The sequence below is a fragment of the Corynebacterium sp. HMSC05H05 genome, assembly GCF_001807265.1.
Lineage (GTDB): Bacteria > Actinomycetota > Actinomycetes > Mycobacteriales > Mycobacteriaceae > Corynebacterium.
Map to the genome: position 1 here is coordinate 165,794 of NZ_KV788371.1, position 53,646 is coordinate 219,439.

Genomic DNA, 53,646 nt, shown 5'->3' on the forward strand with positions numbered 1-53,646 from the left:
CGATGAGCAGCGGACTGCCCTCATGGATGACGGCGGCCTGCTGCTGCGGATTCAAACCCAGGGTCAGATCAGTCATGGCCGTAACTGTACTAACGCCTCCGACACGACCCGCGCGGGTGTTCGAACTGGCATAATGGTCAGCCATGAGCGAGCTTGAAATCCGCATGCCTTCCGGCACAGACGACCCACTCTCGGACGCGGAGATTCAGGCGTACCGCAAAGAGATCGACCGGCTCGACCGCGTGATCCTCGACGCGGTGAAACGCCGCAGCGAGATCTCCAGCGCCATCGGCAAAACCCGCATGGGCTCCGGCGGCACCCGCCTTGTTCATACGCGCGAGGTGGCCATTATCAACCAGTTCCGCGACGAGCTGGGCGAGGAAGGCCCCGGCCTGGCGCAGATCCTGCTGCGTCTCGGCCGCGGCAAGCTGGGTTAGTCCTGCTGCGCTAGTCCTGCTCGAGCGAGTCGAGCACGACCTCGAACTCCAGTAGGTCCGCGGACTGGGAGACCGGCTTGCGGGGCTTGTCCGCCTCGGTTCCCTCGCCGGAGCGGTCCGACTGCCCGTGCCCGGCGCGGCCCACGCCCTCCCACCAGGCCGTGTAGGACTCCTCGTCCGCCCAGCGGGTGACCACGAAGTAACGGTCCTCGCCCTTGACCGGGCGCAGCAGCTGGAAGCCCTCGAAGCCGGGGTGGCCGTCGATGGAGTGCTTGCGGGCGGCGAACCGGCGCTCCAGCTCCTCGCCGGCGCCTTCGGGGACAGTGATCGCGTTGATTTTCACAATTGCCATGGGCGCCCAGTGTACGTGACCTGGTCCGTAGGGTTGACCTGCATGTTCTTTTGTCCGGCGTGGACGGGTTGACCGGCTAAGCCGGCAAGGCCGGGGGTGGATGCGGAATTATCTGCGGGATCGCGGAGCCCACAAACACAAAAAGCCCCCAACACTGGCGCATAGCCAAGATGGGGTCAGTGCCCGACAGTGGGACGCTTCCATGAGGGGCGACTGCCAGGGTGCGCGTACGTTTACTCGAAACCGTTTCAAGTAAACATGTTTGCGCAGGCCACACTAGAAACCTGGCGTCTCTAGTAGCAGCTATGTCGGCGGGCTCCGTGCCCTCGGCGGGGACTCGATAAGCGACTGCCACGCCTCCCCGTTCGGGGCGAGTGGTGGGTCCGTCCGCTCGAGCGGGTGCGGAATCGGACACGCTCCGAGATCGCTTCTTCTCGCACGGATGCGAATACGTCATCGAAGGTGACAGGAAAAATTTTCAATACTGCGCCGATGTAGCGGCCTGTCGCCTCCTTGCCCGGTTCGATCCATCGGCTGGCTGTGGATGGTGTGACCCCAAGCTTTTCAGCTAGGCGGAGCACGGTCCCTAGCTCTCTGAGTTGCTGGTCTACCTATTCGTGGCGGACGCGGGTTCTGTGAATGGTGGCCATTTAACCTCCCCCATCTGCCGTAATTCCACTGCTGAAATCCAACTTTGCCGCGTCGCAACTCACAATGCGCATAATTTTCCTATCCGCAAGTTAGTTTTGTTTTGCTGCAATGCATTGCAGATTTGCAGGTATGCAACTAGGGTTATTGGCATGGAAGAAACAAACTGGTGGCAATACCTCAGCAAGCTGATGGGAAACGACACCCCAACCGTCGCCGCACGAAAAGCTGAAATCAGCGCGTCAAACTTCACACGGTGGAAGCGCGGCGCCCGCGCTGACCCGGATTCCGTAGTCAAGATCGCTCGCACCTACAACGGCTGCGTCCTAGAGGCACTCGTGGCCGCGGAATTCATCACCCCGGAAGAAGCCGGCAGAGGAAGGGGCACCGTCGATGCTGAGCTGCGACACGCGTTGAAGACTGTTCAGTTACACGGCGCCGAGATGGGCACAATCGCAAGCGAGATGCACCGCGAGCTCGAGCGAGTGAAGGGGCTCCCTGCGGAAAACGACGAGCTCGTCGCGAATCGTTCGGACAAGGGCGGTCGTGTCGACGCGGGTTCCTACGATGGCACAGTCAAAGATTTCGACTGGTCGCAGCCACACGCTGCCGACTCCTCCATCAACGAGCAAGAGGAGCGAGAGAAACGAGGTGAATACCCCATTGACTAAACGCATCTACCTCTACGCAGACGAAACTGGAAACCTCGACTACACAGGCTCTCCCAACCCCAACGGAGGCGGAGCCTCAACCTACTTCGGATTCGGCACAGCTACCTTCACAACAGAAAACCACGGCGAGGACCTCCTTGGAGGACTCCACCTAAGAGCACAACTCGCCCAGGAAGAAGTGAAGCTCACAAAAGGTTTTCACGCCTGCGACGACTCAAATAGAACTAGAAGCGACATGTTCGCCGAAATCAGGCGGCAACAGCCACGCTTCGACACAACATTCCTCTACAAAGCCAACGCGTACCCCAACGTTAAAAGCGCCGGCCCAATGCGCTTATACAAAATGGCCTGGTACCTACACCTGAAAGAAATAGCCCTGCGGGTCTCCGAACCTGATGATGAGCTGTTCGTAATCGTGGCAGAGTTCGGCACTAAAAGGGTTCGGAAAACTGCTTACGAAGCAGTACACGAGGTGTGCGAGCAAATAGACAGGAATATCACTCTCTGCGTTTGGACCGCGCCTTCATCTTGGGGCCTACAGGTCGCTGATTATGGTCTTTGGGCCGTGCAAAGACACTTAGAGGGGAAGAAATGTACTTGGTTCGACCCCTGCATAAAGCCTAACTTGGCCAGCCTATTCACCCCTTGGGGCCGACCGTAGACGCACTGAAACCGGCTATCTCACCTATCAGGGTGAGAAGTCCGCCCCCTGGGGGACTTATCGCCGGTTTCACGTTCAGCATATCCCGAGAGTTGACTTTTAACAACGTACGGACATTAATGATCGAAGCTCGATACAATCTGCTGAGGGCCGGGTCTACCAAATCCGGTGGCATCGTGGCGAGCCGGAAGTCTCGTGGATACCGGGGCAGAACGCAACCACTGTGCAGGTTAGCATGGATGCTGTCACTACACTGCGCGTGCTTGTACATGAGCTTGGGCACGCCGCGCACGGAGACCCCCGGCCACCAGCCGCGCTACGAAGCGCGTGCAGACCGCTTCACCGCTCGGGCACTTATCTCCCTGTCGAGTACACCCTGGCCGAGCGCACCTACGGCGCCCCCGCTCGCTTCACATCCGAGCTCTGCGTCACCGTCCACATGATCCGCACCTGGCGCGCCATGCATCAGACCAAAACTCCAGCGTAATCGCAGCACCATCTCAGTGTCCATGAGACAATAAACCCCCGCCAGCCCCACAGGCTGGCTGTCATTGTCCCCCGTCCACACCACCGTGGGCCTAATCCTAGGCATGAGAAACGCGTTCCCCGGTTCCGACAACCAGCAGCCCCAGAACCTCTACGCTGCACCTCAGCAGCGCGCGCAGCAGCCGGTCGCCCCGGCACAGACCGAATAGAAAAAGAAGGGTGGCTGCATGAGGTGGGGAGCAGCAGCACTCGGCCTCCTGATCATCATCGGCCTTGCCGGTTCCTGTGGCGGTGCAGGATGCGGCTGCGGTGCTGGGGCATTCGGTGCAGACGATGCTGGCCACCTACACGCATGTGATTGAGGGGGCTTTGGATCGTGTGCATGCTGGGATGCGGGATTATTGCGGGATCGCCGGTGTTGGAGGTTGTGCCTGATGTGGGGTGAGCTGCGTGTTTGCCCCGTTTTGGGGTAGGGCGTTGATTTTCACAATTGCCATGGGCGCCATTATCCACACTCCCCCGCTCCGCGGACGCACGCTGCGCGTTTTGGCTACCGTTGATCAAGGACAACCCAACCGCGAACTGGACTGCCACTTGGGAGGCTGACATGCACGACATCACGTCCACCGAAAGCTGGGGCAAGCTGGAGAAACTCCACGCGGAAAAGTCCCGCACCACCCTGCGGGATCTGTTCCGGGCGGATGCCGAGCGCGCGCAGCGCTACACGTTCGACGCGGCCGGGATTCGCGTGGATCTTTCCAAGAACTTGGTAGACGGAGACGTCGCAAAGCAATTGCTCACCTTGGCAGACGAGGCAGGCCTGAAGGACCGCATCGAAGCGATGTTCAGCGGCAAGCGCATCAACACCACCGAGGACCGCGCGGTGCTGCACACAGCGCTGCGTGCACCCGAGGACGCTGGGCTGGAGGTCGACGGCCAGAACGTCACCGCAGACGTGCACGCGGTGCTGAAGCAGATGCGCGAGTTCGCAACGAAACTGCGCAGCGGCGAGTGGGTGGGCCACACCGGTAAGACGATTTCCAAGGTGGTCAACATCGGCATCGGCGGCTCGGATCTGGGCCCCGCCATGGCCGCACAGGCGCTGCGCACCTACGCCACCGCTGGCATTACCGCCGAGTTCGTCTCCAACGTGGATCCGGCGGATATGACGCGCGTGCTGGGAGAGGTTAATGCCGAAGAAACGCTGTTTATCGTCGCGTCCAAGACGTTCACCACCCAGGAGACGCTGGCGAACGCGCACGCCGCGAAGCGCTGGCTGCTCGAGCAGTTCGACGGCGACGAGTCTGCGATTGCGAAGCACTTCGTGGCCGTGTCCACCAACGAGGAGAAGGTGTCCGAGTTCGGCATCGACACCGCGAACATGTTTCCGTTCTGGGACTGGGTAGGCGGGCGCTACTCCATGGATTCCGCGATCGGGCTCAGCCTCATGGCCGTGATCGGCCCGGAGGATTTCATGCGCATGCTCGACGGCTTCCACGCCATGGACCAGCACTTCCGTCTCACTCCGTTCGAGGAGAACGTGCCCGTGCTGATGGGGCTTTTGAACATTTGGTACCGCAACTTCCACAAGGCGCAAACACACGCGGTCCTGCCGTACTCGCAGGACCTCGCCCGCTTCCCCGCGTACCTGCAGCAGCTGACCATGGAGTCCAACGGCAAGCACACGCGTATCGACGGCGCAAGCGTTGACTACGACACCGGCGAGATCTACTTCGGTGAGCCGGGCACCAACGGCCAGCACGCATTTTTCCAGCTGATGCACCAGGGCACCACGCTCGTGCCGGCGGACTTCATCGGCTTTGCCAAGCCCCGGGCGGATCTGCCCACCGCCACCGGCGAGGGTTCCATGCACGACCTGCTCATGGGCAACTTCTTCGCGCAGACAAAGGTCATGGCATTCGGCAAAACCCAGCAAGAGATCGAGGCGGAGGGCGTGCCGCACTCGCTCGCCCCGCACAAGGTGATGCCGGGCAACCGCCCCACCACCACCATCTTGGCGGAGGAGCTCTCCCCGTTCAGCCTGGGCGCACTTATTGCGCTGTACGAGCACATCGTGTTCGTCGAAGCCGCGATCTGGGGCATCAACGCCTTCGACCAGTGGGGCGTGGAGCTGGGCAAGGCGCAGGCGAACGACCTCGCCGCCGCCGTCGCTGGTGAGGAGGCGCCGAACACCGGCGACTCTTCCACCGACAGCCTGATCACCTGGTACAGGGAGCACCGCTAATGGGCGACGCAGTTTCCTCGGAGACCTACACTCCGCGCCAGCGCACCACCTACCGGCGCCGGCTCGAAGACGAGCTGGAGCGCTTCGACCGCCACCTCCAGGGCGCGGATTTTGTGGACCACGGCACAATCGGCTTAGAGCTCGAGCTCAACCTGGTGGACAGCGATATGCAGCCGCATCCCAATAACCAGGCGGTGCTGGAGATACTTGGCGACGAGTACCAGTCCGAGATCGGCGCCTACAACGTGGAGATGAACCACCCGCCGCTGGGTATCGAAGGTGACGGGCTGGCGCGGTTGGCCGAGGGCGTGAAAGAGCGGCTTGCCACCGTACGCGACGCCGCAGAGAAGTCCGGCTCCCACCTAGCGATGATTGGCACCTTGCCGACGATGACCTCGCAGTTCCTGGACAGCGACGAATGGATGACCCAGGAAAACCGCTACGCCGGGCTGAACAACTCCATCCTCGAATCGCGCGGCGAGCTGGTGAAGATCGACCTGCGCCGCGACGAAAAGTACACCCACTACTTCGAAACCATCGCGCCTGAATCCACCTGCACCTCCATGCAGCTGCACCTGCAGGTGGCGCCGAACCGGTTCGCGGACGCGTGGAACGCCTCCCAGGCCATCGCGGGCGTGCAGGTGGCGCTGTCCGCCAACTCCCCACTGTTTATGGGGCACAAGGTGTGGCACGAGTCGCGCATCCCGGTGTTCAAGCAGGCCATCGACACCCGCACCAAGGAGCTGATCAACCAGGGCGTGCGCCCGCGCGTGTGGTTCGGCGAACGGTGGATCACCAGCGTGTTCGACCTGTTCGAGGAAAACGTGCGCTACTTCTCTCCCCTGCTGCCCGAAGGCCGCATGGCAGCCGGCGCGCCGTTCATGAACGGCGACAACCCCGGCCTGCACTACCTCAACCTGCACAACGGCACCATCTGGCGTTGGAACCGCGCCATCTACGACCCAGCCGGCGAGCTCAGCCACATCCGCGTGGAAAACCGCCTGCTGCCCGCAGGGCCCACCGTGAAGGACATCGTGGCGGACGCGGCCTTCTACTACGGGCTGGTCAAGGCGCTGGGCGACCAGACCCGGCCGGTGTGGTCGCGCCTGAGCTTCGAAGATGCCAACGACAACTTCCTGGCCGGAGCGAAAGACGGCATTCACGCTGAGCTCAAGTGGCCAACGCTGGGGACGGTGGCGGTGGCGGAGCTCGTCGAGAAGCATTTGCTCGAGCTCGCGCACGAGGGCCTGCGCACGCTGGATGTGGACGAGGCCTGCGCCGAAGAGTACCTCGGCGTGATCGAGGGGCGCGTGCGGGCGCGGCAAAACGGCGCGACGTGGCAGCTCGCCGCGCTCGAGCGCGTGGCCGGCGGGTCGAAGGCCCTGACCACGGAGCGTGCCGACGGACTCGCCCGAGTGTTACGCCAGTACATGAAAAATTCCCAGGCAGACGCGCCGGTGCATACTTGGACGCTCGAGGTTGAGTAGGGCAAGATAGGCCCAATGCAGAGCATCATCGACTGGATTGTGGGTCTCATGGAGACCCTCGGCGCACCCGGCGTCGGCATCGCGATCCTCTTGGAGAACCTCTTTCCGCCCATCCCGTCCGAGGTGGTGCTGCCGCTCGCCGGCTTCACCGTCGCGCAAGGGTCGCTGAACATGGTCAACGTGTTCATCTGGTCCGTGCTGGGCTCCGTCATCGGCGCATACGTGCTCTACGGCGTCGGCGTGTGGCTCGGCCTGGAGCGGCTGCGCAAGATCGCCGACTGGATGTGGCTCGTGCGCGCCTCCGATGTGGACGCCGCGATGAACTTCTTCACCAAGTACGGCAAGCCGAGCGTGTTCTTCGGCCGCCTCATCCCCGGCGTACGATCGTTGATCTCCATCCCCGCCGGCCTGGGCAAGATGAACCTGGTCACCTTCGGCCTGTGGACCACCCTCGGCTCCGGCATCTGGAACGCCATCCTGATCTACCTGGGCTTCGTCCTCGGCGACAACTGGGAGAAGGCCACCGAGTACGCCGACACCTACTCCAACGTGATCTACGTTGTGCTGCTGCTGATCATCCTGGGCTTTCTGGTGTTCTTTATCCGCCGTGCGGTGCGGGACAAAAACGCGGAGAAGTCAGCCTAAGAATTTTGCGGTTCAAAGCGGCCTGCCACAGATGTGGCGGCCGCTTTTTAGTTTTAGGAAACCCTCTCGCGTTTCGTCCAGTACTCAGCGAAGTCCGGGAGCTCCTCAGCCCGGAAATACCTGGAGTGCGTGACCTTCAAATCCTCAAGCGAAGGCGACCCGATCACCACAATCTCAACGTCAGGGTTGTCGTTGGATTGTTCTTCAGCGAGACGCTGCACAATCGCTTCACGAGAATCCTCGTATTCCGTGATGTCACGCTCGCCAGTTTTCCGGTTAAACACGATGAGGAAGTGCTTCATCTTCTTCACTCACTTTCAGTCTCAAAGCCCACAATTATTCCCCCTTGTCTCACCTCGGAATATATCAAGGCTCAGGCTGGCACTGCGGGCACCACCAAATAACCCGCTCCAGGTCGCCCTCTCCGCCGAGGAAGCCCTTGGTAATCAGCGTGCCGCACCGCCTGCACGGCTTGTTGTTGCGGCCGAACACGTAGCTCGTCTCCCCCGCCCGCTTGATCCCCGTGGTCACGCGGACGGGGGCGTCTTTATTCGCCCACATCAGTCTGCGCGCGAGGCGCACATGCTTCTCGACGTCCACGTCTCGCACCAATTCCGCTGGATGAGTACCAGCCAGGAAGTTGATTTCCGCGCGGTACTCGTTGCCGATGCCGGCGAGCTTGCGCTGGTCCAGCAGGGCGCGGCCGATCTCGCGGTCGGGCTCGGCTTCGATGCGTCTGACTGCCTCGTCGATGTCGAAGTCCGGGTCCAGCAGGTCCGGGCCGAGGTACCCCATCTCCTGGTGGTATTCCCTAGCTGGGAAGACGCGGACCAGCCCGAGCCAAAAACCGACGAGTTCGATGTCGGCCTTTGGTTCGTCGTGAAGCGAAAGCACCACGCGGGCGGCGTGAGCGGGCTTTTTCCACCTGGTGCCGGCGCGGTGCATGGCCCACGTGCCCTCCATTTTCAGGTGGGTGTGCAGGATTTGCGGCTGGTAGCCGTCTTTGGCGAACTGCATGAACAGGTGCTTGCCGTGCGGCCAGACGCGCTCGCAGGTCATGCCCGTGAAATCGACGGTGGCGTAGCGCGGGACGCGAATGCTGGTGGCTGTCACTTCGCGGTTTTGCATCCACTGCAGGCGCTTTGACAGCTGATAGACGGAATCACCTTCGGGCATAATGCCGTCTATGTTCCAATTTCTGCGCAAGATCTTCAACGCTGTCAACACTGGCCCGACGCCGGAAGAGTCGCTGGTGGGGTTCTTCCCTGACATGGACGCCGCAGTGGAGTGGGCGCGCGGGGTGCTCGCAGAGACCGGCACGGACCCCAAGGAGCAGTTTGTGCGCGCGGTGAAAGACGTGCGCGAGGCCAATCCTCGGCTTGGTCTTGCGGCGGCGAATCACCTGGTGAAGCAGATAGTTTAGAACTCGTGTTCTAATTTTAGATTGGCGTGTCGGAGGCGCTGTTACATTGACACCCAACACCCGCGAAATGTTGCGGAAAGGAGGGTGTCATGAACGGAATCGCCGAGCTCGTGGACCAGGTCGCCGACGGCCTGTCGCAGCTGCGCCAGCTTTTCGACGATCCTTCGGCCCTCCCCCTCGCCACCATCACCCGCGACATCGCGCGCCTCGAACGCGCGATGGACAAGAAGGCCTACGTGGACGCCGCCTTCGCGCAGGCGTGCGTGCTGGCGGACGCCGGAAAGCTGGTCGGCGCGAACCACCCGGACGCGTACCTGACCGAAAAGCTCGGCATCTCGCGCGGCGAGGCGTACAACCGCATCGCGCGGGCGAAGGCGCTTTTCGACGCTCCGCCCCCGCCGCCGGAGCCTGAAGACTTCTTCTTCGAAGAGGACGGAACTGAAGAGGACCGCTCGGCTGCCGAGGAGGCCGCGCGCAAGGCCGCCGAGGAGGAAGCGGAGCGCCGCCGCAAGGACCAGGAGGAGGCGCGCAAGCGTGCCGACGAGGTCCCGGCCGCCAAGCAGGACATCATCCGCCGCGAGCTGGACAAGCTACTCAAGGCGGCCGAGGGCGAGCGGATGCGCATCTACGCTCGCGCGATGGAGCAGGCCAAGTACCGCGACGAGAAGGACCTGCGGCTGTTTGTGAAGCGCCTGGTCGCCGAGGCGAACAAGCCCTTCGTGAAGGCAAACCCGAACGCGGGTTTTGAAAAGCGCGACGCCTCGCTGGGCAGGGAGAACACCGACGGCACCTTCGACGTGACGCTGTCGATGACCCGCGCAGATTACGCGCTCTACAAGGCACTCACCGACAAGGGGTTGTCGCCGAACTCCAACATCCCGGAGGAGCTCCAGGGCGACCGGGACCCGCGCACCAAGGGCCAGCGCCGCTACGACCAGTACATGTCCATCCTGCGCCAGTACGAGGAGGGCCAGCAGGCCGCGAACGGCGGCGCCGCGTCGGTGGTGGTGTCCATCACGCTCGACGACCTCGCCGAGGCCGACGCCAACACCTTGTTCCAAACCAACGTCGGTGTGGAGCTCGACGCCTTCGACCTGGTTCGGCTGGGCATGGACGGCACGAGTGATTTCCTGCTCACCGTCGACGGGCTTTCCGGGGTGCCGCTGCACCTGGGCCGGTCGCGGAGGCTTGCGTCGGTCGGCCAGCGCATCGCCATGTTCGCGGTGCAAGGGGTGTGCTCCTGGGCCGGCTGCACGACCTCCATGAGCGAGTGCGAGGCCCACCACATCATCTCCTGGCTGCGGTATGGCGCGACCGACATTGAGAACCTCACCGGCCTGTGCCCCACCCACCACAGATGCAACAACGACCACAGGGACGGCTCGTTCAACAAGGGCTACATGGACTACGACCCCGACACCGGCGGCGCCGTCCTAGTCAAAGCCGACGGCACCCGCCACACCAACACCACGGACCCCGCGATGCACTCGGCGGTGAACCGGATCAAGGCGAAACGGGCCTCAACGTCGGCGCCGCCACCTGCGGAAACGCACTGGCCCACCTCCCCACCGCCTCCGCCATCGGGGCGCGCGGGTCACGCCGCCAAGCCAAACCACCGGCCTAATAGACCTGGTCACCGCATGCCGATGCGGCCCTAAAAGGCATGCGCCGCACCGTGAATTAATCGCCGACTTAATCGTCGAAGGTGAGGCCTTCGGCGGGCCCTTCGCTGCCTTCGAGCTCCCCCAGCGCCTCCGCCACGCTGCGCCCGCGCCGCTTCGGGGGTGCCGAGGCACGCCCGCCGATCTTCGCGCCCTTGTGGGTCGCCGTCGCCCCGTATTCCTTCAGCGAATAGGCCGGCCCGCCGTTGAGCTTCTCCACGGCCAGCGGCTGCATCCGGCCGGCCCGCACCGCGGCGGTAAGGGCGCCGACAACCAGCGGCATCGGGTCGCCCACCCCATCAGGAAACGTATCGAAGAAGGTGGTCATGGTCTTGCCGCCGCGGGTGACGTGGGCGGCCAAGAGCCCGTCGACAAGCACCACCATCGCACCCGCCGAGCGGGTCGGGCCCTGCGCCGGCCACGGCAGCGCCGCCCCGTACGGGTTCGCCGGGTCGGTCGCGGCCAGCACGTGCACGTGCGGCTCCCGGGCACCGGAGGGCCAGCCGACCACGTCGTCGGAGTCCTGGTGGCCGCGCAGCCGGTCGATCGTCGCCGGGGTGGAAAACTGCGAGGCGCCAAGTCCCTCCACGAGGTAGCCGCGCATCGCCTTGCCGGACGCCTCGAACCCTGACAGCGTCTTGTAGGCGAGCGCGAACCCGCCGAGGATGTCCTCGGCGACCACGGAGCCGCGGGTGACCACCCCGTAGCGGTCTAAAAGCGACTCGCCCAAAGCCACCGACCGGCGGGTCGCGTCGTCGTCAGGCGTAGGCGTCAGCGACCACCGCCCCACCATGTCCGGCGGCACACTCGCCGCGAACGAGGTGCGCCCCGAGCGCACCCTGCTTCTCGACGGCCTCCGTCTCGCCCTGTGCGCCGCCTTGCCGCCGGCGAGCCGCGCCCGGATCGGCGCGAACGAGTCGGGGGCCAAAAACCCGGCCTCGACCAGGTCCCACATGGCCTCGCGCAGCTCCTCGGTGGTGGTGGTCGGCTCGAGCAGGTCGGTGAACAGGAACCCGCCGCCGCGGCGCACCTTCTCCATCACCTGGGACTGGGTGAGCGACAGCAGCGGCTCGTCCACCTGCGGGGCGAGCTGGGCGGCGTAGTCCGCGGGCAGCAGCATGATCCACGGGTCGCGGGCGCCCGCCTTGCCGGCGCCGACGATGGCGATCTCGCCGGAGGCGGTGAGCTCGTCGAGCATCACCGGCGAGTAGTCCCCCACCCGGGCCGGCAGGATGTGGGACTCCCACGCGCTGGCCGGCAGCCGCACCCCGGCGAGCTGCTCCAGCACCGAATACACACCGTCCGCCCCGCGCAGCGCCGGGGTCACCCCCACCGGGGCGACGTTCGACCACGCCGGCAAGAAACGTCCATAAGCCGACTGCGACACCGGCCGGGTCTGGGCCCGCGCCGCCGCCAGCGAGCGGGACCGGATGATGCGCAGCACCTCGGCCGCGACGTATTTCTCTTCCTCGACGCCCTGCCGGTAGCGGCCCGGGATGACCTTGTCCTTGTCCACCAGCGGCTGCAGCGCCGAATGCGCCGCGCCGACCGCCAGGCCGAAGGCGTCGGCCAAGTCGCGCAGCGTAAAGGGCCCTCGAGTGCGCACCCAGCGGCCCACCAGCTGCGCCAGCGCGTCGGGGATGGTTTGCACCTGGGCGGCGACGCCGGGCGGGACGGGCACGCCGAGGCCGTCGCGAAGCAGCGGGGCGTCGAGGACTTGGGCGACGTGCTCGCGGCCGCCGATGCGCACCCGCATCATCCGCGCCCCCAGGGCCTGCTCCAAGGACTCGAGGGGAACTTCGGTGTGGAGGCGGAGCTCGTCGATAGGCACGGGCCCCACGATGCGAAGGGTGTCGGCGAACTGCTCGCTCGTCGAAGCGCGCCCCAACCGGCGCAGCGAGGCGTCCACTTCCGCGATGATGTCGCCGTCCAACAGTTCCCGCAGCTCAACGGTGCCGAGCAGCTTGGCCAACAGCGACGGGTCCAGCGAGAGCGCCGCCGCGCGCTTCTCCGCCAGCGGGGTGTCGCCCTCGTACATGAACGCGCCGGTGTAGTTGAACAGCAGCGAGGACGCGAAGGGGCTGGGCTGGTCCGTGGTCACCTCGGCGATGCGCACCCGGCGCGTGTTCATATCCCGCATGACCTCCTGCAACGCCGGGAGATCATAGACGTCCTGGAGGCACTCGCGCACCGTCTCCAAGATGATGGGAAACGACGGATAGTTGCGGGCCACATCCAAGAGCTGCTCCGCCCTTTGGCGCTGCTGCCACAACGGCGCGCGCTTGCCGGGGTTGCGGCGCGGCAGCAGCAGGGCGCGGGCGGCACACTCGCGGAACCGGGAGGCGAACAGGGCGGAGTTTCCCACCTGTTCGGTGACGATGTCGGCGATCTCGTCGGCGTCGAATTGGAAGATCGCCCCGTCCGGCTCTTTTTCGCCTTGCGGCAGGCGAAGCACGATGCCGTCGTCGCCCGCGACCGCCTGGGCGTCCATGCCGGTCTCCTGCGCGACCCGCCACCCGGTCGCCAGCGCCCACGCCGCGTTGACGCCCTTGCCGAAGGGGGTGTGCAGCACCACGCGCCAGTCCCCCAGCTCGTCGGTGAAGCGCTCGAGCACCAGCGTTTTCTCGTCCGGCAGGATGCCGGTGGCCTCCTCCTGCTCGTTGAGGTATTGCAGCAGGTTGGCCCGCGCCCGCTCATCCAGGCTTTGATCCAAGGAGCTTTTTGCTTCTCGACGAAACGCGCCCAGCGCCTTGCCCAGCTCATAGGGTCGGCCCAGCCCGTCGCCGGTCCAGAACGGCAGGCGGCCGGTGTGGCCCGGCGCGGGGCTGACCTGGACCTGGTCGCGGGTGATGTTTTCGACGCGCCAGCTGGAGGCGCCGAGGGTGAACACGTCGCCGACGCGGGACTCGTAGACCATTTCTTCGTCCAACTCGCCGACGCGGCGGGGCGCCTTGTCATCCGCGCCAACCAAAAACACGCCGAACATCCCGCGGTCCGGGATGGTGCCGGCGTTGGCCACCGCGACCCGCTGGGCGCCGGGGCGGGCCTTGAGGGTGGTGCCCTCCAAAATTGCGCGAGGCCGCAACTCGGCGAAATCCGTGGACGGGTAGATGCCGATGACCAGGTCGATCACCGAGTCGAACACCTCGCGCGCCAGGTCCCTGTAGGGCCAGGCGCGGCGCACCGTGTCGTACCACTCGTCGACATCCAGGTCCTCCACCGCCACCGCCGCCACGGTCTGCTGCGCCAGTACGTCCAAGGGGCTGCGCGGGGTGTGCAGCTCCTCGATGAGCCCCTCGCGCATCCGCGGCACCGTCACCGCGGTTTGCACCAGGTCGGAGCGGTGCTTCGGGTAGAAGGTGCCCTCGGAGACCGCGCCGACGGTGTGCCCGGCGCGGCCCACGCGCTGCAGCCCGGAGGCGACCGAGGGTGGCGACTCCACCTGGATGACCAGGTCCACCGCGCCCATGTCGATGCCCAGCTCCAGCGAGGAGGTGGACACCACCGCGCGCAGGGTGCCCTCCTTGAGCATGGTTTCGGTCTGGGCGCGCTCGTCCTTGCTCACGCTGCCGTGGTGGGCGCGGGCGATCACGTTCGCGGCGTGGCCGGCGGTGTCCACCGACTTCATCAGCTGCGCCGGCGGGCGCCGCGTCAGCGCAGCGAGCGCCTCCGGGTCGTGCTCCTTGGCCCAGAGCTCGTTGAGCTGGCTGGTCAGCCGCTCGGCGGTGCGGCGCGAGTTCACGAACACGATGGTGGAGCGGTGCGCCATCACCTCGTCGTACACCGCACGCTCGATGTGGGGCCAGATGGAGTTCACGGCGCCCGGCGGCGCTGCAGGCTCAGCTTCGTCCAGCGCGTCGTCGAAGACCGCGTCCCCGATGGTGGAGGCGTCCTCGGGCACGGGCAGGTCGGACATGTCGTCCACTGGCACCCGCACGTCGAGATGCCAGCGCTTCTCCGCGGGCGGGTTGATGATGGTGGTCTTGGGCCCCAAAAAGTTGGCCACCGCCTCGATCGGGCGCACCGTGGCGGATAGGCCGATGCGCTGGAAGTCCCCCGCCAGCCGCCGCAGCCGCTCCAGTGAGAGCGCAAGGTGCACGCCGCGCTTCGTGCCGGCCAGGGCGTGGATCTCGTCCACAATGACCGTGTCCACCGTCTTCAAGATGCCCGCCGCCTTCGAGGTGAGCATGAGATACAGCGACTCCGGCGTGGTGATCAAAATGTCCGGGGGTTTTCGCACCTGCCGGTTGCGCTCGGACTGCGGGGTGTCGCCCGAGCGCACCCCGACCGAGATGTCGGGCATGTCGCGGCCCAGCTTCTGCGCCACCCGCGCGATGCCGGCCAGCGGCGCGCGCAGGTTGTTCTCCACGTCCACGCCCAGTGCTTTGAGGGGCGAGATGTAGAGGACTCGCACGCCGCCGTGGGTGGAGGCGGACGCGCCGTCGATAGGCAGGGCCTGCTGCCCGGCGCGCTCCACCAACGAGTTGAGCGACCACATAAACGCCGCCAGCGTCTTACCGGAGCCCGTGGGCGCGACCACCAGCGCGTTTTCGCCGTCGGAGATCGCACGCCACGCCTGCTCCTGCACCGCGGTCGGCGCAGCGAAGACGTCCCCGAACCACTGGGCCACCTGCGGGTGGAAGCGGCTGAGGATCGGCGCGTTCATCACGCCAACCTTAGCGGTAGAGTCGGGTGCATGACTGCTCAGTACTCGGATTCCCGGCTGACCAACCTCATCGCCGAGGGCACCGGCGAGATCCTCAAAGGCGTGCGCGGCGTGGGCCTGTTGCGGGGCCGCGAGCTCGGCGAGGCGGGCGACGAGCTCGCCCAAAGCTGGATCTCCAGGGTGCTTTCGCAGCACAGGCCTGACGACGGCTTCCTGTCGGAGGAGGCCGCCGACAACCAGGACCGCCTGTCGAAGGACAGGGTCTGGATCGTCGACCCCCTCGACGGCACGAAGGAGTTCGCCACCGGCCGCCAGGACTGGGCGGTGCACGTCGCACTCGTGGAGGACGGGGTGCCCACCCACGCCGCGGTGGGCCTGCCGGATTTGGGTGTCGTGTTCAAGTCCTCCGACGTCCGCCACGTCTCCGGGCCGTTCGCGGGCAAGGTGGCAATGTCGAGGAACAGGCCCCCGGCCGTCGCGAAGCATGTCGCCCAAGCCTTGGACTTTGAGGTGCAACCCGTGGGCTCGGCGGGCGCGAAGGCGATGCACGTGCTGCTGGGCGACTACGACGCCTACGTCCACGCCGGCGGCCAGTACGAGTGGGACCAGGCCGCGCCCGTGGGTGTCGCGCTCGCGGCGGGGCTGCACGCCTCGCGCCTCGACGGCACCCCGCTGCGCTACAACAACGCGGACACCTACATCCCCGATATTGTGATCTGCCGGCCCGAACTTGCCGACGACATTCTGGACGCCGCCGCCCGCTACCACGACGAGCACGGCACCTTTGAAGGAGTAGCCAAGTGATTTCCACCCCGTACGAGGACCTGCTGCGCGACGTGCTGGAAAACGGCGCCGAGAAGGGCGACCGCACCGGCACCGGCACCCGCAGCGTGTTCGGCCGCCAGATCCGCTACGACCTTTCCGAGTCCTTTCCCCTGCTGACCACCAAGAAGGTCTACTTCAAGGGCGTCGTCGGCGAGCTGCTGTGGTTCTTGCGCGGCGATTCCAACGTGCGCTGGCTGCAGGACAACGGGGTGCGCATCTGGAACGAGTGGGCCGACGAAAATGGCGAGCTCGGCCCCGTCTACGGCGTGCAGTGGCGCTCCTGGCCCACCCCGGACGGCGGGCACATCGACCAGATCGAGGAGGTCCTGCGCACCCTGCGCGAGAACCCCGATTCGCGCCGCAACCTGGTCTCCGCGTGGAACGTCGCCGAGCTGGACAAGATGGCGCTTATGCCGTGCCACCTGCTGTTCCAGCTCTACGTCGCCGACGGCCGCTTGAGTATGCAGGTGTACCAGCGCAGCGCCGACATGTTCCTCGGCGTGCCGTTCAACATCGCCTCCTACGCGCTGTTGACCCACATGTTCGCCCAGCAGGCGGGCCTCGAGGTCGGCGAGCTGATCTGGACGGGCGGCGACTGCCACATCTACAACAACCACCTCGACCAGGTGCGCGAACAGCTCTCCCGCGACGCCCGCGAGTACCCGCAGCTGAAGCTGCGCAAGGCCGCGTCGATCTTCGACTACGACTTCGACGACATCGAGGTTGTGGGCTACGACCCGCACCCCACCATCAAGGCGGAGGTGTCCGTATGACCTTGGGCGCAATCTGGGCCCAAAGCCTCGACGGCATCATCGGCGACGGCGCCGGCATGCCCTGGCACCTGCCCGAGGACCTCAAGCACTTCAAGGAGACCACCCTGGGCAGCCCCATCATCATGGGGCGACGCACCTGGGAGTCGCTGCCCGTTCGCCCGCTGCCGGGCCGCAAAAACATCGTGCTGTCCTCGCGCGAGGCCGACGAGTGGTCGGACGGCGCCTCCGTGTGCCGCGACATCCCGGACCTGGAGTCGGACGCGTGGATCCTCGGCGGCGCCCAGGTCTACGAGGCCACCCTCGACGAGGTGGATGTCATCGAGCGCACACTTATCGACGTCCATCCGGACCTCCCCGCAAACAAAGCCGTCCACGCGCCCCGCATCGACGACGCCTTCGAGCTGGTCCGCGACGGCGAGTGGCAGACCTCCACCACCGGCCTGCGCTACAAGTTCCAACGTTTTGAAAGGGTTTGACATGACCGTTGCTACGCCCAATACCTCCTCGCACGTGACCATCTTCGCCGCGGACTGGTGCCCGTTCTGCCGCAAGCTGCGCGAGCGCCTCGACCGCACCGAAACCCCCTACGACCTGGTAGACGTCGACGCCGACGGCATGGACGAGGTCAACGCCTGGATCGAGTCCGTCAACGACGGCAACCGCATCGTGCCCACCGTGCTGTATTCCGACGGCACCCACGCCACCAACCCGGAGGCCTCCGCGGTGCGCGCGAAGCTGCGCGAGCTCACCGGCGATAAGTAGTTAACCTCCGAAGTCCCGCATTGCGGCCTCGGCGGCCCACCACCCCGGCATGCCGTGCACCCCGGCCCCGGGGGCGGTCGAGGACGAGGCCATGTACAGCCCCTTGCGCAGCCGGTGCGGCTGGCGCAGAAGGAGCTGCGCCCCGTCCATGGCGCCCCCGGCGATGTCGCCGCCGACGAGGTTGGGGTTCCACGCCTCCAGCTCGTGCGGGGGCGTTTCGATCTTTTCCCGGACCACCCCGCGGAAGCCGGGCGCGAACCGCTCGATCTGCTTGGCGATCTTCTCCGCCACCTCGCCGGGGTGGCGCTCCCGGTGGCCGTGCGGGACGTGGGCGTAGGTCCACAGCACCAGCCCGCGGGAGGGGTCGGCGGCGTACTGCTGCGCCGCCATCACAAACGGCCGCTCGGGCATGACGCCGCGGGCCACTTGCCTTTCGGCCCGCACGATCTCGTCCGCGGTGCCGCCGACGTGCACCGTCGCGGCCTGTCCCACCCTGGCATCGGCCCACGGCACCGGGGCATCCAGCAGGAAGTCCACCTTGTGCACCCCCGGACCGTAGCGCCACCGACGCATGGACCGGGTGCGGCGGGTAGGCAGCGACGTGCCGTCGAGAGGCAGCACCTGCTTCGCCGTGAGGTTGAGGATTACGGCGTCCGCCTCGGGGAGCGCGCGGACCTCCTCGCCGCGGCGCACCTGACCGCCGTGCTCCTCGACGATCCTGGCTAAAGCGGCCGTGACCGCGCCCGAACCGCCTTCCGCCACCGGCCACCCGCGCGTCATGCCGAGCGCCCCGAAGAGCAGGCCGAACGCTCCGGTAAACGGCCGCCCCGGCGAGGTGATTGCGTGCGTCGCGCTGCCGGCGAACAAGGCGCGGGCCTCCTCGGTGCGAAACGCGGCCCGCCCGAGCGCGGTGGCCGGCCACAGCCCGCGCGCGCCGAACCGCGCCAGCGCAAATGGATGGCGGGGCACACGCGGCATCGGCGCCAGCACGTCCTCGAGGAGGTCGTCCACGTGCTCCACCACAGGCCTATGCAGCCGCTCCCACGCCCCGCCATCGACACCGAGGCCCGCCACTGTGCCCTCCAGCGTGCCCGCCAGCACCGCGGCGCCGCTGCCCAGCGGGTGCGCCATCTCGTACGGCGCGCGCAGCCAGCGCACCCCGTAGTCCTCCAGCCGCAGCGCGAGGAAGGCCGGGCTGGCGGCCCCGAAGGGGTGGCAGGCGGCGCCGAGGTCGACCAGCGTGGCGTCGTCAAGCTTTTGTGTCGACGCCGCACCCCCGACCTCGCCCGAGCGCTCGAGCACCCGCACCCGCCACCCGCTTCGAGCGAGGCGCGCGGCGGCCGTGAGCCCGTTGGGCCCGGCGCCGACGACAACTGCCAAAGGTTTCACCGTGCCGATGGTAGCTAGACTGCTGCCCATGAACGCGAAACAGATTGGTTGGGCACTTCACTGGGTCGTGCGCATGGTGGCGTTTGGGCTGCTCATGCCGTACGCGGTTTTCAAACTTGGGCTGATGCAGATGAGCAAGCCGGACTTCCCAGAGCTGCTGATCACCCTCGGCGAGAAGTCTCCGATGGGGCTTTTGTGGACCTTCATGGGCTTCTCCCCCGTCGTGCAGTTCCTCGCCGGTCTGGCCGAATTCGTCGCCGCCATCTTGCTGCTGTGGCGGCGCACCGCGTGGCTCGGCGGGCTGATCGGCTTTATCGATCTTGCCGTGGTGTGGCTATTGAACATGACCTTCGACGTGCCCGTGAAGCTCCCCTCGGCGTTCCAGGCGCTTTTGTACCTGCTGGTGCTGGCGCCGTGGCTGCCGCGCCTGTTCCGCTTCCTCGCCGGACGCGCGGCTGAGGCCGTGGAGCCGCCGCGCGTGATCACCAACGACAAGGTCCACCGCGTGACCCGCTTCTTCCCTGCCGTGGCCGCGGTGGTCGCGCTCGGCGCGGGCGGGTTCGTGATGGCCAACGGTATCCCGAAAGCTCTCGACCGCGAGGGCACCGAGCTGTCCGGCGTGTACTCGGTCGCCGGCGGCGACATCGAGCCCGCGCCTGCACTCGCGGATGACCGCCGCTGGTCCGAGATCGCGTTCGGCTCCTTCGACGGCTTCGAGGCCGGCAACTTCTACCGGGTCGAGGGCGAAACCCCCGACGGCGAGTTCCACGGACTCGCTGCTTTGCGACGAGCCTCCGGCGACCTCCACGAAGGCTTCTACACCCTTGACGGCGACCGCGTGACCATCCAGCTCACCGCCCCCATGACCGACGACGGCGTCAACGCCGCCCCGCGCGGCCCCATCGAGGAAACGCTGGAGTTCACCTGGCGCGCTGACGGGGATGCGCTCGAGCTTTCGCCTATCGACGGCACCGCCGACGCCTTCGAGCTGACCCCCTCCAAGCTCGGCACCACCCTGCTGGACCGGCCGTTCACGTGGGTTTCCCCGCCGTTCAACCGGTAATTGGGGCGGGTAGTTACCCCTCAAGACAAAAGCGCCGAGATGCCCTCGGAGAGGATCTCACGTGGGCTGATGTGGTGCGCCGCATGGAGGCGCGCATAGGTCGGGGCCTGCTCAGGGTCGATGGCAACGCGCTTTTCGTCGGGCGCGATGGGAGCGGTCAGGGCGGCGCCGATCACTAGGTTTGATAACCGGTAGGAAGTTCCCAACGGATCCGGAGCGCCCGCTCGCTCGAGCAGCACGCACATACGCTCGGAAAGCGCCAAGTACGCAGGACCCCTGGGTGCCCGCATTCCGATGACTTGGCCTGCCCATCGGTGGGCCGTGAGATGCGAGAAGAAATCTTGCATCAGGGTAGACAGGTCGGCGTTGCGGATCGATTCGTTCATCACCGGATCGTCTGCAAGCGCTGTGTCGAGGGCGAGGTCAAACAGGTCGTCGACTGATTCAACGCGGGAATACAAGCTGGCTGGAGCGACCCCCACCTGCTGCGCCACAGCCCTGAGGGTGAGGGCTCTCAATCCGCCTTCATCCAGCAGTCTCACCGAGGCCCTCGCAATCTCCGCGATGTCCACGGCGCGGTGGCGTTGCACAGGTTTTCGGTGTTCCCAGTAGCTCACCCCACCAGGCTAACCAAACATTTCCGCAGCAACTATCCGTCCTATGTTAGTTTTGCACCATGTTGGATGCCACGAAGCTCCCGATCGTCCATGAGGGCACGCGCTTACGGCCCCTCTCCGAGCTAGATGCGAACGCGTACGCAAGCGGAACCAAAGATGAGGCCGTGCTGCGCTTCGGCCACTTACCCGAACCCGACTACACTCCAGAATCCGTGCGACGGTTAATCCGCGGAGAGATCGCGGCGGGCCTCTCGTCCGGCACGCTGGCAGTCCTCGCGCTCGCCGATGCCGAGACGAACCAGTTCGTGGGCTCCCTAGTACTTTTCGACGTCAACTCCGAGGCCGCCGAGGTCGGGTTCTGGATCCATCCCGATGGGCGAGGAAATGGACACGCCCGCCGGGGACTGGAATTGGCATCGCGCTTCGCCCGCGACTGTGGACTTCGGGCTTTGACGGCACGCACGCTTCCAGAAAACAAGCTCTCCCAGCGGTGTTTGACCAGCGCAAGATTCCGCGAGACCGGGCGAAGCGTAGGAACCACGCCCGCGGGACAGCAGGCGGAATTGCTCCACTACCAGCGCGACCTCGCGCCTGCCAACCAGTGGCCGTTGATAACGGAACGGCTCCAGCTCCGACTCCATGAACCAGGCGATGCCGGTTGGCTCCACGACCTTTATTCACGACCTGACGTTGCCCGCTACCTGTTGGACGAGCCGTGGACCGCGGAAGCCACCCGTGAGAAGCTCGGCGAGCGACTAGCCAAGACCGGCCTCGGCGACGAGGCCGGCGCGCTCGCATTGGTCATCGAACATGGCGGCGCCCCTATCGGAGACGTCGCGCTGTGGCTTACCGATAAGGAGCACCGCCAGGGTGAAATCGGATGGGTTCTCAACCCGGAGTTTGGCGGGCAAGGGTTCGCCAGCGAAGCCGTCCGAGCGGTCCTTGCCCTCGGATTTGACCACTATCGCCTCCACCGCATCACGGCACAGATGGACGCCCGCAATAGTGCCTCAGCAGCACTCGCCCGCCGCGTCGGGCTCCGGCTCGAAGCGCATCACGTCCAGGACTGGTACAGCAAGGGTGAATGGACCGACACCCTCGTCTACGCGCGACTTGCCTCAGAGAGCTAAAACCAATGAACGCCTCTACCCGGCAATGGAGGCCATTCGAACAATCCCCAACCCAGCTAGTTCGCGTCCATCCTGACCAGTCCCCCTCTCACTGTTTTTGAGTTCTCATCTCACGGTTCAACGGATAAGGAAGCCCCACAAAACCAAAAGCGCAGGCCCGTTGGTCTTTCAGCGGACAACCACAAGCTCACCGCGTTCCCCTACCGATGCCCTGTGCAAAAGACTTCTGTACTTCCCGACGGATGGCGTGTCAGGCCGGTACCCCCATGGAGCCCAAGTGGTTTGATGCCTGCCGCTTCACAGATCGCAACATCTGGAACATGATTTTCAGGGTGACCCGATCTAACAACGCTGTGCGAGAACATCCACATGCGGCCTAATGCCGGATACGCATCGAGAGTGAACAGAAATTGTTTGAAAGCCAGCCGACTTCAACTGTTTTAGTAGCTCTAGCTCTGACCAGTAGTACGCCTCAGTAATTGCATGCTCGAATGGAACACCTTGTTCCCCTAAAAACGCTCCAAGAAGAAGTGATCCACCCGGTCTAAGAGTCCTAGCGAATTCGCCCAGAACCAAACCCCAGTCACTTGGCCGCAAATGAATCAAGGAGTACCAGGCAAGTATCCCTCCGAGGCTAGAGGCCTGAAGAGGCATCTTCGACAAGTCGCCCAAAACGAAGTTGGTGGAGGGAAACCTATTCTTCGCAATCTCAATGAACTCTGGGACCATATCCAGCCCGACTACTTCACATTTCAAAGTTCGCAATAGGTCCGTCCAGTGTCCGGGACCAGACCCCGCATCCAGCACCGGACCATTGACCACTCTTCCCCATTCAGAAATGAGTGCTACGTCTTGCGGACTCATATTCTGAATGGACCCCAAGGCTTCAACGTATTCGGGAGCGCGCTTTGCATACGCATCCCTTGCGGCGTCGTACAACGTGCCTCCGTCAACTCCATGTCAATCGCGTGACAATTGGAAAGTCTAACCCAATCCCAAAAGTGCGTTTCTGGGTAAACGCATTCGGAAATTTAGAGACAAAAGAACGCAAGCTAGCCCTCTGGCGGCGACATCCGTGCAGACACGGAGCCCTCGCTTTAGGACGGGCAGATAGTGAGCCCCTTCAAGAGAGCCAATGTCGTCCTCGGGGAGTTTCCTGAAATGAATCAAAAGTTAACCGAAACCCCCAAAAAATTTAGGGACATTCGAACAATCCCAAACCCAGCAACTTCGCCTCGACCCTGACCATCCACCCTCTCGCCGTTTTTAAGTCTTCCTCTCACGACTACACGCACAACGAAACCCCGCACCACCTTGATGCGGGACTCAAATACTCCTAACGAACAACCACAAGACCTCCACGCTCTGCCACGGGTGCTCGGTGCAGCAAGGTTCTGTATCGCTCAACGCTCGGGGTTTCAGGACGGTACCGCTCATAGAGCCCAAGTGTTTTGATACCTGCCGCTTCACAGATCGCCACATCTGGAACATGACTTTCAAGGTGCCCCACTATCCATGTGGTTCGCATTCGCCGCATGTTAGGAGGTTGTACCCCACTAAGCGTCCCTATCGATTTCAGGCTTTTGGAGACAATATCGTTCCTTCTTGTCGAACGTGGGTAAATGAGGAACTCACCCGACCTATGTGAGTCAACCCTACTACCCCTAAGTGCAGCGTCCCATTCTGCAAGCACTGGCACGGTTCTTTCCGGCAGATGAAGCTGCACCCCAAGATCATCAATCTCTATATCCCCGTACCTCAAGTGCCCTGCCTCTGACGCTGTAAGCCCTGCCCCGAGTCCGCAGGCAACGATGAGCCGTTTCATCTGGGTACGTTTGCCGTTGTTTTTCACCTGTGCCCACTGCCATATGTCGTGCACTTCTTTATCCGTGTAGGGCGGGTTGGGTTCGCTTCTTTCGTAGCGGTGATACATCCTTGGGCCGTCAAAATCAGGGTTGAGTTCATTGGCTGCGTTCTTCAAGTTGCGTCGCATCGTTCCCATCGACGCTCGCGGGGTTTTGGAATCGCTTCTGACGGATTGCTCGATGATTTCGTCATCGAAGATGTATCCGTAGTCAATGTCGTAGCCCATTTCGAAGCAATAGGCGATGTGTTATGTCACGGCGGCTCTGAGTGCTTTGCACTGGCTGTGCCCAGGTGGTGGGTTGTTGGTGCAATAGGAGGCGACTATCTCGCAGACTGTCGGGCCGATTTCTGCCCACACGTGGGCCGGAACGGATATTGGGGGTTGGGTGTATGCGTCAATTGGGTTCATTCCAATGACGCTACGAAATGGTGTTGGAGTACAAGGAACAGTCTGCGAGCACACAGAAGATTACGCAGGTAGAAAACCTTTTTCATGGACGGGTACTCGGCTGATTCCTTCTCAAGCGGCAGACGGACCCTTAGCAATCTCGGCATCCGCGACCATTGCCGTGCTGTAGACGGGGAGAAAGAAGATGATTGCAACCGCGAAGAAGCGAGCGGCGGTGACATTTTCATCAAGCAATGTCCCGAGAGTCTCGTAAAGATAAACCGCGACAGATCCTCCGAAAGCAAACAAGCTGTTTCGTTGGTCGGTTGTGATGTCGTTAATGTCGAAGCCGAACAGGACCTGCGAAATCGAAGGCTTAAGAGCCCCGTTTTCGGTGATCTGGTTTTCAACGAATTCAATGGCTTTGGCATCTTCAACCAAGTCGTCAATATCGTCAGTGGTTTCAACTGGGATGTCGAGGTTGAGTTCTTGTTCGAGCTGTTCGAAACCACGTAGAACGCTGTCAATATTCGGCGGTCTGTAGTGTTCACCAACGATTTTTGACACTTCTAAGTACTTCTCGAAACCGGGCAAAGCTACGGAAGTTCCCTCCAGGGCCGCCTTCATCCCTGTTGACACATTCTGCATCTGTTCGAGCAGCTGCTGAGAGGCGGTGAGGTGCTTGGTTGCTAGCTCGATAGATTCAGTAAGCCCCTTTGGAACCATCGCTTTTTCGACGAAGGATTTCCCAGCGATTGGGACATGGTCCATTGCGGGGATGTTAATTCCCTCGAACATGCTTGGTGGAGGAACAATTCTGCTTGCTTCAGTGAGGGCGGAAATGTTCGCCAGTGGCATATTGAACTTCGTTACAGCATCAATCGAAGTCGTTAACCCAGTAATCTGCTGCCATTTCTGCGGGTCGATTCCGACGGCCGTACTGTTTCTCATCGCTTCGGCAATTTTGAGTGTCTGGTCGTCATACATCTTCAAATTGACGGATACACGGTTGGCGGCCTCTTGAGCCTGTTTGAGCATCTGCATCGCTCCGCTACTTTCGAATTCGATGAATGGTTTCGCGGCGAGTTGCATCGAGGCACTAAGTTCTGCGGCTTGTTGTGCGAGGGCTGTTGAGCTTGCGAGGATTCCGGCACTGCTAGCGATGTCGTTTTGAATTTTGTCGAACCATGAAAGGCCGGGGTTCGACTTCGGGTTGTTTGCTTGGGTCATCTGTCACCTTTTCTGGGGGATGGACCGAACCGATTTGATTATCTCACAACAGTGTGATTCCCCCACCATGGGATAGCACACACGTTCTACTTTGTGGACCCTCTTACAACCCGCAGTGGTCAGACGACGAGGATGATTCGCGGATTCGCCGCGAACGCTGTTTTCGTCGCTTTGGGAGCTGTCAGCGTCAATGTCGGACTCATTAAGCGATACCTGCATAGGCCGGTTATCAACTTCGACATTAAACCGAAACCACCCGCGCCACCTGAAACACGTCGCGTGACTGATGAGTTTCTCCCGGAGATTCAACACGCGAACGCTCCACCACAGGTCGCTTAAAAAATCGGCTTCGCCCCTTACAACCGCCACCCGCAAAGTGTGGCGGGCAAGGCGATCAGCGAGAAGAGTAAATCAGCGATATTCAGCCGCTAATCGGTAACAAAAGCCCGAAACTCGGTTTCACGCAAACAGAAACATCCTACCTATTTTTGCAGGTAAGGGCGTTTCCACATGTTGAGGGGAATTGTTCGAACAATCAAACGAGATTCTTCGAAACCCCCATTTGCGCCCCAGAGAGGAATCGAACCTCCGACACCTTCTTTAGGAGAGAAGTGCTCTATCCACTGAGCTACTAGGGCAATGGGGTAAAGAGTACCGCAGCCCTTGCGCGCGCCGAAAACAGGCTCGCAAGCCCTTCCGCCACAACCTACGGTCCGGTAGGGTTTGAGCGAAAAGCCCCCTACCCTGCGAGGTGCCCATGACCGCCCTCAAGACAGGCCAAGTCCAGCGCACGTACGTGGTCGCGGACCGCGGCGACCGACCAGCCGTGCGCGGCTGGTTCCACCTCGTGGCCGCCGCCCTGTCGGCCATCTCCTCGGCCGTGCTGATCACGTTCGGCTGGATGACCCTGCCGTGGCCACAGGCCCTCGGCGTGACCATCTACGGTGCCGGCGTGGTGCTGCTGTTCGCCGTCTCCGCGATGTACCACCGTTGGCCGTGGCGCTCGCCCGCGGCGGTGCAGTGGTGGCGCCGGGCCGACCACGCCACCATCTCCGTGTTCATCGCCGCCACCTACACCCCGCTGTGCCTGATCGTGTTCGAGCCGCGCACCGCCGCCATCATGCTGGCGGTGGCGTGGGCGGGCGGCCTCGGTGGGGCCGTGCTCAACCTGGTGTGGATCAACCACCCTCGGTGGCTCGACGTCGTGGTCTACGTGGGGCTCGGTTGGATCATCGTGCCGCTGCTGCCAACACTGTGGCGCTCCGCCGGCCCCGTGGTGGTGTGGCTGCTGTTCGCCGGCGGGGTGGTCTACACGCTCGGCGCGCTGATCTACGGCTTCAAGTGGCCGGGGCGTTCCGCGCGCTACTACGGCTACCACGAGCACTTCCACACCGCGACCGTCGTCGCCGCCGTGTGCCACCTCGTGGCTATTTGGATGGTGGTCGTGGGCCACTGAGGCTAGAGTGGCGCATGTGACTACCTTTAATCGCCGCACGTTCCTCAAGTCCGCGGGCGCCGCAGCCGCCACCGCGGCACTCGCCGGCAGCGCCTCAGCCGCCCTCTCCCCCGCCGCCCAGGCGCAGCAGCGCCGGGTGCTCGGCACGGTGGTGGATTATTCGGCTGGCGTGCCGTCGGCAAGCGCTGTGAAAGCCGCGGGCCACATGGGCGCGGTGCGCTACGTCTCCGACCGCCGCCCCGGTGCCGAGTGGATGCGCGGCAAACCGGTGACCATCGGCGAGACCCGTGACTACAAGGCCAACGGCCTCGCCGTCGCGTCGGTGTACCAGTTCGGCCGCGCCGAGACCGCCGACTGGAAGCGCGGCGCGCTCGGTGCCGCCGCCCACGCCCCGAAAGCGATGGCGCTGCACACCGCGGCCGGTGGCCCGCAAGGCCGCCCGATCTACGTGGCCATCGACGACAACCCCACCCTCGAGCAGTTCAACAACCAAATCAACCCGTACCTGACCGCGATGGGTGCCGCGTTCAGCACCGCTGGCTACCAGCTCGGCGTGTACGGCAACTACTACACCATCGCCTGGTGCCTCGAAGACGGCATCGGCTCCTACTTCTGGCAGCACGACTGGGGCTCCCAAGGCAAGGTCCACTCGCGTGCGAACCTGCACCAGGTCGCCGGGCGGCAGGCGACCATCCAGGGGATTCAGGTGGACATCAACAACGTCTACGCCTCTGACTGGGGCCAGTGGACCCCGGGCCAAGCCTCCGCCCTGACGAAACTCTCGCCAGATGACTGGGCCACCCTGCTCCAAGGCAGCAGCCAGCTGTCATCCTCGCTATTCAGGTAGCGGCTGATAATTTCTAGGGATTTATTTAAACTGTTCAAAGTCAGCTCTCAACACTTTGACAGGAGTCCCGTGAACACCACCCGCATCGCGGCGGCTGCGCTGGCAGCCAGCCTCGCCACCACCGTCATCACACCCGCCGCCTCCGCCGCCGACTGGATGTCGCAGGCCTACAACCCCAGCTACGCCGACACCGACGTGACCCCGGGCGCGACGGCTCGCATCCCGCTCGCCGGCAACGTCCCGGCGGGCACCACCTTCGACATCAACAGCATCAACGGCTGGGACTTCGACGTGGACGCCGACGGCACCGTCGCTGCCACCCCGCGCGGCCAGTTCCCCGGCGCCTACGCGCAGAACTACGTCACCATCACCTACCCGGACCACACCGTCGACTACGCGCTGTTCACCGTGCGCGTGGCCAAGCCCTCCGTTTCGCTCGCAGATTCCCTCGACTTGGCCTGGGGTGATGCGACGGTGGCCCCGGGCGGCACCGTCACGCTGCGCCCGAGCACCCCGCTTCCCGACGGCACCCAGCTCGCCGCCCCGTCCGGCTCGGGCGGCTGGCGCATCGACGCCGACCAGGATTCCGGCGAGGTCACCGTCGCCGCACCCGCGGGCGCCCGCGCGGGTGCCGGCCTGCGCATCACCTTGGGCGTGGTGTTCCCGGACGGTTCCACCAAGCAGTACTCCTCGCGCATCACCGTAGGCAAGGCAGATCGCGTGACGACGAGCTCCGCGCCTTCCCCCGCCCCGACCATCACCACCACCGCTGCGCCGGCGCCGAAGCCGTCCACCACGACGACGACTCCGAAATCCAGCCCGAAGACCACCGCAGCCCCTGCACCTAGCGTCGGTGAGCTGTCGTACCCCGACACCGCGGTGTCCGCCGGCGACCGCGTCACCGTGTTCCTCTCCGGCGCCCTGCCTGAAGGCTCCCGCGTGATCGGCCCGAACCAGCGCCACAACGGGTGGACGCTGGAGACCGACGAGGACACCGGCGCGATCACTTTCTCGGCCCCGCGCAACGCGCAGCCGGGCTACGCCCTGGTCCTCAAGGTCACCGTGCTGCTTCCCGACGGCTCCCGCCGCGACCTCACCGCCAAGGCCTACGTCCCCACCTCCGCAGAAGGCGCCGCGCCGAGCACCACCACCCCGGCTCCGGCCACGACCACCACCCCGGCACCGTCCCCCACCACCCGCTTCTCGACGACTGCGCCAAAACCTGTGCCGACCACCACCCGAGCCACCCCGGCGCGGCCGGTCGCCGAGACCGCGAAGGTTAGCATCGACAACGCCACCATCACCGCCGGCGAGTCCATCGTGGTCACCCCGAAGGGGCTGCCCGCCGGCGCCCGCGTCTTCGTCACCGAGGAAACCCGCGGCGGCTGGACCATCGCCCGCGAGGGCGAGACCGGTATCCGGATCACGGCGGCGAAGGGCATGCGCCCGGGCAACGTGCTGCGCATCAACGCGGCGATCCAGTTCGCGGACTACTCCTCGGTCAACCGCACCTTCGACACCAGGGTAGTCCGCGGCCAGGCAACGGGCGGCCTGACCACAGCCCCGTCCAAGCCCACCCCCGCCCCAGCTCCCACCCCTGGCAAGCAAACCTCCCCGGCGGGCATGATCACAGGCATCGCGGTCTCGCTCGGCCTACTCGGCACCCTGGGCCTCGTGGGAAGATTCTTCCCCTTCTTCTAGGCACATAGCAATAGGGCCTGACCCCCACTCAGGAGGATCAGGCCCTATTGTTGTGCCGCTTTAGTGGTCGACGGGAGCCTCGACGCCGACACCGGTCAGCGAGCGGACCTCCATCTCCGCCTGGAGCTCGTCGAGATTATCCGGCTTACCCAGGTAGGTACCGATGATGCCGCCGAGGAAGCCGAGCGGGATGGACACCAGGCCCGGGCTGGTCAGCGGGAAGATAGCCCAGTCGGCGTTGGGGAACATCGCGGTCGGACTGCCGGAGACCGCCGGCGACAGGGCGATCAGCACCAGCGCGGAGATCAGGCCGGTGTAGATCGACGCCACCGCGCCAGTGGTGTTGAAGCGCTTCCAGTACAGGGAGTACAGGATGGTCGGCAGGTTCGCGGACGCCGCGATGGCGAACGCCAGGGAGACCAGGAAGGCCACGTTCTGCTGCATCGCCAGGATGCCCAGGACGATGGCGACGATGCCCAGGACGACCACGGTGATGCGGGAGACGCGGACCTGCTCTTCTTCGGTGGCCTGGCCGTCGCGAAGCACGGCGTCGTAGACGTCGTGGGCGATGGACGCGGAGGCGGTGATGGCCAGGCCGGCGACCACCGCAAGCACCGTCGCGAAGGCGACCGCGGAGATCAGAGCCATGAATACGGATCCGCCGAGCTCGAATGCGAGCAGCGGTGCCGCCGCGTTCGCTCCACCAGGTGCGGCGAGGATGCGGTCCGGGCCCACGAAGGCGGCCGCGGCGTAGCCCAGGATCAGGGTGAGCAGGTAGAAGGAACCGATGAGCACGATCGCCCAGGTCACGGACTTACGTGCTTCCTTGGCGGTGGGCACGGTGTAGAAACGCATGAGCACGTGCGGCAGGCCTGCGGTACCGAGCACCAGGGAGAGGCCAAGGGAGATGAAGTCCAGCTTGGACGTGGTGGTCGCGCCGTACTTCAGGCCCGGCTTCATAATCTCTTCGGCCTGGTAGCCCTTCTCCGCGAGGTAGCTAGAGGCGGAGTGGGTGTCGATGGCCTGGTTGAACACGGCGGTCAGGCCGCCCTTTGCCATGATGAACGCCAGGATGGACATGATCAGCACGCCGGCGATGAGCAGCACGGCCTTGATCATCTGCACGTACGTGGTGCCCTTCATGCCGCCAACAAGGACGTAGATGATCATGATCACGCCGACGATGCCCACGCAGATCGCCTGCGCGGTAAAGGAGTGCAGGTTCAGCAGCACGGACACCAGGGAGCCGGCGCCGGCCATCTGGGCGATCAGGTAGAACAGCGACACGAACAGGGTGCCGAAGGCTGCGGCGACGCGCACCGGCTTTTGGCGCAGGCGGAACGACAGCACGTCCGCCATGGTGAAGCGGCCGACGTTGCGCAGCGGTTCAGCCACGAGCAACAGGGCGACCAGCCACGCGACGAAGAATCCGATGGAGTACAGGAAGCCGTCGTAGCCGTTGAGCGCGATCGAGCCGACGATGCCGAGGAAGGATGCGGCGGACAGGTAGTCGCCGGCGATGGCGAGGCCGTTTTGCGTGCCGCTAAACGACGCACCGCCGGTGTAGAAGTCCGCCGATTCGCTCGTGGTCTTGCCGGCGCGGGTCACGATGTAGAGCGTGACCACGATGAAGGCGCCGAAAATGGCGATGTTGAGCAGCGGATTGCCGGTCGCTTCCCCGGCTTCGGATGCGAGCAGGTGGGTCTGCATGGTTTAGCCCTCCATCTCTTCGCGGATGTGAGCCGCGCGCGGCTCGATGTTCTTGTTCGCCCACGAGACGTAGATCCAGGTGATCAAAAACGTGGTGAAGAATTGCGCCAAGCCGAGCCAGAGCCCGACGTTGAGGCCCAGGAAATCCTTGGCCATCACGTCGGGGGCGAAGGTGGCGAAGACGACGTAGAAGACGTACCAGAGGAACGCCGCGATCATCACCGGGAAGGTGAATCCGCGGAACGTGCCTCGCAAGTCTTGGAATTCGCGGCTTTGCTGCATGGCCACGAACTCGTCGGGAGTTGGCTCGCGGCGTTGCGGGACAGCGGTGGAACCGGCCATGGCCTCGATCCTTTCTAGTGCACGGGAATAAGGTCTTTGCCGCGCCGGAAGTATGTGATCTCCGACTCAACAATGTGAATGTAACCTATCACACAGCAGCATGTGTGGTGTTCCGCAAATCTCTCCTATTTCCGTGCAAAGAAAAACCACCCGGCTGCGATCAACGCAACCGGGTGGCCAATCAGCGATCCCTTACCCTGGGAAGGTCAGCGGGTCGCCGGAGAGGCGCTCACCCTTCACGCCGTCGAGGGCGGCGACGTCCTCACTGTCGAGCGTGATGCCCACCGCGCCGAGGTTCTCCTCCAGGCGCTTCGGGTTGGCGGTCTTCGGCACCACGGAGCAGCCGAGCTGCAGCAGGTACGCCAGCGACACCTGCGCCGGGGTGGCACCGTGCTTGTCGGCCACGGCCTGAATGGCCGGGTCGTCGAAGTTGGAGCCGCGTGCGATCGGCGCCCACGCCTCGGTCACGATGTTGTGCTCGTCGTGGTAGGCGCGCAGCTCGGGCTGGGTGAACCCGGCGTGCAGCTCCACCTGGTTGAGCACCGGGGTAATGCCGGTGGCTTCGATGATCTCGTCGAGCACCTCCGGGTAGAAGTTGGCCACACCGGCGGACTGCAGACGGCCCATGCCCTGCAGCTCAGCGATCTGTTCGAAGGCCTTCACATAGGTGCCGTGCTGCGGCCAGGGCCAGTGCACGAGGTAGAGGTCGATGAATTCTAGGTCGAGGCGTGTGAGCGACTCGTGGTAGGCCTCGGCCACGCGCTCCTGGTCGTCGTTCCACAGCTTGGTGGTCACGAACAGCTCTTCGCGCGTGACGTCGCCGGCCTTGATCGCGGCGTTGATTGCCTTGCCGACTTCGACCTCGTTGCCGTAGAACGCCGCAGTGTCGATGTGCCGGTAGCCCAGTTCGATCGCGGTGCGCACGATCGGCTCCACCTCGTCGCCGGTCAGCTTGTAGGTGCCTAGGCCGAGGAGGGGGAAATCGTAGCCGTCGTTAAGTGTGGTGACCGGGATGCGCATGGCAGCCTCCTAGCTGGCGTCGAGCAGGTCGATGATGAACACGAGGGTGCGGCCGGACAGCGGGTGCCCGCCACCTGCGGGGCCGTACGCCTTTTCCGGCGGGATGGTCAGCTGGCGGCGACCGCCAACCTTCATGCCGGGGATGCCTTCCTGCCAGCCCTGAATCAGGCCGGTGAGCGGGAAATCCGCGGCCTCGCCGCGGTCCCAGGAGGAGTCGAACTCCTCGCCCGTTTCAAAGTCCACGCCAAGGTAGTGGACCTTGACAAACCCGCCGACCACGGCCTCTGCGCCCTCGCCGACAGTGATGTCCTCAATGACGAGGTCTGCAGGCGCCGGCCCCTCCGGCTTGTCGATGAACGGCTTTTCCATAGCGTTGAAACTCCTTGCAAATTATGTGGGCAGTTTGTGCGGCCCAATACAAAACCGCCGAGAACGTCCTCCCGAAATTATAAGGGAAGGTCAATTCTCGGCGGTGGAGCGCCGAAGCATGCTGCTTATCGACGCCTTTCGGTTGCCCTAGCGCTGGTCGCGCGGCACGAAGTCGCGCTGCTGGTAACCGGTGTAGATCTGACGCGGGCGGTTGATCTTGGTGTTCATCTCCAGCTGCTCGCGGTACTGGGCGATCCAGCCCGGCAGGCGGCCGATGGCGAACAGGACGGTGAAGAAGTCCGTCGGGAAGCCCATGGCGCGGTAGATCAGGCCGGTGTAGAAGTCGACGTTCGGGTAGAGCTTGCGCTCGATGAAGTACTCGTCCTTCAGCGCGATCTCCTCGAGCTCCATGGCCAGATCCAGCAGCTCGTCGCCGCCGAGGTGCTCGAGCACCTCGTGGGCGGTGTCCTTCACGATTGCCGCGCGCGGGTCGTAGTTCTTGTACACGCGGTGGCCGAAGCCCATCAGGCGCACGCCCTTTTCCTTGTTCTTCACGCGGTTCATGAAGTCGGTGGCGTCGCCGCCGTGGTTGTTCTTGATGTCCTCGAGCATCTCCAGCACCGCCTGGTTTGCGCCGCCGTGCAGCGGGCCAGCCAGGGCGTTGATGCCGCCGGCGATGGAGACGAACATGTTGGCCTGGGCGGAGGCGATCATGCGCACGGTGGAGGTGGAGCAGTTCTGCTCGTGGTCCGCGTGCAGGATGAGCAGCTTGTCCAGGGCCTTGGTCAGCACCGGGTCAACGTGGTAATCCTCGGTCGGGTAACCGAACATCATGCGCATGAAGTTCTCGCGCGGGTTCAGGGAGTTGTCCGGGTACATGTACGGCTTGCCGCGGGATGCGCGGTAGGCGTACGCGGCCAGCATCGGCACCTTGGCCATCAGGCGCACGGTCGCCTTCTCCACCTGCTCCTCGTCCAGCGGGTTGAGCTGGTCCTGGTAGTAAGCGGAGAGAATGTTCACGGAGGAGGCGAGAACGGCCATCGGGTGGGCGTTGCGCGGGAAGATGTTGAACGCGGCCTTGAAGTCCTCGTCCAGCAGGGTGTGGTGGCGCAGCTCGGAGTTGAAGTTCTCCAGCTCGTCGGTGGTGGGCAGCTCGCCGTTGATCAGCAGGTAGGACACCTCGTTGAAGGTGGCGTTCTCTGCCAGGTCGGCGATGTCGTAGCCGCGGTAGCGCAGGATGCCTTCGTCGCCGTCGATGTAGGTGATCTTGGACTCGGTGGAGCCGGTGGAGACGTAGCCGGGGTCAAAGGTGACCAGGCCGGTTTCGCCGAGAAGCTTGCCCAGCACGACACCGTCGTTACCTTCGGTGGCGCGCATGATGTCCATCTCGTACTCGCCGCCCGGGTAGTGGAGTACGGCCTTATCCTTGTTCTCAGTAGCCACTGATTTCCCCTTCCAGGTAGTTTTCTCGGCTGTCTTCGGGATACCTCCCGGCAACCTGTTTTTACGTAAGGCACTGTATCAAAGTTTGTGACGCGTCTGACAACAACAGCAACTGCCTGGACACACCACAGCCAACCGGCGGGTAAACCCGGTGGCACGCACCTGTCCGTTAAGCTGGTCGCGTATCTGCCCGGCGGAAAGGTGACGTATGCGCGAGCTGTACTTCTTGGAAGACGAGTCGACGGAGACGTTTTTTGTCCTCCGCGACGATAACGGGATGCGCTACCAGTTGGCGCGCACCGAGCTTGAGCCATCGCTTATCGACGGCGATTCCGTCACCGATTCTGCCATTGCCCCCTCCACCCCCGCCCACGCCCACGCCAGTGTGGTCCACCCCGTGGAGGCCGTCGCGGCCAACGAGCCTGAGCCCGGCTCCCTGGAAGAAGAGGACCCCACCGAGTCTGCGCCAGCCCCCGAGCCAGCGCCTGCGCCGGTCGAGCGCTCGCTGCCGGAACCGGATCCGCTCTACGCCACTCCCCTGTCCATGCGCCCCAACGAGATCCAGGCGCGGCTGCGCGCCGGCGCCACCGCCACCGAGCTGGCCGAAGAGATGGGCGTGGCCGAAAGCCGCCTGGACGTCTACGCCCACCCGGTACTCCTGGAGCGTGCCCAGGTGGCGGAGGCAGCCAAGCAGTCGCACCCGGTGCGCGAGGACGGCCCGGCGAAGCAGACCTTGTTCGAGATCCTGGCTACTGCGTTTGCGGCGCGCGGCCACTCGATCAGCGACGCGGAGTGGGATGCCACCCGCGAGCAGGGCGACAGCTGGGTCGTCCACGTCACTTGGAAGGCCGGCCTGACCGAGAACGAGGCGCTGTGGACTTTCAAGCGCTCCATGGGCTCCGCCACCCAGACGGAGGCACGCAACGCTATGGCCGCGGACCTGACGGACCCGGATTTCGCGCAGCCAGTGCGCTCGTTGTCCGCGGTACGCGCGGACCGTGCCGACGTCGGCGACGAGGACGGCGCCGATGACGCTTCCGACGCTGATGTCACGGAGTTGCCGGTGGAAGGCAAACCGGAGGTCGTCGATACGCGGGACGATGTGCTCGAAGGTGACTTCCTGCGCCACCCGAACGAAGAGGAACAGCCGAAGAAGCGCCGCCGCAAGGCCGTCACCCCGCACTGGGAGGACGTGCTGCTGGGGGTCCGCACGAACACCAAGCGCCCGAAGCGCTGAGCACCTTAGGATGTGTGCATGAGTTTCCCAGCGGTTCTTACGCTTTGGTTTGTCAACACCGCCGACCCGGCCGGCGTGCTCGAGCGCGAGCCGAAGGCCGACCGCGGGTTCGGCCGCAAGCTGCTTTCCCAGGTCAACCCGGCGTGGCCGATCACCCCGATCGGCTCGTTCCCGCTGAACCGCTCCTCGGTGCCGGGCCGCGACGAGTTCTACATCGCGGGCTTTCCAGGGGTGTCTGTTGTGCGGATGCTTGTCGACGATTGCTCCGCCCTGTCCACCACCACCCCATGGCTTTCGGCCTTGCCGGCCTCTGACGTGTTTGTCATCGCCACCGGCACGGACAGCAACTACGGCGGGTTCGCCCACTTCACCGGCGAGACCGCGGTGCGCAGCTTCAGCGCCACCCGCACCCAGGTCATCGAGGACCTAGGCCTGCCGGAGCCGTTCGAGGCGCCCTACTGGGCCGGCGAGCGCGCCGAAGCGGCCGGCGGCATCTCGCTGCCGTTCGAGCCGCGCGACCTCGCATTGTCTGCGGAGCGGCACTGGCTGGGCGTGGACATCGGGGAGGACGGCCCCGACATCAACGTCGTCGGCTACGCGGTGGACGGCCGCCCCGAGCCGAAGATCGAGGAAAAGAAGGCGCCCGCGGTGAAGTCCGTGGACGCGGTGGCGGCGAGGTTCGCGGAAAAATCGAAGGCGTACGACGATTACGAGGATGCCCCCGAGGACCAGCGCGGCGACGAGTTCGCCGAGCTTGCCGACGCCTCGGTGGCCGCCGCGAAGCGCGTCGGCCGGGGCTTGCGCGCACGCGCGGCGGAGCTGTGGCAGGCGCTTTCGGAGCGCATCCGCCACTTCGACCGCTAACGATTTCTTTCGTAGAAGGCGATCGCGGCGGAGGTCGCCACGTTGAGCGAGTCCGTGCCCGGCGCCATGGGGATCTTGGCGCGCACGTCGGTGGCGCGCATGGCGTGCGGGGTCAGGCCGGGGCCTTCCCCGCCGACAAGGAACGCCACTTTGTCGTGGCCCTGGATCGCGTCTTTGAGCTCGACGGCGTCGTCGGCCGGCGTGAGCGAGATGAGCCACCAGCCGGCCTCGCGCAGCTCATCCAACGAGCGCTGCCACGTCGTCGGTGTGCCGTCGAGGTGGGCGAACGGGGTGCGCAGCACGTGCCCCATGGACACGCGCACGGCCCGCCGGTACAGCGGGTCGGCGGTGGCGGCGCCGAAGAGCACGCCGTCGACGCCCATGCCTGCAGCGTTGCGGAAGATTGACCCGATGTTCTCGTGGTCGCCCACGCCCTCTAGGACCACTAGGGTGCGTGCGCTGTCGATGACCTCGGCCACGCGCAAAGGTTCCGCTTTGTCGGCGGAAACGAGAAGACCTCGGTGCATGTCGTAGCCGGCGACCTCCCCCATAATTTCGCGGGTGATCTGGTAGACCGGCACGCCGCGGCGCTTGAGCTCGTCGCCGTAGTCGGCCATGAAGGATTCCAGCCGCCCGCCGAAGCCGAAGACGGCGCGCACCGGGAAGCGGGACTCCACCAACCGCCCGGCCACGAGCGGCCCTTCGGCGAAGACCAGCCCTTTTTCCTTGTCCGAGTGCTTCAGGTCGCGGATGTCGTCGAGCCGGGGGTCCCTTGGGTCGTCGATAGGCAGCAGCATTTACCCGATCGCCGCCAGGATCGGGCCCTGCGCAAAGTACACCACGAACAGGGCGGAGATGAGCCACATGATCCAGTGGATGTCCTTCACCTTGCCGGCGAACAAGTTCATCAGGGTAAACGAGATGAAGCCGACACCGATGCCGTTGGCGATGGAGTAGGTCAGCGGCATGGTCACGATGGTCAAAAACGCCGGCAGCGCGACGGTAAATTCGGACCAGGCGATCTGGCCGACCTGCATCATCATCAGCGCGCCGACGATGACGAGCACGGGGGCTGCGGCCTCGATCGGCACGATCTCGTAGAGGGGCGTGAAGAACATCGCGACGAGGAAGAGCACGCCGGTGACCACGTTGGCGAGGCCGGTGCGCGCGCCGTCGGCGATGCCTGCCGACGAATCCACGAACACCGTGTTCGACGACGCAGAGGCCGCTCCGCCGACGACTGCGCCGAAACCCTCGACGACCAGGGCGCGCTTCATGTCCGGCAGCACGGCGTGCTCGTCGGTAAGCCCGGCCTGGCGGCCCAGTGCGGTCATGGTGCCCATGGCGTCGAAGAAGTTCGCCAGCACGAGGGTGAACACGAGCAGCGACGCGGAGATGACGCCGATGTTGACAAACGCGCCGAACAGGTCGACGTTACCCACGATGGACAAGTCCGGGATCCCGCCGAAGCTATCCGGCAGGCCCGGTACCGCCATGCCCCAGCCCTCCGGGTTGTCGGCAGAGGAACCTGCGCCGGTGCGCGTCTCGACCACCATGGCAATCAAGGTGGTGAGCAGGATGCCGATGAACAGCCCGCCGCGGACGTTGCGCACAACCATGAAGCCGCAGATGAACAGGCCGATGATGAACACGAAGGTGGGCCAGGACGAGATTGAGCCGCCGGTGCCCAGCTGCACCGGCACGGTGGTCATGGCGGCGTCGGGGATGCGGCGGATAAAGCCGGCGTCCACAAGCCCGATGGTGGCGATGAACATGCCGATGCCCACGCTCATGGCCACCTTCATGGAATCCGGGATGGCGTTGAACACGGCGGTGCGGAAGCCGGAGACGGCCAGCAGCACGATGATGATGCCGTCGATGACCACCAACCCCATGGCCTCGGGCCAGGTCAGGCCCTGCTGCCCCACCATGGTCACCGCGACCAGGGTGTTGATGCCCAGGCCGGTGGCGATGCCGAACGGGTACTTGGCAATCACGCCGAACAGGATGCTCATCACGCCGGCGGCGAGCGCCGTTGCGGCGGCGACCTGCGGGATGCCCAGGACAACTCCTTCGCGGTCCGGGCTGGTGCCGATGATCAGAGGGTTGAGCAGCACGATGTAGGCCATCGCGAAGAACGTCACTACCCCGGCGCGCACCTCGGTGCCGACCGTGGATCCGCGCTCGCTGATGTGGAAGAAGGTGTCCAGCGCGCCGCGCGGCTGCGGCTGGTCCTTATGCAGTTTTGCTCCGGTGGTGGTACTCACGTCGCATTAGTGTCGCACCCTGCCTGCGAAAACACCAATCGTTGGGGCTCACCAACGATTATTCCGCCACGGTGGTGTCCGAGTGCGCCCCGCAGCCGTAGGAGGAGGCCACCACGTGCCCGTCCGCGGAGTACTCGTTCGCGCAGATACCGAAGTTCTCGCCCACCGGCTGGTCCAGCGGGATGTAGAAGGCACAGGAGCGGCACGACAGCGCGGCCTTTTCGGCGAACTCACTGTTGGGGCCGAACTCGCCGGTGCGCCAGCGCTTCTTCGCGTCCTCCAGGCCGGTGGTGGTGAGGTAGCGCTTGGTGTCACGGCCGGTGAACGTGACGGCGTCGCGGGAAAAGGAGTCGTCGGTGACGCGCTCGTCGTCAGGCGAAAGCTCCATGATGTCGCCGGGGCCGAGGTCGCCGGGGCGCAGCCGCTCGGAGTACGGCACCCAGTCCGGCGCCTCCAGCGCGCCTTGCGACGGCACGAGCGCGACCTCGTTGACGGTGACCCAGTCCGCCCCGTCGGCGCAGGCCACCACGGCGTTCCACTCCCAGCCTGCGTAGCCGGGCACGTCGGCGGCGAAGCGGTGGGTGGCCACGTTGCGGCCCAGCCCGGTCACGCCGATGTGCTCGCCGACTTCCCCGTCGGCGATCTCGGCCAGCGCCTCCCGAGCAGTGGCGACTGCGTCGGTGGACAGCAGGGGGCTGCGCTTTCGAGGGTTGCGGGATCGGTTGTTGGATCGTGACACGGTTCCCCATTATTGCCCACGTGGTGCAGGATGGGTGGCATGGGTCGATTCACGCTTGCCGCCGTCTGCTCCGCGCTCGCCATGCTTGCGGGCTGTTCCTCCCCCGAGACCGCGGGGCCGGACACGCAGCGCCTCACCGCGCACGTGGAGGAGCGCCTGCCTTTCGACGACACCAGCTTCACCCAGGGCCTGGAAGTCACTGACGACGGGACCATCTACGTCGGCACCGGCCAGGTAGGCGAATCGCGCCTGTACACCCGCACGCCCGGCGGCGAGGAGTTGCGCTCCGTGGATTTGGATCCGGAGTTCTTCGGAGAGGGCATCACGCTTCACGACGGCATCCTGTGGCAACTGACCTGGCAAAACGGCACGGCAATCAAGCGGGATGCCACGTCGTTGGAAGAGACCGGCCGGGCGAGCTTTGCCGGCGAGGGCTGGGGCCTGTGCTCCCGCCCGGACGAGGACGAGCTGATTTTCTCCGACGGCACGGCCGAGCTGCGCCGCATGGACCCGGACACGTTCGAGGAACGCGAGCGCTTCACCGTGACCATGGACGGCCAGCCCGTGGAGGGCCTCAACGAGCTCGAGTGCGTGGGCGACGAGGTCTACGCCAACGTGTTCACCACCACCAACATCATGCGCATCGACGCTGACTCGGGAAAGGTCACCGCCGTCATCGACGCCTCCGGGCTGGAAAACAACGCCACTCCGGACCCGAACAACGTGCTCAACGGCATCGCACGCATCCCCGGCACCGAGGAGTTCTACCTCGCCGGCAAGCGCTGGCCCGATATGTACCGCGTGACGTTTAAGCCTGAGACCGCCGCCAAGTAGGATCGTGCGCCATGGCACCCAAACGCGCAGCAACTCAGCAGTGGAAAGTCCTGGCCATCGCCCTAGTTGGCGTGGTGGTGCTGGTGGGGGCGGTCTACGCCTTTATGAGCTACCAGCAGAACAAGCCGGGCACCCCGGTGCGCGACCTCGAGGTCGCCGTGGCTGCCGCCGGGCAGACCGAGCAGGTGCCCGTATATACAGTGTGCGAGCTGGACGTGGAGTGCCCCGGCGGTGAGCCGCCGAGCGTGCGCCTGCCCGATCAGGGGGACGTGACCTTCACTGTGCCCGGTGAGATCGAGCGCAACAGCTGGCGCCTGCTGCTCATCTACGACGACCCTGCCGCCAACACCGAGCGCGTGTTCACCTCCGGCGAGTCCGGCGAGGAAACCGTCCCGGCGGTGACCGAATCCGGTGCGAAGCTCGTCGTCACGGAGATTACAACCTTGGACATTGAAAAAGGCGACGACGGGGAAGAAACTCCCGTCATCGCCACGTGGTCTGTCGGCTTCGACTAGGCCGAAGGTGCGTCGCTAAGCATCCAGCTCCCGGGCCACCGCCCTCAGGATCCCCGCAACCTGGCGGCCTTCCTTGCGGTCCGGGTAGCGGCCGTTGGTCAGCGCTGGCTGGACCTGCGTCTCAATCAAGGTCATCACATCCGCCAGCATGCTGCCCAGCTCCTCCGGCTTGCGGCGGTGCACGGGGCGACGCTTCGGCTCATCGAGCACTTTCACGCGCAGCGCCTGCGGCCCGCGGCGGCCGGCAGCGAAATCGAACTCGATGCGCTGGCCTGCGACCAGCTCGTCCACGCCGTCGGGGAGCACGGACTTGCCGATGAAGACGTCGTCGTCGCCCGGGTTGGACGCGAAGCCGAAGCCTTTTTCGGTGTCGTACCACTTCACCTTTCCAATAGGCATGGCATCCTCCTTTAAGGTTCCGGTACATGGCCCGCCCATTGCAGGCCAAAATAAAGGCTTTACACTACACCTTCGCCCCGAAAACCGCGACTGTGACCCAGAACACCACAATTCGCCGCGCAGTGCCCGACCTGCGGAAACGTTGAACCCTGCTGTCACACGAACACCATTCCGTGCCGCTTGCGTGACACAATCGTTACAAATGGTTAGGCTGTCCCGAGAATTGGCGGTCAACGACGAGAGGAAACAAATCATGGGACGCCACTCCAAGAAGACCACCTCCACGGGCAAGAAGGCTCTGGCAGGTACCGCAGCAGTTGCAGCACTGGCAGGCATCGTCGCCCCGCAGGCAACCGCAGCACCGGATTCCGACTGGGACAAGCTCGCACAGTGCGAGTCCGGCGGCAACTGGTCAATCAACACCGGCAACGGCTACTACGGCGGCCTGCAGTTCAACTACGGCACCTGGCAGGCATACGGCGGCGGCGAATTCGCCCCGACCGCAGACCAGGCAACCCGCGAGCAGCAGATCATCATCGCCGAGCGCACCCTGGCCCAGCAGGGCTGGGGCGCATGGCCGGCCTGCTCCGCGCGCTACGGTCTGAATTCGGCGCCGACCAACCGCGACGCGCAGGCCGCCCAGGCGGCTCCGGCACCGAAGCCGGCTCCCGCCCCGGCTGCACCGGCACCGGCAGCCCAGACTTCCTCCACCGGCAACGAGACCGATGAGCTGTACACAAAGCTGCGCGACGCCATCAACGGCCTCGGCTTCCAGGTCCCGGCCACCGTCCAGGACAACTACGCCGCAAACCGCAACGACTACAACGCGTTCTACGCAACTAACCAGCCGCTGGTGGACGCCGCACTGGCCGGCGACTACGCCAAGGTCGCCCAGCTCGTCGGCTCTAACTTCAGCACCCAGGTCAACGACACCCTGGCGTCCCTGCAGCAGACCTACCTGCCGCGCTAAGCGCTACGCGCCGAAACCCCGCCTTCGGGCGGGGTTTCTTTTGCCCACATCGCTGATCTGCTAGTTCGCCCAGCCCGGCAACGGCACCGAACTAGCAGATGAGCCCACAGTTGGAATCAGTTTTCTATACCACCTGGGCAAACGGAACGTTGGACACTTGATCTGCTAGTTGTCCAAACTCTCAAACACACGAAAAAGGTGGCCCCGCCACGGGGGCCACCTTTGGTACGTCGCTAAGCGAAAGCTAGCGGTTGATGCGCGTAGTCGGGTGGACGTAGCCGGTCTCCTCCGCCTTGAGCGGCAGGATCAGCTCGTCGCCGAACGGGCTCGCGGCGCCGGTGAGCTTGGAGGAAATCTCGGTGACCGGGTGGCCGTTACCAGGGGTGTGCGTGGGCCACGCCGGGTTCGCGCGACCGATCTTCTCTACATCTTTAGCCATGCCCCTCATTCTTTCACGCCGGGCAAGAAAACGCACGTAAACTCACCCCCGCAATGTCTACCTTCCCCGAATTCTTGCAGTCGCTTAGCGACGATCAGCTCCGCCTTCTCATCCGCACCCGGCCAGATGCCTTCTTCCCCACCCCTCCCTCGGCAGGGTCGTTGGCCACGCGCCTAGGCCTGCCGGGCTCCGCGTCGCGGGCGTTGCGCCAGCTCACGGCCGCTGACCTGGCGGTGCTGGAGCGGCTCGCCGACGCCGGCGCGGAGCTGGACCCGGTGGACGCGGGCGAGCTCGGCGACGTGGCGCACCTGCGGGAACTCGCCTTGGTGTTCGGGCCGGATAAGGAGCTGCGGATCTCCCCCGGCACGCTCACCGCGCTGCCCCCAGGCTGGCGCGTGACCGACAGTCTGCCGGCGGGCGCGGCCGAAGCGCTAGAGGCACTGCCCGCCCGCGAGCGCAAGGTGTTGGAGACCCTGGCCTCCTCGGGCGGGGTGGGCACCACCTCGGCGGCCGGGCCCGACGCGGACCCCGCGGCACCCGTGGCGAAGCTGCTTGCGGCCGGTTTGCTGGTGCGGGTGGACGCGAACACGGTGCGGCTGCCGCGGCCGGTGCGCGACGCGATGCGCGGGATCCAGCCGCGTGAGTTCCCGCTTCAGGCGCCCGCGCTGCCGGAGGTGGACCAGTCCGCGGTGGACGAGGCCGCGACCTCGGCGGGCTTGGACGCCGTGCGACAAATGCGCCAGCTGGTCATGGCGCTCATGGACCACCCGGTCGCGCTGAACAAGGACGGCACCGTCGGCGTGCGCGCCGCGGCGAACCTGGAAAAGGAACTCGGCTTCGACCCGAGGTTATTGATCACCATCGGCGAGGCGGCGGGCCTTGTCGGCCGCGGCAACGTCGACGACGAGGACGTGCTCGCCGCCACCCGCGACGCGTTGACGTGGATCGACGCCACGCTTTCAGACCAGTGGGCAATCCTCATGGTCGGCTGGGCCGCCTCCCCGTGGCGCGCCGACACCGCCGCGAAACTTCTGTCCGCGGACATGCACGCGCCCGCGGTGCGCCACGCCCGCACAACCATCCTGCGCCACGCGGGCAACGTCGACCAGTTACTGTTCCACGCCCCGCTGGAGGCCAGCGGGTTCTCGCCACAGCTCATCCAAGCGGTGGTGGATGAGGCCCAGTTCGTCGGCGCGCTCGCCGGCACCCCGCAGCCGGCGCAGTCCTCTCCCCTGCTGGCGCTGCTGGACGGCCGTGATGGCGAGGACGTCGCCGCCGCGGCCAAACAGCTCGTGCCCGCGTCCGTCGACACGCTGATTGCCCAGGGCGACATGACAATGCTCGCCCCTGGCCCGCTCGAGCCGGACATGGCGTCGTTTTTGGAGCGCATCGCCGAGCTCGAATCGCCGGGCCTGGCCAGCGTGTGGCGGGTCACGGAGGCGTCGGTGCGCCGCGGCCTGGACGGCGGGCTCACTGCCGAGGAGGTCCACACCTGGCTGGGCCAGCACGTCATGGGCGAGGTGCCGCAGGCAATCGCGTTTCTTGTCGACGACACCGCCCGCACCCACGGCGCCATCCGCGCCGGCAGCGCGCTGAGCTACATCCGTTCCGCGGACCCGGCGCTGATCGCCACCGCGGCCGAGCGCTGCGGCCTGCGCGTCCTCGCCTCCACCGTCGCGGTGTCGGACCAGCCGCTGACCAAGCTCATGGCGCAGCTGCGTGCGGCCGGGATGCAGCCCACCGCGGAGGACAACACCGGCGCGACGCTGAACATGGCGCCCGAACCCGCGCTGGTCGCCGCTACCCCGTCTACCCTGCCGCGCACCCCAAAGGCCACCGAGGATCAGGTCGAAGCGATCGTGGCCAAGCTGCGCGCCGATTCCGGCTCCGACGCGGACGCCGGGGCCGGCGACATCTTCGAAACGCTGCGGGCGGCGGCTCGAGCGAAGCGGCATGTGGCCGTAGGTTTCGTGGATAAGCAAGGGCGCGGCCGCACGCTCACTGTGCTGCCGCTGAGCGTGAGCGCGGGGCAAGTCGACGCTCTCGACGAGGCCGCAGATCGCGTGGTGCGCATCGCCCTGCCGCGCATCACCAAAGTGGTGCTGGCTTAGCGGCTGACGCGCTCCAGGATTTCCAGGATGTGCTCGTAGTCCTCACCGGTCGCCGCGGTCAGGCCCAGCTCGCAGGTGCGGTTGGACGACGCATGGCAGGTCGAGTCCAGCTCGGCCGCCTGCGCCGCCTCGCGCTTCGTCGCGGCGTGGGTCAGCTCCGGGTGCAGCATGCCGCGGTCGCCCGCGTAGCCGCAGCAGTTCCACTCGGCGGGCACGCGCACATCTTCGGCCGCGGCGTCAGCGACGCGCGCCAGCGTATCGACGATCCCAAGGTGCGTCGCCGAACACGTCGGGTGCAACGTCACAGAGTCCACCTTCTGCTTCACCTCGAGGCGCTCGAGCACCTGGTCCTCGACGAACTCGATGGCATCGATGACGGTGATGCCGATGCCCTCGGCCATGTCGCGGAAGCCGTGGGTGCAGCTGGACGCGTCCACGACCACGGGCAGGCGCCCGCCGTCGGTGGCGGCGATGAGCTGGTCGTTGACCCGGCGCTGCATGATGTCGTGGCCGGTGCTCATGCCTTTCGACGCCCACGGGGTCCCGCAGCACATCCCGTCGATGCCCTCCGGGACGGTCAGCGCGAGCCCGGCGCGCTCGACCAGCTTCGCAAACGCCTCGGAGGCGCCCACGCCCTCGCCCTGCGGCCCGAACATGGAGTTCACGCAGGCGGGGACAAACACGCCCGCCGGCTCGGCGCCCGGCGCGCCGATCCGGGTGCCGAACGCCTTGGAACGCTTGGCCCCGCCCTTGGACAGCTCGGAGCGGTACTGCGGCACAGTGTCGTCGCCCACCAGGGCGCGGGCGACGTCGGTGACCTTCTGCACCAGCTTGGTCGGCATGTAGTACGCGCCGGTAAGCGCCGCCGAGGCCAGCGTGTTGCCCGGGCCCCACGCCTTCGCGGCGGCCGCCCAGCCGGCGGATTCCGCGGCACCGGCCTGGCCGCGGCGCAGGGATTTGATGAACTTGCCGGTGTCGATCTTCACCGGGCAGGCCGTGACGCACATGGAGTCCACCGCGCAGGTGTCGATGCCGTCGTACTGGTAGGCCTCGTCGATGTGTGCGACCAGCTCGGTGTCGCCTTCCTGGATCGCCTTCGCACGGGCGCGGCGCACCACGATGCGCTGGCGCGGGGTCATGGTGATGTCGCGCGAGGGGCACACCGGCTCGCAGTAGCCGCACTCCACGCAGGAGTCGATCTCGTCTTCCACGTGCGGGTTGAGCTTGAAGTTCTTCATGTGTTCGCGCTCGTCGTCGGTGATGATCACGCCCGGGTTCATCACCCCGCGCGGGTCGGCGGCGCGCTTGAGCTCCACCATGACCTCGTAGAGCTCGTCGCCGTACTGGCGGCGCACGTACGGCGCCATCACGCGGCCGGTGCCGTGCTCGGCCTTCAGGTTGCCGCCGGCGCCGAGCACGAGGTCGACCATCTCTTCGTTGAAGCCGTCGTAGCGGCCCAGGTTCTCGTCGCCTTCGAAGCGGTCGGTGATGAGGAAGTGGATGTTGCCGTCTTTGGCGTGGCCGAAGATGACGGCGTCGTCGTAGCGGTAGGCGTCGAAAAGCTGCTGCAGCCCGCCGCAGGTGTCGGCGAGGTCGTCCACGGGCACCGCGATGTCCTCGAGCAGCGCGGTGGTGCCGGACGGGCGCGCCTCGGCGACCTGCGCGTAGAGGCCCTTGCGGAAGGCCCAGGCCTTGGCGGCCTCGGCGGCGTCGGTGGTGAAGGCGGCCGGGGTCTGCAGGTCGAAGCCTTCCAGCAGCTTTGCGCCCGCGGCCTCGTATTCGCGCAGCTCATCGGCTTCGTTGGCGTGGTACTCGATGAGCAGCGCAGCCTGGCCGGACAGCTCGAAGCCGGTGATCTGCTCCGGCACCGAGTCGAAGGTGCGGCCGACCTTGATGGAGCGCGAGTCCATCAGCTCCAGCGTGGCGGCCTTGGAGTCGAACAGCGCCGGCAGCGAGCGCGTCGCCGCGTCAAGCGTCGGGTACACCGCGATGGTGGTGGTCTTCAGCTTCGGCACCTCGATGGTGCGCAGCACAGCCTCCGCGATGAACGCGAGCGTGCCCTCGGACGCGACCAGCAGGTGCATGAAGATGTCCAGGGGCGACTCGTAATCTAGGAACGCGTTGAGGCTGTAGCCCATCGTGTTCTTCAGCGCGAAGTGTCGCTCGATGGTGGCGACGGATTCCTTGTTCTCGCGCACGCGCCGCTTCAAGCGCTCAAGCTTTGCGACGAGCTCCGCCTCCTCCCGCGCAAACTGCGCCTCCGCATCCGCGTGGGCGGTGTTGATGACGGTGCCGGACGGCAGCACGAACGTCATCGATTCGATGGTGTTGTAGGTGTTGTACTGCGTGCCGCAGGCCATGCCGGAGGAGTTGTTGGCAATCACGCCACCCATCGTCGCCGCGCCCTCGGACGCCGGGTCCGGGCCGATCTTGCGGCCGTACGGGGCGAGGTGGGCGTTGACCTGGCGCACCGTGGAGCCGGGCTGGACGCGCACGCGCTTGCCACCGTTAAGGACCTCCACGCCGCGGAAGTGCTTGCGCACGTCCACCATCATGCCCGCGCCGCCGGCCTGGCCGGACAGGGAGGTGCCGCCGCCGCGCAGCACCACCGGGGCGCCGGATGCCGCCGAGGCGCGGAAGGCGGCCGCCACGTCGTGGGCGGTGCGGGCTTCCACCACCACGTCCGGGGTGTAGAGGAAGTGCGACGCGTCGTGGGCGTACTTGATCCGGTCGATCGGGCGGGTGGAAAGCGCCTGGTCGGAGCCGAGTTCGCGGGACAGATGGTCTGCGGGGGAGGAAATGGTTGTGGTCATAAATCCATGCTAGCCCCCTGTGAATCCGCGGAATACATTTCACAACCGTTGACAAAGTGTTGGGTTTATACAACACTTCATTGCATGTCGCCGAAGAAGCTACCGAAGGACCCGATATATAACCGGGTTCGTGTACTCCGCGCCGAGCGCGACATGACACGAATCCAGCTCGCAGAACTGATCAACGTCAACCCGCAAACCGTCGGCGCGCTCGAGCGCGGAGACCACTCCCCCAGCCTGGATCTAGCCTTCCGCGTCTGCGAGGTCTTCGACCTCCCCGTCGAGGCCGTGTTCTCCCGCACCGAATTTCCCCCTATGTCGAAGGAGCTGTACACCAGATGAACGGCATCGACCGTGAGAGAAAAACAAAAACGCTCATTGCCATTTCCTTCTTAGCCATGCTCTTTTTCATCGTCTGCACCGCGCTCCAGCTGACGCTGAGCCAGTGGTGGCTATCGACCTTGTCGATCGCTTCCGTCATAATCAGCATGATCGCATGGGCACAGATCAGAGCGGAGAACGGCAACGCCGACACCATTCCAGAAGACCTGCTCGACGAGTACGAGCGCAGCGTGCTGGACACTTGGCGCAAGCGTGCGATGAAAGCATTCGCCCTGCTCAATGGCATCGGCGGTTTCGGTTTCATGCTTACCGGTCAGCTGCTAGACGGACCTGGCAGCACTGCCTTAGTAGCTGCCGGGTACTTCATGCTGTTCACCTTCCTCATCGTCTACCCGCTGCCCATGGTCGGCTACGCCATTACCTTTAACCGCAAGGAGGAGGACAAGTGACCACAATCGAAATCCGCGACCTGAACAAGCGCTTTGGCAGCGTCCAAGCCCTCGACGGCATGAGTTTCACCGTCCACGACGGCGAAATGTACGGCTTCGTCGGCTCCAACGGCGCCGGCAAGTCCACCACGATGCGCATCGCCCTCGGCGTGCTCGCCGCTGACTCGGGCGAGGTGCTTCTCGACGGGCGCCCGCTTGACGACGACACCCGCCGCCGCATCGGCTACATGCCCGAGGAGCGCGGCCTGTACGGCAAAGAAAAGATCCTGGAGCAACTGGTCTTTCTGGCCAAGCTGCACGGCGTCGACGGCAAAGCCGCCAAGCAGCGCGGCACCGAGCTGCTCGAGGAGCTCGGTTTGGGCGAGCGCGTGAACGACAAGCTCGACGACCTCTCCCTGGGCAACCAGCAGCGCGTCCAGCTCGCCGCGAGCCTCATCCACGACCCCGACATCCTCATCCTGGACGAGCCGTTCTCCGGCCTCGACCCCGTCGCCGTGGACGTGATGAGCACGATGCTCACCGACCGTGCCCGCGCTGGCGTGCCCGTCATCTTCTCCTCCCACCAGCTGGATCTGGTGCAGCGCCTGTGCGACCGCATCGGCATCGTCACCCGCGGCCGCATGGTGGCCGAAGGCACCGTCGACGAGCTGCGCGCCCACGGCCCCACCCGCTTCAAGGTGGGCACCCAGGCCCGCGGCTGGATCCCGGAGGGCATGAAGCTTATCGACGACTCCGCCACCCACGTCATCCTCGAAGCCCCGAGCGTCCAGGACGACCAGCGCATCCTGCAGGCCGCCACGGCCGCAGGCCCCGTCCACGAGTTCACCCGGGTCGTGCCCGACCTGGCCGACCTGTTTAAGGAGGTTGTGCAGTAATGAAGGCTTACTCACCCATGCACACGATCACCACCACGGCTGCGCGCGAGATCCAGATCCTGCTGCTGAAGAAGGGCGTGGTCATCACCTTCGTCATCCTCCTTCTAGCCATGGTCGGTGTCATCGGCTTCGCCTCCTGGCAGAAGAGCAAGGACGGCGCTGACGGCGGCGATGCGAAGACTGCGGTGGCGACCGTAGGCGTCGATAAGCAATTGCTCGACGGCGCCGGGTACGACGCCCGCGAAACTGCGAGCCGCGACGACGCGGTGCAACTGGTGCGCGACGGCGACGTCAAGGCCGCGCTGGTGGCCGAGGGCGACCAGTGGGAAGTCATTTCGGACGGCACGCCGTCGGCCGGAATCATGGAGGGGATGGAGGCGCTCGCCGACAGCTACACCCGCGCCGAAACGCTGAACACGCTGGGCATTTCGCCCGCGGATTACGAGGCGGCGTCCCGCAGCATCGACATCGTGCCTGTGGACGTGGACGAGGCCAGCGGCGAAGACTTCGAGCAGCAACTGCTCCGCCTGCTCACCACATTCGTGGCGCTGATGGTGGTCATTTTCACCGTGATCACCTTCGCCGCCCAGGTGGGAAGCCGCGTGACCGAGGAGAAATCCTCCCGCGTGGTCGAGCTCGTCCTCGCCTCCGTGCGCCCGCTGGATTTCCTGGCGGGCAAGCTGCTGGGAACGCTCGTGCTGGGCTTCCTCGCCACCGCCGTGCTGCTCATCGTCGGCGGCGTTGGCTTGAAGGTCTCCGGGCTCGTGGACGACATCGAATTCGACTGGTCCGTCCTCCCCGTCCTGCTGATCGCCTGGCTGCTGGCCATGCTGTTTTTCGGCGCCCTCTACGCCGCGGCCGGCGCGATGGTGCAGCGCACCGAGGACCTGCAGTCCACCCAGATGCCGATCCTGCTGCTCATCATGGCTTCCGCGTACATCCCCGGCTTCGGCTGGATGAACACCGATGCCACCTGGATGCAGGTAATGAGCTGGATCCCGCCGTTTTCCATCTTCGCCGCGCCGCTGTCGTATGCGGCCGGGGACTTCACCGCGCTGCAGCTGGCAGGCTCGTTTGCCCTCGCGGCTTTGGCGACGGCGCTGGCCGTGTGGGCCGCCGCCCGCATCTACAAGCGCACGATCCTCAACAACGGCAACGTGACCAAGTGGTCCCAGCTGCTGCGCAGGGGCTAGCGTGCGCGCATTTTGGCGATGAACTGCTCGGCGTCGAACTCGGCGCCGAGTTCTCCTTTTTCTACGGCGAGTTTGAGCGCGTCGAACTTCTGCTCCCGCTCCTCCACGAGCCGCAGCCCCTCGCGCAGGACTTCGCTGGCAGACGCATAGCGGCCGTCCTGAATGAGCCGGGCGATGAACTTGTCGTAACGTTCGCCGAGTACAACTGAAGTGTTCTTAGCCATACACGGCACGCTACCAACATTTAGGAGTAGATCGCATGGCTCTCGGCGACGGCCCCCTGATCGTCCAGTCGGACAAGACCGTCCTGCTCGAAGTCGCGCACCCGGACGCACCCAAGGCCCGCGCCGCGCTCGCCCCGTTCGCAGAGCTCGAGCGCGCGCCCGAGCATATCCACACCTACCGCATCACCCCACTTGCGCTGTGGAACGCCCGCGCCGCCGGCTTCGACGCCGAGCAGGCCGTGGATGTGCTCGAGCGCTACTCCCGCTTCCCGGTGCCGCAGGCGCTGCTCGTGGACGTTGCCGAAACCATGGCCCGCTACGGCCGCCTCAAGCTGGTCAAGCACCCCGCCCACGGGCTGATCCTGGAGGCGGACGACCACGCGATCCTCACCGAGGTCACCCGCAGCAAGAAGATCCAGCCGCTCATCGCGAAGCCTATCGACGACACCACCGCCCCCGTCCACCCCTCCGCCCGCGGCCAGATCAAACAGGAGCTGACCAAGCTGGGCTGGCCCGTGGAGGACCTGGCCGGCTACGTCGACGGCGAGTCTCACCCGATCGCGCTAAACCACGACGGCTGGGAGCTGCGCGACTACCAGCAGTACGCCGCCGAATCCTTCTGGGAGGGCGGCTCCGGCGTGGTGGTGCTGCCCTGCGGCGCCGGCAAAACCATCGTCGGCGCAGCATCGATGGCGCAGGCACAAACCACCACCTTGATCCTGGTGACCAACACCGTCGCCGGCCGCCAGTGGCGCGACGAGCTGCTGCGCCGCACCACCCTAACGCCTGAGGAGATCGGCGAGTACTCCGGCGAGAAGAAGGAAATCCGCCCCGTGACCATCGCCACCTACCAGGTGGTCACCCGCAAAACCAACGGCGAATACCGCGCACTCGAACTTTTCGACTCCCGCGACTGGGGCCTGATCATCTACGACGAGGTCCACCTCCTCCCCGCTCCCGTCTTCCGCATGGCCGCCGACCTCCAGTCCCGCCGCCGCCTCGGACTCACGGCGACCCTCGTGCGCGAGGACGGCCGCGAGGACGACGTGTTCTCCCTCATCGGGCCAAAGCGCTACGACGCCCCGTGGAAAGAACTCGAGATGGCCGGCTACATCGCCACCGCCGAGTGCGTCGAAGTCCGCACCACGCTCACCGACGAGGAGCGCCTCACCTACGCCACCGCCGAAACCCGCGAGCGTTACCGTCTGGCGGCCTGTTCGGTGGGCAAGCTGGAAGTCGTCGATAGGCTTCTTGCAACGCATAAGGGGCAGCAGACCCTGATCATCGGCGCGTACGTGGAGCAGCTCGAGGAGATCGCATCGCGTATCGACGCTCCCCTGGTCGACGGCAAAACCACCACCAAAAAGCGCGAAGAAGCCTTCCAGGCGTTCCGGGACGGGGAAATCTCCACCCTGGTGGTGTCCAAGGTGGCGAACTTCTCCATCGACCTGCCCGAAGCCGCCGTGGCCATCCAGGTCTCCGGCACCTTCGGCTCCCGGCAGGAAGAAGCGCAACGCCTGGGCCGATTGCTGCGGCCCAAATCTGACGGCGCGGAAGCCGTGTTCTACACCGTGGTCGCCCGCGACACCCTCGACTCCGAGTACGCCATGCACCGGCAACGCTTCCTGGCTGAACAGGGCTACGCGTACCGACTGGTCGACGCCGCCGACCTTTAAACTTGTATGCCATGAGTGGCATGAAGGTATTCAAGTTCGACGTCGACGAGGACTTTGCGAAGCAGCACAACGAGATGGTGCGCGACACCCGCAGCCTCGTCGCATCCGGCATCGCGATCTTTGTCATCTCCGTGATCGTCGGCGTCGCCGTGTGGTTCCTTGTGGACCCGTCCTCGCCGTGGCATTGGCTTGGCAGCTTTGGCGCCGTACTGTTCGGCGTATTGATGCTCGTGGTGGCGCTTTTGATCCCCCGCAGCGTGGGTAAGACCCAGGAGATCTACGACTCCCACCCGCTCGCCCCCGCCATCATCACCGAGCGCGCCGGCACGACGGTGACCCTGACCGCGCTGGTGAACCTGAACGTGGACCCCGCCCTGCCGCCGCGCTGGGCCATCACCTCGCGTGTGATGCAGCCTCTCCCGAACACTTCCGACAAGGTCGGAACCAAGGTGCCCGTCGCTGCGGTGGGCGCGCAGCGTTCCACCCGCGACCAACAGCACTGGCAGACCATCACCCCCATGCCCATCGCCTGGGGCACTCCCGACGAGGCAGTTGTAGCTTCCGCACGGAAATCGATCCCCCAGGACCAGTGGTCCACGCTGGAGCGCGCCCGCAAGAAGGCTGCTCTCGTCGAGCAGTCAAAGAACTCGCTCGTGGAGCTCTAGCGCGGGCTCTTTCCGGGCTAAGCGTCTGCCCGCGCCCGACTTCCGCCCCTCCCCATCTCTCACCCGCGACAGATCCCTCATCGGTTCGGTCGCGGGCATTCTACTTTGTTCGCCCCAGCCTGCGGGACTTCGTGGCTGGGCGCCAATGATTGGTGCAGGCCTGGTTGTCCGCAATGCGGAGTTGGTGTGCGTCCGAGTCCCGTTGTTTCCTCCGTATGTGCGGGTGTGTTGTGTAGAAGTCGTCCGGCCTGGGTGTGTTTGTGCTGGTCGGTGTGTGGGTCAGGTGGTGGTGTTGCCGAGTTTTGCACACTCTGGGTGCGGACCCATTGTTGGTGTGGGTGGTGTTGTCCGCAATGCGGAGTTGGTGTGTATCGCCGCCTCGAAGGAAGCATCCGCCCGGCGGTGGGATCGTGGGTGCGCACGAATGGTGGGTGTGGGTGGTGTTGTCCGCAATGCGGTGTCCGCAGGGCGCCGGCAGTCTGGGGTGGTCTCGTAGCAGTTGACGACCGCCCGGTTTTCCCGCGCTGTTCCCCAGGTCGCGGAACGCGCCCGTCAGGTTTTACGAAACCTCACCCCCGGTCAGCAGGGTCGTTGGTGGCACCCATTGTTGGTGTGGCTGGTGGTGTCCGCGATGCGGGCACACACAAGCCTGGACCAAAAAAGGGGCACCCGCCACACAAACGGTTGTGTGGCGGGGGCTTGTGTGAAGTTGTTGGGTCGG

At 65.1% G+C, this 53,646-nt stretch carries 51 protein-coding genes and 1 tRNA gene (1 of these 52 running past the window's edge); 29 read left to right on the plus strand and 23 right to left on the minus strand.

Going from position 1 to position 53,646, the window contains the following annotated elements; translation table 11 throughout:
- Window positions 1-205 carry the start of a DNA helicase PcrA gene (gene pcrA / locus HMPREF3151_RS02170; RefSeq protein WP_371441206.1) on the minus strand. It extends 2,237 nt beyond the left edge of the window, so the window shows 205 of its 2,442 coding nt (coding positions 1-205); the start codon lies at window positions 203-205; the stop codon falls past the left edge of the window.
- On the opposite strand from pcrA, the gene HMPREF3151_RS02175 reads away from it, so the two are divergent.
- Window positions 144-437 carry a chorismate mutase gene (locus tag HMPREF3151_RS02175; RefSeq protein WP_070472910.1) on the plus strand — a complete coding sequence of 98 codons (294 nt, stop codon included), beginning with the start codon at window positions 144-146 and terminating at the stop codon, window positions 435-437. The genes pcrA and HMPREF3151_RS02175 overlap by 62 nt on opposite strands.
- A gap of 10 nt (window positions 438-447) precedes the next feature.
- Here HMPREF3151_RS02175 and HMPREF3151_RS02180 read toward each other — a convergent pair whose 3' ends face one another.
- Window positions 448-789 carry an antibiotic biosynthesis monooxygenase family protein gene (locus HMPREF3151_RS02180; RefSeq protein WP_070472913.1) on the minus strand — a complete coding sequence of 114 codons (342 nt, stop codon included), beginning with the start codon at window positions 787-789 and terminating at the stop codon, window positions 448-450.
- Window positions 790-1,589: 800 nt separating this feature from the next.
- Between HMPREF3151_RS02180 and HMPREF3151_RS02185 the strand changes: the two genes are divergently transcribed.
- The 5 genes from HMPREF3151_RS02185 to HMPREF3151_RS02205 all read left to right on the plus strand — a co-directional run bounded on the left by HMPREF3151_RS02185 (window position 1,590) and on the right by HMPREF3151_RS02205 (window position 7,632).
- The gene (locus HMPREF3151_RS02185) at window positions 1,590-2,108 is read left to right on the plus strand and encodes a hypothetical protein (protein WP_070472916.1); all 519 of its coding nucleotides are present in this window, start codon (window positions 1,590-1,592) and stop codon (window positions 2,106-2,108) included.
- Window positions 2,101-2,769, plus strand: coding sequence for a DUF3800 domain-containing protein (locus HMPREF3151_RS02190; protein WP_070472918.1), 669 nt, complete (start codon window positions 2,101-2,103; stop codon window positions 2,767-2,769). Before HMPREF3151_RS02185 ends, HMPREF3151_RS02190 begins: the two co-directional genes overlap by 8 nt.
- Before the next feature lie 1,093 nt (window positions 2,770-3,862).
- The gene (gene pgi / locus HMPREF3151_RS02195; protein ID WP_070473086.1) at window positions 3,863-5,500 is read left to right on the plus strand and encodes a glucose-6-phosphate isomerase; all 1,638 of its coding nucleotides are present in this window, start codon (window positions 3,863-3,865) and stop codon (window positions 5,498-5,500) included.
- On the plus strand, window positions 5,500-6,987 hold the full coding sequence (locus HMPREF3151_RS02200) for a glutamate-cysteine ligase family protein (protein WP_070472921.1): 1,488 nt from the start codon (window positions 5,500-5,502) through the stop codon (window positions 6,985-6,987). The genes pgi and HMPREF3151_RS02200 overlap by 1 nt, the downstream gene beginning before the upstream one ends.
- Window positions 6,988-7,002: 15 nt before the next feature.
- Window positions 7,003-7,632 (plus strand): DedA family protein, encoded by a 630-nt coding sequence (locus HMPREF3151_RS02205; protein ID WP_070472924.1) that lies wholly within the window; start codon window positions 7,003-7,005, stop codon window positions 7,630-7,632.
- A gap of 53 nt (window positions 7,633-7,685) precedes the next feature.
- On the opposite strand, the gene HMPREF3151_RS02210 is transcribed toward HMPREF3151_RS02205, so the two are convergent.
- Both HMPREF3151_RS02210 and HMPREF3151_RS02215 read right to left on the minus strand, forming a co-directional pair.
- Entirely contained in the window at window positions 7,686-7,943 is a 258-nt protein-coding gene (locus HMPREF3151_RS02210; protein ID WP_083290128.1) for a hypothetical protein, read from the minus strand.
- A 55-nt stretch (window positions 7,944-7,998) separates the two neighbouring features.
- Complete coding sequence (locus tag HMPREF3151_RS02215) at window positions 7,999-8,808, minus strand: DNA-formamidopyrimidine glycosylase family protein (RefSeq protein WP_070472926.1); 810 nt, start codon at window positions 8,806-8,808, stop codon at window positions 7,999-8,001.
- Window positions 8,809-8,818: 10 nt separating this feature from the next.
- On the opposite strand from HMPREF3151_RS02215, the gene HMPREF3151_RS02220 reads away from it, so the two are divergent.
- Both HMPREF3151_RS02220 and HMPREF3151_RS02225 read left to right on the plus strand, forming a co-directional pair.
- On the plus strand, window positions 8,819-9,055 hold the full coding sequence (locus tag HMPREF3151_RS02220; protein WP_141741276.1) for a hypothetical protein: 237 nt from the start codon (window positions 8,819-8,821) through the stop codon (window positions 9,053-9,055).
- A gap of 89 nt (window positions 9,056-9,144) precedes the next feature.
- Window positions 9,145-10,713, plus strand: a complete 1,569-nt coding sequence (locus HMPREF3151_RS02225; RefSeq protein ID WP_070472931.1) for an HNH endonuclease signature motif containing protein — start codon at window positions 9,145-9,147, stop codon at window positions 10,711-10,713.
- Between the two features lie 34 nt (window positions 10,714-10,747).
- Here HMPREF3151_RS02225 and HMPREF3151_RS02230 read toward each other — a convergent pair whose 3' ends face one another.
- Complete coding sequence (locus HMPREF3151_RS02230; RefSeq protein ID WP_070472935.1) at window positions 10,748-15,382, minus strand: ATP-dependent helicase; 4,635 nt, start codon at window positions 15,380-15,382, stop codon at window positions 10,748-10,750.
- A 30-nt stretch (window positions 15,383-15,412) separates the two neighbouring features.
- Here HMPREF3151_RS02230 and HMPREF3151_RS02235 point away from each other — a divergent pair, with 30 nt between their 5' ends.
- From HMPREF3151_RS02235 to HMPREF3151_RS02250, 4 genes are read left to right on the plus strand one after another with little or no spacing between them, the layout of a single operon-like run.
- The gene (locus HMPREF3151_RS02235) at window positions 15,413-16,186 is read left to right on the plus strand and encodes a 3'(2'),5'-bisphosphate nucleotidase CysQ (RefSeq protein ID WP_070472938.1); all 774 of its coding nucleotides are present in this window, start codon (window positions 15,413-15,415) and stop codon (window positions 16,184-16,186) included.
- Window positions 16,183-16,980, plus strand: a complete 798-nt coding sequence (locus HMPREF3151_RS02240; protein WP_070472940.1) for a thymidylate synthase — start codon at window positions 16,183-16,185, stop codon at window positions 16,978-16,980. The genes HMPREF3151_RS02235 and HMPREF3151_RS02240 overlap by 4 nt, the downstream gene beginning before the upstream one ends.
- Complete coding sequence (locus tag HMPREF3151_RS02245; RefSeq protein ID WP_070472943.1) at window positions 16,977-17,456, plus strand: dihydrofolate reductase; 480 nt, start codon at window positions 16,977-16,979, stop codon at window positions 17,454-17,456. The genes HMPREF3151_RS02240 and HMPREF3151_RS02245 overlap by 4 nt, the downstream gene beginning before the upstream one ends.
- 1 nt (window position 17,457) lies before the next feature.
- Window positions 17,458-17,742 (plus strand): mycoredoxin, encoded by a 285-nt coding sequence (locus tag HMPREF3151_RS02250; protein ID WP_070472946.1) that lies wholly within the window; start codon window positions 17,458-17,460, stop codon window positions 17,740-17,742.
- Here the strand turns inward: HMPREF3151_RS02250 and HMPREF3151_RS02255 are convergent, their stop codons facing one another.
- Entirely contained in the window at window positions 17,743-19,161 is a 1,419-nt protein-coding gene (locus HMPREF3151_RS02255) for a phytoene desaturase family protein (RefSeq protein WP_070472949.1), read from the minus strand.
- Between HMPREF3151_RS02255 and HMPREF3151_RS02260 the strand changes: the two genes are divergently transcribed.
- Window positions 19,160-20,194, plus strand: a complete 1,035-nt coding sequence (locus tag HMPREF3151_RS02260; RefSeq protein WP_070472952.1) for a hypothetical protein — start codon at window positions 19,160-19,162, stop codon at window positions 20,192-20,194. The genes HMPREF3151_RS02255 and HMPREF3151_RS02260 overlap by 2 nt on opposite strands.
- Before the next feature lie 20 nt (window positions 20,195-20,214).
- Here the strand turns inward: HMPREF3151_RS02260 and HMPREF3151_RS02265 are convergent, their stop codons facing one another.
- Window positions 20,215-20,811 (minus strand): TetR/AcrR family transcriptional regulator, encoded by a 597-nt coding sequence (locus HMPREF3151_RS02265; protein WP_246815173.1) that lies wholly within the window; start codon window positions 20,809-20,811, stop codon window positions 20,215-20,217.
- Between the two features lie 59 nt (window positions 20,812-20,870).
- Between HMPREF3151_RS02265 and HMPREF3151_RS02270 the strand changes: the two genes are divergently transcribed.
- Window positions 20,871-21,941: a GNAT family N-acetyltransferase gene (locus tag HMPREF3151_RS02270; protein WP_070472954.1), complete on the plus strand. Its 1,071-nt coding sequence runs from the start codon at window positions 20,871-20,873 to the stop codon at window positions 21,939-21,941.
- Window positions 21,942-22,283: 342 nt separating this feature from the next.
- Here the strand turns inward: HMPREF3151_RS02270 and HMPREF3151_RS12260 are convergent, their stop codons facing one another.
- From HMPREF3151_RS12260 to HMPREF3151_RS02280, 4 genes are all read right to left on the minus strand, one after another.
- Complete coding sequence (locus tag HMPREF3151_RS12260; RefSeq protein ID WP_083290139.1) at window positions 22,284-22,805, minus strand: class I SAM-dependent methyltransferase; 522 nt, start codon at window positions 22,803-22,805, stop codon at window positions 22,284-22,286.
- 472 nt (window positions 22,806-23,277) lie between these two features.
- Window positions 23,278-24,033, minus strand: coding sequence for a recombinase XerC (locus tag HMPREF3151_RS11745; protein ID WP_141741277.1), 756 nt, complete (start codon window positions 24,031-24,033; stop codon window positions 23,278-23,280).
- 294 nt (window positions 24,034-24,327) lie between these two features.
- Window positions 24,328-25,425, minus strand: coding sequence for a hypothetical protein (locus tag HMPREF3151_RS02275; protein ID WP_070472957.1), 1,098 nt, complete (start codon window positions 25,423-25,425; stop codon window positions 24,328-24,330).
- Between the two features lie 565 nt (window positions 25,426-25,990).
- A tRNA-Arg gene (locus HMPREF3151_RS02280) sits at window positions 25,991-26,063 on the minus strand.
- A gap of 119 nt (window positions 26,064-26,182) precedes the next feature.
- On the opposite strand from HMPREF3151_RS02280, the gene HMPREF3151_RS02285 reads away from it, so the two are divergent.
- The 3 genes from HMPREF3151_RS02285 to HMPREF3151_RS02295 all read left to right on the plus strand — a co-directional run bounded on the left by HMPREF3151_RS02285 (window position 26,183) and on the right by HMPREF3151_RS02295 (window position 29,429).
- Window positions 26,183-26,881 (plus strand): PAQR family membrane homeostasis protein TrhA, encoded by a 699-nt coding sequence (locus tag HMPREF3151_RS02285; RefSeq protein WP_070472960.1) that lies wholly within the window; start codon window positions 26,183-26,185, stop codon window positions 26,879-26,881.
- 16 nt (window positions 26,882-26,897) lie between these two features.
- Window positions 26,898-27,728 carry a DUF1906 domain-containing protein gene (locus HMPREF3151_RS02290; protein WP_246815174.1) on the plus strand — a complete coding sequence of 277 codons (831 nt, stop codon included), beginning with the start codon at window positions 26,898-26,900 and terminating at the stop codon, window positions 27,726-27,728.
- Window positions 27,729-27,797: 69 nt separating this feature from the next.
- Window positions 27,798-29,429, plus strand: coding sequence for a Rib/alpha-like domain-containing protein (locus tag HMPREF3151_RS02295; protein ID WP_070472966.1), 1,632 nt, complete (start codon window positions 27,798-27,800; stop codon window positions 29,427-29,429).
- A 60-nt stretch (window positions 29,430-29,489) separates the two neighbouring features.
- On the opposite strand, the gene HMPREF3151_RS02300 is transcribed toward HMPREF3151_RS02295, so the two are convergent.
- The 5 genes from HMPREF3151_RS02300 to HMPREF3151_RS02320 all read right to left on the minus strand — a co-directional run bounded on the left by HMPREF3151_RS02300 (window position 29,490) and on the right by HMPREF3151_RS02320 (window position 34,313).
- Window positions 29,490-31,139, minus strand: a complete 1,650-nt coding sequence (locus HMPREF3151_RS02300) for a solute symporter family protein (protein ID WP_070472969.1) — start codon at window positions 31,137-31,139, stop codon at window positions 29,490-29,492.
- 3 nt (window positions 31,140-31,142) lie between these two features.
- On the minus strand, window positions 31,143-31,481 hold the full coding sequence (locus tag HMPREF3151_RS02305; RefSeq protein WP_070472972.1) for a DUF485 domain-containing protein: 339 nt from the start codon (window positions 31,479-31,481) through the stop codon (window positions 31,143-31,145).
- Window positions 31,482-31,673: 192 nt separating this feature from the next.
- A complete protein-coding gene (locus tag HMPREF3151_RS02310) occupies window positions 31,674-32,501 on the minus strand; it encodes an aldo/keto reductase (RefSeq protein ID WP_070472975.1) in 828 nt (275 codons plus the stop codon).
- 9 nt (window positions 32,502-32,510) lie between these two features.
- Window positions 32,511-32,870, minus strand: a complete 360-nt coding sequence (gene fkpA, locus HMPREF3151_RS02315; RefSeq protein WP_070472977.1) for an FKBP-type peptidyl-prolyl cis-trans isomerase FkpA — start codon at window positions 32,868-32,870, stop codon at window positions 32,511-32,513.
- Between the two features lie 147 nt (window positions 32,871-33,017).
- On the minus strand, window positions 33,018-34,313 hold the full coding sequence (locus tag HMPREF3151_RS02320) for a citrate synthase (RefSeq protein ID WP_083290129.1): 1,296 nt from the start codon (window positions 34,311-34,313) through the stop codon (window positions 33,018-33,020).
- Between the two features lie 208 nt (window positions 34,314-34,521).
- Here HMPREF3151_RS02320 and sepH point away from each other — a divergent pair, with 208 nt between their 5' ends.
- Together sepH and HMPREF3151_RS02330 are read left to right on the plus strand one after the other, a co-directional pair.
- The gene (gene sepH, locus HMPREF3151_RS02325) at window positions 34,522-35,550 is read left to right on the plus strand and encodes a septation protein SepH (protein WP_070472980.1); all 1,029 of its coding nucleotides are present in this window, start codon (window positions 34,522-34,524) and stop codon (window positions 35,548-35,550) included.
- An 18-nt stretch (window positions 35,551-35,568) separates the two neighbouring features.
- Complete coding sequence (locus tag HMPREF3151_RS02330) at window positions 35,569-36,414, plus strand: DUF6928 family protein (RefSeq protein ID WP_070472983.1); 846 nt, start codon at window positions 35,569-35,571, stop codon at window positions 36,412-36,414.
- Here HMPREF3151_RS02330 and HMPREF3151_RS02335 read toward each other — a convergent pair.
- The 3 genes from HMPREF3151_RS02335 to HMPREF3151_RS02345 are packed head-to-tail and all read right to left on the minus strand — an operon-like array spanning window position 36,411 to window position 39,420.
- The gene (locus HMPREF3151_RS02335) at window positions 36,411-37,211 is read right to left on the minus strand and encodes a TrmH family RNA methyltransferase (RefSeq protein WP_070472987.1); all 801 of its coding nucleotides are present in this window, start codon (window positions 37,209-37,211) and stop codon (window positions 36,411-36,413) included. The genes HMPREF3151_RS02330 and HMPREF3151_RS02335 overlap by 4 nt on opposite strands.
- A complete protein-coding gene (locus HMPREF3151_RS02340) occupies window positions 37,212-38,681 on the minus strand; it encodes an NCS2 family permease (protein ID WP_070472990.1) in 1,470 nt (489 codons plus the stop codon).
- A 58-nt stretch (window positions 38,682-38,739) separates the two neighbouring features.
- Window positions 38,740-39,420 (minus strand): DUF3027 domain-containing protein, encoded by a 681-nt coding sequence (locus tag HMPREF3151_RS02345; protein ID WP_070472992.1) that lies wholly within the window; start codon window positions 39,418-39,420, stop codon window positions 38,740-38,742.
- 39 nt (window positions 39,421-39,459) lie between these two features.
- Between HMPREF3151_RS02345 and HMPREF3151_RS02350 the strand changes: the two genes are divergently transcribed.
- Together HMPREF3151_RS02350 and HMPREF3151_RS02355 are read left to right on the plus strand one after the other, a co-directional pair.
- Complete coding sequence (locus tag HMPREF3151_RS02350) at window positions 39,460-40,254, plus strand: glutaminyl-peptide cyclotransferase (RefSeq protein ID WP_070472995.1); 795 nt, start codon at window positions 39,460-39,462, stop codon at window positions 40,252-40,254.
- Window positions 40,255-40,265: 11 nt separating this feature from the next.
- Entirely contained in the window at window positions 40,266-40,769 is a 504-nt protein-coding gene (locus tag HMPREF3151_RS02355) for a DUF2771 family protein (protein WP_070472999.1), read from the plus strand.
- Between the two features lie 15 nt (window positions 40,770-40,784).
- Here the strand turns inward: HMPREF3151_RS02355 and HMPREF3151_RS02360 are convergent, their stop codons facing one another.
- Window positions 40,785-41,168, minus strand: coding sequence for a cold-shock protein (locus HMPREF3151_RS02360; RefSeq protein ID WP_034999423.1), 384 nt, complete (start codon window positions 41,166-41,168; stop codon window positions 40,785-40,787).
- Window positions 41,169-41,421: 253 nt separating this feature from the next.
- Here HMPREF3151_RS02360 and HMPREF3151_RS02365 point away from each other — a divergent pair, with 253 nt between their 5' ends.
- Complete coding sequence (locus tag HMPREF3151_RS02365) at window positions 41,422-42,138, plus strand: resuscitation-promoting factor Rpf1 domain-containing protein (protein ID WP_070473002.1); 717 nt, start codon at window positions 41,422-41,424, stop codon at window positions 42,136-42,138.
- A 244-nt stretch (window positions 42,139-42,382) separates the two neighbouring features.
- On the opposite strand, the gene HMPREF3151_RS02370 is transcribed toward HMPREF3151_RS02365, so the two are convergent.
- Complete coding sequence (locus HMPREF3151_RS02370; RefSeq protein WP_034999421.1) at window positions 42,383-42,577, minus strand: hypothetical protein; 195 nt, start codon at window positions 42,575-42,577, stop codon at window positions 42,383-42,385.
- Window positions 42,578-42,630: 53 nt separating this feature from the next.
- Here HMPREF3151_RS02370 and HMPREF3151_RS02375 point away from each other — a divergent pair, with 53 nt between their 5' ends.
- Window positions 42,631-44,688, plus strand: coding sequence for a helicase-associated domain-containing protein (locus HMPREF3151_RS02375; RefSeq protein ID WP_070473005.1), 2,058 nt, complete (start codon window positions 42,631-42,633; stop codon window positions 44,686-44,688).
- Here HMPREF3151_RS02375 and HMPREF3151_RS02380 read toward each other — a convergent pair.
- On the minus strand, window positions 44,685-47,501 hold the full coding sequence (locus HMPREF3151_RS02380; protein WP_070473007.1) for an FAD-binding and (Fe-S)-binding domain-containing protein: 2,817 nt from the start codon (window positions 47,499-47,501) through the stop codon (window positions 44,685-44,687). The genes HMPREF3151_RS02375 and HMPREF3151_RS02380 overlap by 4 nt on opposite strands.
- 84 nt (window positions 47,502-47,585) lie before the next feature.
- On the opposite strand from HMPREF3151_RS02380, the gene HMPREF3151_RS02385 reads away from it, so the two are divergent.
- The 4 genes from HMPREF3151_RS02385 to HMPREF3151_RS02400 are packed head-to-tail and all read left to right on the plus strand — an operon-like array spanning window position 47,586 to window position 50,360.
- Complete coding sequence (locus HMPREF3151_RS02385) at window positions 47,586-47,843, plus strand: helix-turn-helix transcriptional regulator (protein ID WP_070473010.1); 258 nt, start codon at window positions 47,586-47,588, stop codon at window positions 47,841-47,843.
- Window positions 47,840-48,292: a hypothetical protein gene (locus tag HMPREF3151_RS02390; protein ID WP_070473015.1), complete on the plus strand. Its 453-nt coding sequence runs from the start codon at window positions 47,840-47,842 to the stop codon at window positions 48,290-48,292. The genes HMPREF3151_RS02385 and HMPREF3151_RS02390 overlap by 4 nt, the downstream gene beginning before the upstream one ends.
- The gene (locus HMPREF3151_RS02395) at window positions 48,289-49,167 is read left to right on the plus strand and encodes an ABC transporter ATP-binding protein (RefSeq protein WP_070473018.1); all 879 of its coding nucleotides are present in this window, start codon (window positions 48,289-48,291) and stop codon (window positions 49,165-49,167) included. The genes HMPREF3151_RS02390 and HMPREF3151_RS02395 overlap by 4 nt, the downstream gene beginning before the upstream one ends.
- Window positions 49,167-50,360 (plus strand): ABC transporter permease, encoded by a 1,194-nt coding sequence (locus HMPREF3151_RS02400; protein ID WP_070473022.1) that lies wholly within the window; start codon window positions 49,167-49,169, stop codon window positions 50,358-50,360. The genes HMPREF3151_RS02395 and HMPREF3151_RS02400 overlap by 1 nt, the downstream gene beginning before the upstream one ends.
- On the opposite strand, the gene HMPREF3151_RS02405 is transcribed toward HMPREF3151_RS02400, so the two are convergent.
- On the minus strand, window positions 50,357-50,584 hold the full coding sequence (locus HMPREF3151_RS02405; protein ID WP_070473025.1) for a type II toxin-antitoxin system ParD family antitoxin: 228 nt from the start codon (window positions 50,582-50,584) through the stop codon (window positions 50,357-50,359). The two genes, HMPREF3151_RS02400 and HMPREF3151_RS02405, sit on opposite strands and share 4 nt — an antisense overlap.
- A 35-nt stretch (window positions 50,585-50,619) precedes the next feature.
- Here HMPREF3151_RS02405 and HMPREF3151_RS02410 point away from each other — a divergent pair, with 35 nt between their 5' ends.
- Complete coding sequence (locus tag HMPREF3151_RS02410) at window positions 50,620-52,260, plus strand: DNA repair helicase XPB (protein WP_070473027.1); 1,641 nt, start codon at window positions 50,620-50,622, stop codon at window positions 52,258-52,260.
- 11 nt (window positions 52,261-52,271) lie between these two features.
- Window positions 52,272-52,925, plus strand: a complete 654-nt coding sequence (locus tag HMPREF3151_RS02415) for a DUF3239 domain-containing protein (protein WP_371335900.1) — start codon at window positions 52,272-52,274, stop codon at window positions 52,923-52,925.
- Window positions 52,926-53,646 lie beyond the last annotated feature (721 nt).

Excerpts from the sequence above, each read along its gene's own strand:
- HMPREF3151_RS02175 (WP_070472910.1), top strand. The coding sequence starts at position 144 with ATGAGCGAGCTTGAAATCCGCATGCCTTCCGGCACAGACGACCCACTC.
- HMPREF3151_RS02180 (WP_070472913.1), bottom strand. The coding sequence starts at position 789 with ATGGCAATTGTGAAAATCAACGCGATCACTGTCCCCGAAGGCGCCGGC.
- HMPREF3151_RS02185 (WP_070472916.1), top strand. The coding sequence starts at position 1,590 with ATGGAAGAAACAAACTGGTGGCAATACCTCAGCAAGCTGATGGGAAAC.
- pgi (WP_070473086.1), top strand. The coding sequence starts at position 3,863 with ATGCACGACATCACGTCCACCGAAAGCTGGGGCAAGCTGGAGAAACTC.
- HMPREF3151_RS02200 (WP_070472921.1), top strand. The coding sequence starts at position 5,500 with ATGGGCGACGCAGTTTCCTCGGAGACCTACACTCCGCGCCAGCGCACC.
- HMPREF3151_RS02205 (WP_070472924.1), top strand. The coding sequence starts at position 7,003 with ATGCAGAGCATCATCGACTGGATTGTGGGTCTCATGGAGACCCTCGGC.
- HMPREF3151_RS02215 (WP_070472926.1), bottom strand. The coding sequence starts at position 8,808 with ATGCCCGAAGGTGATTCCGTCTATCAGCTGTCAAAGCGCCTGCAGTGG.
- HMPREF3151_RS02220 (WP_141741276.1), top strand. The coding sequence starts at position 8,819 with ATGTTCCAATTTCTGCGCAAGATCTTCAACGCTGTCAACACTGGCCCG.
- HMPREF3151_RS02225 (WP_070472931.1), top strand. The coding sequence starts at position 9,145 with ATGAACGGAATCGCCGAGCTCGTGGACCAGGTCGCCGACGGCCTGTCG.
- HMPREF3151_RS02230 (WP_070472935.1), bottom strand. The coding sequence starts at position 15,382 with ATGAACGCGCCGATCCTCAGCCGCTTCCACCCGCAGGTGGCCCAGTGG.
- HMPREF3151_RS02235 (WP_070472938.1), top strand. The coding sequence starts at position 15,413 with ATGACTGCTCAGTACTCGGATTCCCGGCTGACCAACCTCATCGCCGAG.
- HMPREF3151_RS02245 (WP_070472943.1), top strand. The coding sequence starts at position 16,977 with ATGACCTTGGGCGCAATCTGGGCCCAAAGCCTCGACGGCATCATCGGC.
- HMPREF3151_RS02250 (WP_070472946.1), top strand. The coding sequence starts at position 17,458 with ATGACCGTTGCTACGCCCAATACCTCCTCGCACGTGACCATCTTCGCC.
- HMPREF3151_RS02260 (WP_070472952.1), top strand. The coding sequence starts at position 19,160 with ATGAACGCGAAACAGATTGGTTGGGCACTTCACTGGGTCGTGCGCATG.
- HMPREF3151_RS02255 (WP_070472949.1), bottom strand. The coding sequence starts at position 19,161 with ATGGGCAGCAGTCTAGCTACCATCGGCACGGTGAAACCTTTGGCAGTT.
- HMPREF3151_RS02270 (WP_070472954.1), top strand. The coding sequence starts at position 20,871 with ATGTTGGATGCCACGAAGCTCCCGATCGTCCATGAGGGCACGCGCTTA.
- HMPREF3151_RS12260 (WP_083290139.1), bottom strand. The coding sequence starts at position 22,805 with ATGAGTCCGCAAGACGTAGCACTCATTTCTGAATGGGGAAGAGTGGTC.
- HMPREF3151_RS11745 (WP_141741277.1), bottom strand. The coding sequence starts at position 24,033 with ATGGGCTACGACATTGACTACGGATACATCTTCGATGACGAAATCATC.
- HMPREF3151_RS02275 (WP_070472957.1), bottom strand. The coding sequence starts at position 25,425 with ATGACCCAAGCAAACAACCCGAAGTCGAACCCCGGCCTTTCATGGTTC.
- HMPREF3151_RS02285 (WP_070472960.1), top strand. The coding sequence starts at position 26,183 with ATGACCGCCCTCAAGACAGGCCAAGTCCAGCGCACGTACGTGGTCGCG.
- HMPREF3151_RS02300 (WP_070472969.1), bottom strand. The coding sequence starts at position 31,139 with ATGCAGACCCACCTGCTCGCATCCGAAGCCGGGGAAGCGACCGGCAAT.
- HMPREF3151_RS02305 (WP_070472972.1), bottom strand. The coding sequence starts at position 31,481 with ATGGCCGGTTCCACCGCTGTCCCGCAACGCCGCGAGCCAACTCCCGAC.
- HMPREF3151_RS02310 (WP_070472975.1), bottom strand. The coding sequence starts at position 32,501 with ATGCGCATCCCGGTCACCACACTTAACGACGGCTACGATTTCCCCCTC.
- fkpA (WP_070472977.1), bottom strand. The coding sequence starts at position 32,870 with ATGGAAAAGCCGTTCATCGACAAGCCGGAGGGGCCGGCGCCTGCAGAC.
- sepH (WP_070472980.1), top strand. The coding sequence starts at position 34,522 with ATGCGCGAGCTGTACTTCTTGGAAGACGAGTCGACGGAGACGTTTTTT.
- HMPREF3151_RS02330 (WP_070472983.1), top strand. The coding sequence starts at position 35,569 with ATGAGTTTCCCAGCGGTTCTTACGCTTTGGTTTGTCAACACCGCCGAC.
- HMPREF3151_RS02335 (WP_070472987.1), bottom strand. The coding sequence starts at position 37,211 with ATGCTGCTGCCTATCGACGACCCAAGGGACCCCCGGCTCGACGACATC.
- HMPREF3151_RS02350 (WP_070472995.1), top strand. The coding sequence starts at position 39,460 with ATGGGTCGATTCACGCTTGCCGCCGTCTGCTCCGCGCTCGCCATGCTT.
- HMPREF3151_RS02355 (WP_070472999.1), top strand. The coding sequence starts at position 40,266 with ATGGCACCCAAACGCGCAGCAACTCAGCAGTGGAAAGTCCTGGCCATC.
- HMPREF3151_RS02360 (WP_034999423.1), bottom strand. The coding sequence starts at position 41,168 with ATGCCTATTGGAAAGGTGAAGTGGTACGACACCGAAAAAGGCTTCGGC.
- HMPREF3151_RS02365 (WP_070473002.1), top strand. The coding sequence starts at position 41,422 with ATGGGACGCCACTCCAAGAAGACCACCTCCACGGGCAAGAAGGCTCTG.
- HMPREF3151_RS02370 (WP_034999421.1), bottom strand. The coding sequence starts at position 42,577 with ATGGCTAAAGATGTAGAGAAGATCGGTCGCGCGAACCCGGCGTGGCCC.
- HMPREF3151_RS02375 (WP_070473005.1), top strand. The coding sequence starts at position 42,631 with ATGTCTACCTTCCCCGAATTCTTGCAGTCGCTTAGCGACGATCAGCTC.
- HMPREF3151_RS02380 (WP_070473007.1), bottom strand. The coding sequence starts at position 47,501 with ATGACCACAACCATTTCCTCCCCCGCAGACCATCTGTCCCGCGAACTC.
- HMPREF3151_RS02385 (WP_070473010.1), top strand. The coding sequence starts at position 47,586 with ATGTCGCCGAAGAAGCTACCGAAGGACCCGATATATAACCGGGTTCGT.
- HMPREF3151_RS02390 (WP_070473015.1), top strand. The coding sequence starts at position 47,840 with ATGAACGGCATCGACCGTGAGAGAAAAACAAAAACGCTCATTGCCATT.
- HMPREF3151_RS02400 (WP_070473022.1), top strand. The coding sequence starts at position 49,167 with ATGAAGGCTTACTCACCCATGCACACGATCACCACCACGGCTGCGCGC.
- HMPREF3151_RS02405 (WP_070473025.1), bottom strand. The coding sequence starts at position 50,584 with ATGGCTAAGAACACTTCAGTTGTACTCGGCGAACGTTACGACAAGTTC.
- HMPREF3151_RS02410 (WP_070473027.1), top strand. The coding sequence starts at position 50,620 with ATGGCTCTCGGCGACGGCCCCCTGATCGTCCAGTCGGACAAGACCGTC.
- HMPREF3151_RS02415 (WP_371335900.1), top strand. The coding sequence starts at position 52,272 with ATGAGTGGCATGAAGGTATTCAAGTTCGACGTCGACGAGGACTTTGCG.